Annotated in this window: 50 protein-coding genes, 1 tRNA gene and 1 pseudogene (2 of these 52 running past the window's edge); 28 read left to right on the forward strand and 24 right to left on the reverse strand. The window is 69.2% G+C overall.

Annotated elements, in window-relative coordinates; genetic code table 11:
* From ACQEVJ_RS04260 to ACQEVJ_RS04270, 3 genes are all read left to right on the forward strand, one after another.
* A protein-coding gene (locus ACQEVJ_RS04260; protein WP_433097356.1) for a TetR/AcrR family transcriptional regulator crosses the window boundary here: on the forward strand, positions 1-304 show its final stretch. It extends 335 nt beyond the left edge of the window; only the last 304 of its 639 coding nucleotides appear in the window; its start codon lies off the left edge, out of view; it ends in the stop codon at positions 302-304.
* On the forward strand, positions 301-675 hold the full coding sequence (locus ACQEVJ_RS04265; RefSeq protein WP_433097358.1) for a VOC family protein: 375 nt from the start codon (positions 301-303) through the stop codon (positions 673-675). Before ACQEVJ_RS04260 ends, ACQEVJ_RS04265 begins: the two co-directional genes overlap by 4 nt.
* Positions 676-766: 91 nt before the next feature.
* Entirely contained in the window at positions 767-898 is a 132-nt protein-coding gene (locus ACQEVJ_RS04270) for a hypothetical protein (protein WP_433097360.1), read from the forward strand.
* Between the two features lie 81 nt (positions 899-979).
* On the opposite strand, the gene ACQEVJ_RS04275 is transcribed toward ACQEVJ_RS04270, so the two are convergent.
* Genes ACQEVJ_RS04275 through ACQEVJ_RS04285 form a run of 3 tightly spaced genes read right to left on the reverse strand, consistent with a single transcriptional unit; the run spans position 980 to position 3,612 of the window.
* The gene (locus tag ACQEVJ_RS04275) at positions 980-1,723 is read right to left on the reverse strand and encodes a class I SAM-dependent methyltransferase (protein ID WP_433097362.1); all 744 of its coding nucleotides are present in this window, start codon (positions 1,721-1,723) and stop codon (positions 980-982) included.
* Between the two features lie 4 nt (positions 1,724-1,727).
* The gene (locus tag ACQEVJ_RS04280; RefSeq protein ID WP_433097364.1) at positions 1,728-2,645 is read right to left on the reverse strand and encodes an amidohydrolase family protein; all 918 of its coding nucleotides are present in this window, start codon (positions 2,643-2,645) and stop codon (positions 1,728-1,730) included.
* Positions 2,646-2,649: 4 nt separating this feature from the next.
* Positions 2,650-3,612, reverse strand: coding sequence for a helix-turn-helix transcriptional regulator (locus tag ACQEVJ_RS04285; protein WP_433097366.1), 963 nt, complete (start codon positions 3,610-3,612; stop codon positions 2,650-2,652).
* 80 nt (positions 3,613-3,692) lie between these two features.
* Between ACQEVJ_RS04285 and ACQEVJ_RS04290 the strand changes: the two genes are divergently transcribed.
* Positions 3,693-4,100 (forward strand): VOC family protein, encoded by a 408-nt coding sequence (locus ACQEVJ_RS04290; RefSeq protein WP_433097368.1) that lies wholly within the window; start codon positions 3,693-3,695, stop codon positions 4,098-4,100.
* A 5-nt stretch (positions 4,101-4,105) separates the two neighbouring features.
* On the opposite strand, the gene ACQEVJ_RS04295 is transcribed toward ACQEVJ_RS04290, so the two are convergent.
* Together ACQEVJ_RS04295 and ACQEVJ_RS04300 are read right to left on the reverse strand one after the other, a co-directional pair.
* On the reverse strand, positions 4,106-5,470 hold the full coding sequence (locus ACQEVJ_RS04295; protein ID WP_433097370.1) for a hypothetical protein: 1,365 nt from the start codon (positions 5,468-5,470) through the stop codon (positions 4,106-4,108).
* A 116-nt stretch (positions 5,471-5,586) separates the two neighbouring features.
* Positions 5,587-7,194, reverse strand: coding sequence for a dolichyl-phosphate-mannose--protein mannosyltransferase (locus tag ACQEVJ_RS04300; protein WP_433097372.1), 1,608 nt, complete (start codon positions 7,192-7,194; stop codon positions 5,587-5,589).
* 106 nt (positions 7,195-7,300) lie between these two features.
* On the opposite strand from ACQEVJ_RS04300, the gene rsmI reads away from it, so the two are divergent.
* The gene (gene rsmI, locus ACQEVJ_RS04305) at positions 7,301-8,122 is read left to right on the forward strand and encodes a 16S rRNA (cytidine(1402)-2'-O)-methyltransferase (protein WP_433097374.1); all 822 of its coding nucleotides are present in this window, start codon (positions 7,301-7,303) and stop codon (positions 8,120-8,122) included.
* Between the two features lie 126 nt (positions 8,123-8,248).
* Here the strand turns inward: rsmI and ACQEVJ_RS04310 are convergent, their stop codons facing one another.
* Entirely contained in the window at positions 8,249-9,727 is a 1,479-nt protein-coding gene (locus ACQEVJ_RS04310) for a hypothetical protein (protein WP_433097376.1), read from the reverse strand.
* 398 nt (positions 9,728-10,125) lie between these two features.
* Here ACQEVJ_RS04310 and ACQEVJ_RS04315 point away from each other — a divergent pair, with 398 nt between their 5' ends.
* The 4 genes from ACQEVJ_RS04315 to rsmA are packed head-to-tail and all read left to right on the forward strand — an operon-like array spanning position 10,126 to position 14,774.
* Positions 10,126-11,364: a glycosyltransferase family 2 protein gene (locus ACQEVJ_RS04315; protein ID WP_433097378.1), complete on the forward strand. Its 1,239-nt coding sequence runs from the start codon at positions 10,126-10,128 to the stop codon at positions 11,362-11,364.
* Positions 11,365-11,423: 59 nt separating this feature from the next.
* Positions 11,424-13,037, forward strand: coding sequence for a methionine--tRNA ligase (gene metG / locus ACQEVJ_RS04320; RefSeq protein ID WP_433097380.1), 1,614 nt, complete (start codon positions 11,424-11,426; stop codon positions 13,035-13,037).
* Between the two features lie 2 nt (positions 13,038-13,039).
* The gene (locus tag ACQEVJ_RS04325; RefSeq protein ID WP_433097382.1) at positions 13,040-13,897 is read left to right on the forward strand and encodes a TatD family hydrolase; all 858 of its coding nucleotides are present in this window, start codon (positions 13,040-13,042) and stop codon (positions 13,895-13,897) included.
* Positions 13,898-13,916: 19 nt separating this feature from the next.
* Positions 13,917-14,774, forward strand: coding sequence for a 16S rRNA (adenine(1518)-N(6)/adenine(1519)-N(6))-dimethyltransferase RsmA (gene rsmA, locus ACQEVJ_RS04330; RefSeq protein ID WP_433097384.1), 858 nt, complete (start codon positions 13,917-13,919; stop codon positions 14,772-14,774).
* Here rsmA and ACQEVJ_RS04335 read toward each other — a convergent pair.
* Entirely contained in the window at positions 14,771-15,355 is a 585-nt protein-coding gene (locus tag ACQEVJ_RS04335; protein WP_433097386.1) for a TIGR03086 family metal-binding protein, read from the reverse strand. The two genes, rsmA and ACQEVJ_RS04335, sit on opposite strands and share 4 nt — an antisense overlap.
* A gap of 96 nt (positions 15,356-15,451) precedes the next feature.
* Between ACQEVJ_RS04335 and ACQEVJ_RS04340 the strand changes: the two genes are divergently transcribed.
* The 4 genes from ACQEVJ_RS04340 to ACQEVJ_RS04355 all read left to right on the forward strand — a co-directional run bounded on the left by ACQEVJ_RS04340 (position 15,452) and on the right by ACQEVJ_RS04355 (position 20,894).
* Positions 15,452-16,105, forward strand: a complete 654-nt coding sequence (locus ACQEVJ_RS04340) for a TetR/AcrR family transcriptional regulator (protein WP_433097388.1) — start codon at positions 15,452-15,454, stop codon at positions 16,103-16,105.
* A gap of 368 nt (positions 16,106-16,473) precedes the next feature.
* Positions 16,474-17,931, forward strand: coding sequence for a trypsin-like serine peptidase (locus tag ACQEVJ_RS04345; RefSeq protein WP_433097390.1), 1,458 nt, complete (start codon positions 16,474-16,476; stop codon positions 17,929-17,931).
* Between the two features lie 215 nt (positions 17,932-18,146).
* Positions 18,147-19,073 carry a 4-(cytidine 5'-diphospho)-2-C-methyl-D-erythritol kinase gene (locus ACQEVJ_RS04350; RefSeq protein ID WP_433097392.1) on the forward strand — a complete coding sequence of 309 codons (927 nt, stop codon included), beginning with the start codon at positions 18,147-18,149 and terminating at the stop codon, positions 19,071-19,073.
* 12 nt (positions 19,074-19,085) lie between these two features.
* On the forward strand, positions 19,086-20,894 hold the full coding sequence (locus tag ACQEVJ_RS04355) for an ABC-F family ATP-binding cassette domain-containing protein (protein ID WP_433097394.1): 1,809 nt from the start codon (positions 19,086-19,088) through the stop codon (positions 20,892-20,894).
* A gap of 108 nt (positions 20,895-21,002) precedes the next feature.
* On the opposite strand, the gene ACQEVJ_RS04360 is transcribed toward ACQEVJ_RS04355, so the two are convergent.
* The 3 genes from ACQEVJ_RS04360 to ACQEVJ_RS04370 form a co-directional block, all read right to left on the reverse strand.
* On the reverse strand, positions 21,003-22,457 hold the full coding sequence (locus ACQEVJ_RS04360) for a trypsin-like serine peptidase (RefSeq protein ID WP_433097396.1): 1,455 nt from the start codon (positions 22,455-22,457) through the stop codon (positions 21,003-21,005).
* 384 nt (positions 22,458-22,841) lie between these two features.
* Entirely contained in the window at positions 22,842-24,167 is a 1,326-nt protein-coding gene (locus tag ACQEVJ_RS04365) for a trypsin-like serine peptidase (protein WP_433097398.1), read from the reverse strand.
* Between the two features lie 456 nt (positions 24,168-24,623).
* A complete protein-coding gene (locus ACQEVJ_RS04370) occupies positions 24,624-25,931 on the reverse strand; it encodes a trypsin-like serine peptidase (RefSeq protein WP_433097400.1) in 1,308 nt (435 codons plus the stop codon).
* Between the two features lie 422 nt (positions 25,932-26,353).
* Here ACQEVJ_RS04370 and ACQEVJ_RS04375 point away from each other — a divergent pair, with 422 nt between their 5' ends.
* Positions 26,354-26,566 (forward strand): hypothetical protein, encoded by a 213-nt coding sequence (locus ACQEVJ_RS04375; protein WP_433097402.1) that lies wholly within the window; start codon positions 26,354-26,356, stop codon positions 26,564-26,566.
* Between the two features lie 88 nt (positions 26,567-26,654).
* Here ACQEVJ_RS04375 and ACQEVJ_RS04380 read toward each other — a convergent pair whose 3' ends face one another.
* On the reverse strand, positions 26,655-28,208 hold the full coding sequence (locus ACQEVJ_RS04380; protein ID WP_433097404.1) for a trypsin-like serine peptidase: 1,554 nt from the start codon (positions 28,206-28,208) through the stop codon (positions 26,655-26,657).
* A 510-nt stretch (positions 28,209-28,718) separates the two neighbouring features.
* The gene (locus ACQEVJ_RS04385; protein WP_433097406.1) at positions 28,719-30,101 is read right to left on the reverse strand and encodes a trypsin-like serine peptidase; all 1,383 of its coding nucleotides are present in this window, start codon (positions 30,099-30,101) and stop codon (positions 28,719-28,721) included.
* A gap of 510 nt (positions 30,102-30,611) precedes the next feature.
* Between ACQEVJ_RS04385 and ACQEVJ_RS04390 the strand changes: the two genes are divergently transcribed.
* Complete coding sequence (locus ACQEVJ_RS04390) at positions 30,612-30,770, forward strand: hypothetical protein (protein WP_433097408.1); 159 nt, start codon at positions 30,612-30,614, stop codon at positions 30,768-30,770.
* 108 nt (positions 30,771-30,878) lie between these two features.
* Here the strand turns inward: ACQEVJ_RS04390 and ACQEVJ_RS04395 are convergent, their stop codons facing one another.
* Together ACQEVJ_RS04395 and ACQEVJ_RS04400 are read right to left on the reverse strand one after the other, a co-directional pair.
* On the reverse strand, positions 30,879-32,492 hold the full coding sequence (locus ACQEVJ_RS04395) for a trypsin-like serine peptidase (RefSeq protein ID WP_433097410.1): 1,614 nt from the start codon (positions 32,490-32,492) through the stop codon (positions 30,879-30,881).
* A gap of 1,253 nt (positions 32,493-33,745) precedes the next feature.
* Complete coding sequence (locus tag ACQEVJ_RS04400; protein WP_433097412.1) at positions 33,746-33,964, reverse strand: hypothetical protein; 219 nt, start codon at positions 33,962-33,964, stop codon at positions 33,746-33,748.
* A gap of 63 nt (positions 33,965-34,027) precedes the next feature.
* Here ACQEVJ_RS04400 and ACQEVJ_RS04405 point away from each other — a divergent pair, with 63 nt between their 5' ends.
* Positions 34,028-34,657, forward strand: coding sequence for a DUF3887 domain-containing protein (locus tag ACQEVJ_RS04405; protein WP_433097414.1), 630 nt, complete (start codon positions 34,028-34,030; stop codon positions 34,655-34,657).
* Between the two features lie 44 nt (positions 34,658-34,701).
* Complete coding sequence (locus tag ACQEVJ_RS04410; protein ID WP_433097416.1) at positions 34,702-35,031, forward strand: hypothetical protein; 330 nt, start codon at positions 34,702-34,704, stop codon at positions 35,029-35,031.
* 22 nt (positions 35,032-35,053) lie between these two features.
* On the opposite strand, the pseudogene ACQEVJ_RS04415 reads toward ACQEVJ_RS04410, so the two are convergent.
* The 3 genes and pseudogenes from ACQEVJ_RS04415 to ACQEVJ_RS04425 form a co-directional block, all read right to left on the reverse strand.
* A pseudogene (locus ACQEVJ_RS04415) lies at positions 35,054-35,775 on the reverse strand (transposase); the annotation flags it as partial.
* Between the two features lie 109 nt (positions 35,776-35,884).
* On the reverse strand, positions 35,885-37,726 hold the full coding sequence (locus ACQEVJ_RS04420) for a hypothetical protein (RefSeq protein ID WP_433097418.1): 1,842 nt from the start codon (positions 37,724-37,726) through the stop codon (positions 35,885-35,887).
* Between the two features lie 509 nt (positions 37,727-38,235).
* Positions 38,236-38,760, reverse strand: a complete 525-nt coding sequence (locus tag ACQEVJ_RS04425) for a MarR family winged helix-turn-helix transcriptional regulator (protein ID WP_433097420.1) — start codon at positions 38,758-38,760, stop codon at positions 38,236-38,238.
* 84 nt (positions 38,761-38,844) lie between these two features.
* On the opposite strand from ACQEVJ_RS04425, the gene ACQEVJ_RS04430 reads away from it, so the two are divergent.
* Positions 38,845-39,603 (forward strand): trans-aconitate 2-methyltransferase, encoded by a 759-nt coding sequence (locus ACQEVJ_RS04430; protein WP_433097422.1) that lies wholly within the window; start codon positions 38,845-38,847, stop codon positions 39,601-39,603.
* A 133-nt stretch (positions 39,604-39,736) separates the two neighbouring features.
* Positions 39,737-41,194, forward strand: coding sequence for a CHAD domain-containing protein (locus ACQEVJ_RS04435; RefSeq protein ID WP_433097424.1), 1,458 nt, complete (start codon positions 39,737-39,739; stop codon positions 41,192-41,194).
* An 85-nt stretch (positions 41,195-41,279) separates the two neighbouring features.
* On the opposite strand, the gene ACQEVJ_RS04440 is transcribed toward ACQEVJ_RS04435, so the two are convergent.
* The 5 genes from ACQEVJ_RS04440 to ACQEVJ_RS04460 form a co-directional block, all read right to left on the reverse strand.
* Positions 41,280-42,185, reverse strand: coding sequence for an NUDIX hydrolase (locus ACQEVJ_RS04440; protein ID WP_433097426.1), 906 nt, complete (start codon positions 42,183-42,185; stop codon positions 41,280-41,282).
* Positions 42,186-42,208: 23 nt separating this feature from the next.
* Complete coding sequence (locus tag ACQEVJ_RS04445; RefSeq protein ID WP_433097428.1) at positions 42,209-44,305, reverse strand: RNA degradosome polyphosphate kinase; 2,097 nt, start codon at positions 44,303-44,305, stop codon at positions 42,209-42,211.
* A 168-nt stretch (positions 44,306-44,473) separates the two neighbouring features.
* Complete coding sequence (locus ACQEVJ_RS04450) at positions 44,474-45,451, reverse strand: TetR family transcriptional regulator (RefSeq protein ID WP_433097430.1); 978 nt, start codon at positions 45,449-45,451, stop codon at positions 44,474-44,476.
* A gap of 286 nt (positions 45,452-45,737) precedes the next feature.
* Entirely contained in the window at positions 45,738-46,676 is a 939-nt protein-coding gene (locus ACQEVJ_RS04455) for an acyl-CoA desaturase (RefSeq protein WP_433097432.1), read from the reverse strand.
* Positions 46,677-46,953: 277 nt separating this feature from the next.
* A complete protein-coding gene (locus tag ACQEVJ_RS04460) occupies positions 46,954-47,502 on the reverse strand; it encodes a helix-turn-helix transcriptional regulator (protein ID WP_433097434.1) in 549 nt (182 codons plus the stop codon).
* Between the two features lie 167 nt (positions 47,503-47,669).
* On the opposite strand from ACQEVJ_RS04460, the gene ACQEVJ_RS04465 reads away from it, so the two are divergent.
* The 4 genes from ACQEVJ_RS04465 (at position 47,670) to ACQEVJ_RS04480 (ending at position 50,866) form a co-directional block, all read left to right on the forward strand.
* A complete protein-coding gene (locus ACQEVJ_RS04465; RefSeq protein ID WP_433097436.1) occupies positions 47,670-47,843 on the forward strand; it encodes a hypothetical protein in 174 nt (57 codons plus the stop codon).
* A gap of 90 nt (positions 47,844-47,933) precedes the next feature.
* A tRNA-Gln gene (locus ACQEVJ_RS04470) sits at positions 47,934-48,004 on the forward strand.
* Positions 48,005-48,185: 181 nt separating this feature from the next.
* A complete protein-coding gene (gene glmU / locus ACQEVJ_RS04475; protein WP_433097438.1) occupies positions 48,186-49,655 on the forward strand; it encodes a bifunctional UDP-N-acetylglucosamine diphosphorylase/glucosamine-1-phosphate N-acetyltransferase GlmU in 1,470 nt (489 codons plus the stop codon).
* 233 nt (positions 49,656-49,888) lie between these two features.
* On the forward strand, positions 49,889-50,866 hold the full coding sequence (locus tag ACQEVJ_RS04480; protein ID WP_433097440.1) for a ribose-phosphate diphosphokinase: 978 nt from the start codon (positions 49,889-49,891) through the stop codon (positions 50,864-50,866).
* Positions 50,867-50,922: 56 nt separating this feature from the next.
* Here ACQEVJ_RS04480 and trpS read toward each other — a convergent pair whose 3' ends face one another.
* Complete coding sequence (gene trpS, locus ACQEVJ_RS04485; protein WP_433097442.1) at positions 50,923-52,011, reverse strand: tryptophan--tRNA ligase; 1,089 nt, start codon at positions 52,009-52,011, stop codon at positions 50,923-50,925.
* Positions 52,012-52,306: 295 nt separating this feature from the next.
* Here trpS and ACQEVJ_RS04490 point away from each other — a divergent pair, with 295 nt between their 5' ends.
* Positions 52,307-52,903: a 50S ribosomal protein L25/general stress protein Ctc gene (locus ACQEVJ_RS04490; RefSeq protein ID WP_433097444.1), complete on the forward strand. Its 597-nt coding sequence runs from the start codon at positions 52,307-52,309 to the stop codon at positions 52,901-52,903.
* Positions 52,904-52,982: 79 nt separating this feature from the next.
* Complete coding sequence (gene pth, locus ACQEVJ_RS04495; protein ID WP_433097446.1) at positions 52,983-53,594, forward strand: aminoacyl-tRNA hydrolase; 612 nt, start codon at positions 52,983-52,985, stop codon at positions 53,592-53,594.
* Here pth and ACQEVJ_RS04500 read toward each other — a convergent pair.
* Positions 53,569-54,192: an exonuclease gene (locus ACQEVJ_RS04500; protein ID WP_433097448.1), complete on the reverse strand. Its 624-nt coding sequence runs from the start codon at positions 54,190-54,192 to the stop codon at positions 53,569-53,571. The two genes, pth and ACQEVJ_RS04500, sit on opposite strands and share 26 nt — an antisense overlap.
* Positions 54,193-54,270: 78 nt before the next feature.
* On the opposite strand from ACQEVJ_RS04500, the gene ACQEVJ_RS04505 reads away from it, so the two are divergent.
* The 3 genes in view from ACQEVJ_RS04505 to cysD are tightly spaced (at most 11 nt apart) and all read left to right on the forward strand, a layout consistent with a single transcriptional unit that may run on beyond the window.
* Positions 54,271-55,731 (forward strand): sugar transferase, encoded by a 1,461-nt coding sequence (locus ACQEVJ_RS04505; RefSeq protein WP_433097450.1) that lies wholly within the window; start codon positions 54,271-54,273, stop codon positions 55,729-55,731.
* A 3-nt stretch (positions 55,732-55,734) separates the two neighbouring features.
* Entirely contained in the window at positions 55,735-56,508 is a 774-nt protein-coding gene (locus ACQEVJ_RS04510; RefSeq protein WP_433097452.1) for a 3'(2'),5'-bisphosphate nucleotidase CysQ, read from the forward strand.
* A gap of 11 nt (positions 56,509-56,519) precedes the next feature.
* Positions 56,520-56,614, forward strand: partial view of a sulfate adenylyltransferase subunit CysD gene (cysD, locus tag ACQEVJ_RS04515; protein WP_433097454.1) — the beginning only. Its footprint extends 820 nt past the window's final position; only the first 95 of its 915 coding nucleotides appear in the window; its start codon is at positions 56,520-56,522; its stop codon lies off the right edge, out of view.

Below are 56,614 nucleotides of genomic sequence, written 5' to 3' on the forward strand. Positions count from 1 at the left end.
CGGAGCCCTGCACGGCACCGGTCACCGCCGCGAGCGAAGCCCCGGTGATCGGCAGGCCCCCGGCGACCGGCCGGCGCCCGGAGGCAGGGAGGCCTCGATGAAGGCGACCCACGAGGCGATCGTCGAGATCATCGAACCCGATCGGGCGGCGCTGCGCCTGGAGCCCGAGAGGATCGCCTCGGTCTTCCTGGGGATGCTCTTCACCCGTCCCCTCTCCGCGTCCGCCGGGGTGGACCCGTCGCCGGAGGAGCTCGTGGACATCCTGCTGCACGGCACCCTCAAGGAACCGGAGAGCGCGGCATGACCATCACGCTGAACCACACCATCGTCCCCGCCGTCGACAACCGCGAGGCGGCCCGGTTCCTCGCCTCGATCATGGGCCTGGCGGAGCTGCCGCCCGCCGGCCGGAACGGCCACTTCGCGCCCGTACGGGTGAACGAGACGCTGACCCTCGACTTCATGACCGTGGAGAACCCCGTCGGCGTGCATCTGGCGTTCGACGTGGATCCGGCCACGTTCGACCGGATCCTGGCCCGCCTGCGGGAGGCCGGGGTGGCCTACGGCAGTGATCCGGCCCATCCCGACAACGGCCGCATCGATCACCCGCTGTGCCCGCGCGGGCTGTTCTTCGTCGACGCGGCGCGCAACCTCTATGAGGTGATGTCACCCGCATGACCGGTCCACACGAAAACCCAGTGATCTTCAAGATCTCTACAAGCCGCGTCTGGGACCTTCGGTGAGCACGTTCCTTACGGAAAGGTCTCAGATGAACGACTTCGACAAGACCCTCCGCCCGCTGGACGACAGCGAGCTGGAGGCCGTGACCGGCGGCCTGCCCGCGAACTACGACTGGATGAACTACGACTGGCGGGACGCCGTCATCGAGGCCCTGCCGTAACCAGCCGGTACAGCCGCTCAGAAGCCCGGAGGCCGGTCCCGCCCACGCGAGACCGGCCTCCGGTGCGTTCCGGGTCATGCGTCACGGATGTGTGGCCGCGACCATGGACGTCTTGGCGTGCGGCCCGCCGTACCAGAATCGCCAGCCGAGGTCGTACGCGTGGACGTCGGCGGCACCGCACTCGCGGAGCACCTCGGCGTAGCGGGGGGCGTTCCTGAAGTCGGCCAGGCGCAGCCTGCCGCCCGGCTTCAGCACGCGAAACGCCTCGCGTACCGCATCGGCGCGCCCTTCGGCGTCGGTGATGTTGTGCACGGCGAGGCTGGACACCACCAGGTCGAACGTGGCGTCAGGGAAGGGCAGGCCACGCATGTCGGCGGTGACCAGCGCGACCCGGTCCGTGACGCCCTCGGCGCGGGCGTTGGCCAGGGTGGCCTCGCCGCTGTTGCCCGACTGGTCGTGGGTCCACAGGTCGACGCCGGTCGCGTCGCCACCGGGAACCCGCGCCGCCGCCTTGAGCAGGACGAGCCCGCGGCCGCAGCCCAGGTCGAGGACGCGTTCGCCTCCGGTCAGGCCGAGCCGGTCGAGTTCGGCGTCCCAGACACGGAACTTGCCGCGCAGGGTGGTGTGCGCGAACAGCGCCGCGCCGATGATCATCATGGCGCCGCCGATCAGCAGCACCACCGCCGGGACGGCCCAGCCGACGGCGAAGAGCCCGGCGGCCAGCGCCGTCTCCGCGACTCCGCCCAGCGTCAGCCCGGTCAGCACCGCCGGGGCGTCCACACCGTACTTACCACGCGAGTTCGCACGCGGCTTCACCACGGTCACTTTTTTACCGTCGGCGGTCCGCCGCGTACAGACCGAAGATCCTGGCGGCGTTGTCGTGACAGACGGCGCGCAGCCACCCGTCCCCGAGGTCCAGGCCGGCCAGGGCCGACAGCGCATCCGCGTACGGATAGGGGATGTTGGGGAAGTCGGTGCCGAGCAGGACGCGGTCCTGAAGCTCCAGCAGCAGCGGGACGGCCTCCCGGGGGAAGGGCGCGGTCTCCTCGGTGAAGCCGGTGAAGGCCATCGTCGTGTCCAGGCAGACCGCCGGATAGCGCAGGGCCAGGGCGAGGAACTCGGCGTACTCGGGAGTGCCCATGTGGGCGATCACGATACGCAGCCGGGGATGCCGGGCGAGCAGGGCCGCGATCGGTTCCGGCCCGGTGTGCGGCCCGGGGGCCGGGCCGGACCCGCAGTGCGTCACCACGGGGATGCCGTGGTCCTCCAGCAGCCCCCAGACCTCGTCGAGCAGCGGGTCGTTCGGGTCGTACCCGCCGACCTGGAGGTGCGCCTTGAACACCCGGGCGCCCGCCTGGATCGCCCGCGCGACATACCGAGAGGCGCCGGGTTCGGGGAAGAACGTCGCCGTGTGCAGGCAGCCGGGGACCCGGGCGGCGAAGCCGGCGGCCCAGTCGTTCAGCCACTCCGCCATGCCGGGCTTGTGGGGGTAGAGCATGGAGGTGAACGCCCGCACGCCGAAGGCTCTGAGCCGTTCGACGCGGTCGTCCTCCGGCAGCCGGTAGGTGATCGGCCAGGCCCGGCCGATCAGCGGCCCGGCGGAGTCGAAGTACGCCCACACCTTGGTCAGGACGCGTTCCGGCATGAAGTGGGTGTGGACGTCGATCAGGCCGGGCAGGCCCAGCCGCCGCCAGAACGCGTTCACGCTCCGGATGTCGTCGTCCACGGCAATCGTCTCGTCCGGCATGGCCTCACACGCTACCCGCCCCCGCGGCCCGGTAGCGCTCGGCGAGCGCACGCAGGTGGGCGCGCAGTTCGGGCGGGTCGAGCACGGTGAAGGGCACGTCGAGGGCGGTGAGGAAGGCCGTCAGGCTGTGGAGCGAGTCGCCGCCGGTCTCCAGCACGCAGGCGTCCGGGCCGTCGGCGCGCAGCAGGCCGGCCGCGGCGGTGAGCCTTCCGCCCATGACCTCGATGGGCGCGTGCAGCCGTACGACGGCCCGGTGCCTCCAGGCGGCCGAGCCCGCGCCGCGTACGACGTGGGCGGCGGCGTCGCCCTCGGGTGGTTCGCGCGGGGTGAAGCGTGGGCCGTTCGGGGTGCGGAGCCGCACGCGGTCGGCGCGGAAGGTCCGCCAGTCGCCGCGGTCGACGTCCCAGGCCAGGAGATACCAGCGCCGCCCGGTGAACACGAGCCGGTGCGGCTCGGCCGTGCGGCGCCCCTCGTTCCCCCGGTGGTCGAGGTAGTCGAAGCGCAGGGTCTCGCGGTCGCGGACGGCCGCGGCGATCGAGGTCAGCGTCTCGGGATCCACGGTGGGGCCGTGGCCCGGCACCGCGACCGTGGCGGCGCGTACGGCCTCGATCCGGTGGCGCAGCCGGGACGGAAGCATGCGCTGGAGCTTGGTCAGCGCGCGCAGCGAGGTCTCCTCGATGCCGGTCACGGTGCTCCCCGCGGCGGCCTGCAGGCTGACGACCACCGCGACGACCTCCTCGTCGTCCAGCAGCAGCGGAGGCAGGGCGGACCCCGCGCCCAGCCGGTATCCGCCGGCCGTGCCGGTGGTCGAGTGGATCTCGTAGCCCAGGACGCGCAGCCGCTCGACGTCGTTGCGTACGGTCCTGGTGGTCACCCCGAGCCGGTCCGCCAGGTCGGGTCCGGACCAGCCGGGCCGCGCCTGGAGCAGCGCCAGCAACCGCAGCAGCCGTACGGAGGTTTCCAGCATGGCCACAGTCTCCCGCGCATTGCGGAACCATATGTTCCTCAAGGCCTCCTAGCGTTCATTCCAGAACGAAGGGAGCACGAATGCTGCGCGGAATGACGACCGTGAGTTTCTGGGCGGACGACGTCGAGCAGGCGAAGAGGTGGTACGCGGAGCTGCTCGGCGTGGAGGCGTACTTCGAGCGCCGGGGGCCGGACGGGCGGCTCGCCTACGCCGAGTTCCGCCTCGGCGATCACCAGCACGAACTGGGGCTGATCGACCGCCGCTACGCGCCGCACGAGGTGGGCACGCCGGGCGGGGCCGTCGTCTACTGGCACGTCGACGACGTGGCGGCGAGCCTGGACAGGCTGCTGTCGATGGGCGCCGGGCAGCACGAGGCGCCGACGGAGCGCGGCCCCGGGTTCGTCACCGCCTCGGTCGTCGACCCGTTCGGCAACATCCTGGGGATCATGTACAACGCCCACTACCTGGACGTCCTACAGGCCCCCTGAGAGGTTCACCCGAGGCCGGCGTACTGGCGGGGGCGCAGGGCCTGGGCGCGCAGCGCGGCGAGCGCGCCGCGGCGCCCGGCGGTCGTGAGACGCCACGTCCCGGCGTCCACGTCCCGCCTCACGGGCTCCCGGCTTGCCGCCTCGGGCTCCAGGGACGCGGTCTCGGGCTTTCCGGCCGCGGCCTCCAGCCCGAGGGCGTCGAGGCGGTGCCGGAGCCGGGCGAGCGGGCCGGTGAGGTCGGCGCCGCCGACCCGGCCGCCGTCCGTCGTGCGCCAGCCCTCGCCGTTGACCACCTCGGCGACCCGGGCGCGCAGGTCGTCGTCCCGCACCACGTCGCCGTCCACCAGGATCATCAGCGCCGACTCGCGGATGGAGACCTCGAAGTCGTGCTCCCCTGGGGCGGGGGCGAGCAGCGTGGGCGTGGCCGCCTGCCACATGGCGGCGCGGTCGTCCAGCAGGTTCCTGCCCGTGGTGGTGAGCACCAGCCTCCGGCCGCTGCGCCGCAGCGCCCCGAGGTCGTGCACGGCGATCTGCCGAAGTTCGGTGAGGGCGGGCACGTCGGCCTCGCCACGCACGACGCCGGACCTGGTCCGGTTGCCCCAGCCGAACCGGTCGGCCGCCTCGGCGGCCACGGCACGCCCGACGTTGAGCCGCTCGGTCAGGCGGACCCCGGTGCGCGCCAGGCCGAGCAGCCAGCGCAGCGGTTCGAGGTGGGACTCGTCCGGAGCCGCGATGGGCGCGTGCAGCCGCACCTCGAAGGGCTGGGCGAGCTCGCGGCGGGCGGTGCCGCGTCCGAGCACCCAGCGGTTCAGCCGCTCGCCGTGGACTCGGTGCAGCCAGCAGTCGCCGCCCAGTTCGGCGCGGGGCGCGGTGAGCCAGCGGCGGGTCAGCTCCTCGCGGTCCACCGGGTCGCCGGTGACGATGGCCAGCTCCAGGGCGGCCGCGCAGGCGACGTGCGCCCCGAGCTCCTCCGGCCCCATGATCGAGCTCCACGACAGCTCGGCGATGTCCGGGGGCAGCACCCCGGTGGCCTCGAGCTCACGGTGGTAGGCCGCGGCCCCGGCCTCCTCGCCCTCCCTGACGTACGTCAGCAGGATCCGCGCGGTGGCCGGGGAATCGCACAGGGCGGCGTAACGCTCCATGCCCGCGAGCCTGAGCAGCCGGCCGAGGGCCCTGGCGATGGTCGCCTGGTCGCCCGGCACCTTGATCGGCAGCGTGTACCAGAGGAACTCGCACACATCGAACTGGCTGATGGTCTCCAGCGCCTCGCCGCCGGCGAGCCACTCGACCGCGACGCGGGCGGACTCGGCGATGTCCGGCTCGGAGCGCTCCAGTTGGGCGAGGAGCGCGGCGACGTCAGGTGCGGGCATGACCCGCAGTCTGCCGTATCGACCCCATCGTTGACGACGACCGGGCATCACTCGCGACCACCCCCCCTCTGGCTGCACCCTAGGACGCGACGTACGCGCCCAACGATACGGGGGTATCAGATCCACGAGTCGAACAGCATCCTCGCGTGCCAGGAGTCGTACGGGACGGACTCGGCGGCGATCACGGGATAGAGCCAGCCGAAATTGACCAGAGCCAGCAGCACGAACGCGCCGACCACGGCCGTGCCGACCACGCGCCGGTTGGGCCTGGCCGGGTCCTCCTTGCCGATGATCAGCCCGCAGGCCAGCACGAGTGCCAGGATCATGAACGGCACCATCGGCATCGCGTAGAACATGAACATCGTCCGGTTGTCCGCGATGGCGAAGTAGAACCACGGCAGCCATCCGGCGGCGTAGCCGAGCAGCACCGCGCCCGCCCGCCAGTCGCGGGTGGCGACGTACCACGCGATCATGCCGATCAGCGCGACCAGACCGGCGTACCAGATGACCGGCGTCCCGGTGCCGAGCACCGCCCACGAGCAGGAGGCGGCGCCGCAGTTCTTCGGCGACTCGTAGAAGAACGCCACCGGGCGCAGCAGCAGCGGCCACTGCCATGGCTCGGACTGGTAGGGATGGCTCGACTCCAGGCCGGTGTGGAAGGTGAGCACCTGCTTCTGGTAGTCGAACCACGAGCGGAGCGAGTCGATGACGAAGTAGACCGGGCCGTTCGAGGTGGCCTGGTCCCAGTTGCGGCCGTACCCCTTGTCGGTGACGAACCACCCCGTGAACGAGACGACGTAGGTGACGATCGGGACGACCGCCATCCACACCGCGGCGAGCGGCAGGTCGCGGCGGACGACCTCGCCGTACGGCCGGGAGGTTCCGACGGCCCGCCGGGCGCCCGCGTCCCACAGCAGCGTCATGATCGCGAAGGCGGCGATGTAGAAGCCGCCGGTCCACTTGGTGGCCATGGCCAGGCCGAGGCACAGCCCGGCGGCCAGACGCCAGGGCCGCAGGCCCAGCCGCGGCCCGGCCGCGGGCGACCCCGCCTCGTGCCACTCGGCGAGCCGGCTGCGGGACCAGTCCCGGTCGGCCACGAGGCAGGCGAACCCGGCGAGCACCCAGAACATCAGGAAGATGTCCAGCAGCGCCGTACGGGACAGCACGAAGTGGAGGGCGTCGAGGGACAGCAGCAGGCCCGCCGCGCAGCCGAGCAGCGTCGAGCGGGTCATCCTGCGGGCCGTGCGGGCGAGGATCAGGATGGACAGCGTGCCGAGCAGCGCGGCGGTGAAGCGCCAGCCGAACGGGTTCGCTCCGAAGATCATCTCGCCGAGGCCGATCAGCCACTTGCCGATCGGCGGGTGCACCACGTATGAGGCGCACTCGCTCACCGAGCCGCACTGCTTGAAGATGTTCTCGTTGCCGGCGAGCAGGAGCTTGTCTGCTCCGTCCACGAACTGCCGCTCGACGCCGTACTTGACGGTGGCGAAGGCGTCCTTGGCGTAGTACGTCTCGTCGAAGACGACCGAGTGCGGGGTGCCCAGCCGGTAGAACCGGAGGAACCCGCCGAAGAGGGCGACCAGGATGGGGCCGAGCCAGCCCCACATGGCGCTGCCGGGCATGGGCGGCACGAGCCGGTCGCGCAGGGAAACCGTCGGGGCCTCGCCCTGTGGTCCCTCTTCCGGCTGCTCGAACGCCTTGTGAGAATAGTCGGTCACGGCCACGCCGACAGATTACTGGTGCGTCCCCGCCGAGGACACGGGTCGCGCGTGGATTGGGGCAACCGGCCGTTCGTCGATGAATGTTTCACGCCCGCCATAGGGTGGACGCGTGCTCGTTCTCGCCGCAGCCCCGATCGGCCAGCCCAAAGACGCGTCCCCACGGCTGCGCGAGGTGCTCGCCGCGGCCGACGTGATCGCGGCGGAGGACACCCGCAGGCTGCGGCGGCTCGCCACCGACCTGGAGATCGCCATCGGGGGCCGGGTGGTGTCCTACTACGACGCCAACGAGAGCGCGCGGGCCGCCGAGTTGCTGGAGGCGCTGCGCGAGGGCCGGACCGTCGTCGTGATCACCGATGCGGGCATGCCGGGCGTCTCCGACCCCGGCTATCGGCTCACCCGCCTCGCGGTCGAGGCCGGTCTGCCCGTGACGGCGCTGCCCGGTCCGTCGGCGGTGACGACCGCCCTCGTCGTCTCCGGCCTGCCGAGCGACCGGTTCTGCTTCGAGGGGTTCCCGCCGCGCAAGCCGGGGGAGCGGGCCAGGCGGCTGGCGGCGCTGGCGGCCGAGGAGCGCACGATGGTGTTCTTCGAGGCGCCGCACCGCCTGCACGCGACCTTGGCGGCGATGGCGGAGGCCTTCGGCGCGCAGCGGCCCGCCGCCGTCTGCCGGGAGCTCACCAAGACTTACGAGGAGGTCCGGCGCGGCGGCCTCGGCGAGCTGGCCGAATGGGCCGCGGGCGAGGTCAGGGGCGAGATCACGCTGGTGGTGGCGGGGCGGACCGCCGAGGAGGCCGCGCCGGTCATCGAGGAACTGGTCGAGGAGGTGGCCAGGCGCGAGGACGCGGGGGTGTCGCGCAAGCAGGCCATCGCCGAGGTGGCCAAGTCGGCCGGCGTCTCCAAGCGCGACCTCTACAACGCCGTCCACGGCGCCTGACCCCGAAAGAGACGCCTGACCCCGAAAGAGACGCCTGACCCCGCGAGAGGGGCCGGGCGTCGTGAGGGGCCGGGCGCCGCGTGCCGGGTCTGATCCGCGAGAGGGCCGGCCGCCCCGCGCGCCGGGTCAGCGGAGCGAGGGGCGGCGCAGTGAGGACAGACGCAGTGAGGACAGCCGCGGCGAGGGGCCGCCCAGCAGACCGGCGGCGGTGATGCCGGCGGCGAGGCAGGCGAGCGGCACCGCGGGCAGCAGGTAGCGGTAGTCGAACTCGGCCGTCGCCGCCGGGGCCAGGATCAGCCCCACCGCCCCCAGCCATGGCAGCAGCGCGGGCCCGCCGAGGTCGCGCCAGCGCCGCACCACGCCGTACAGGCCGAACAGCAGCAGCAGGCCCAGCACGGTGCCCGGCAGCCGTACGACCTTCTGGTAGCCGATCATGATGTCCGACCACGGCGAGACCATGTGCGTCGCGGCCGGGCCGTTCTCGTAGGCCTCGGCGTCCTTGTCGGTGGTGCTGTGGTAGGAGCTCCACTTGGGCAGCTTGCGGGTGTACTCGTTGTCGAACTCGTACTGCAGGAAGGTCTTGGCGTCGGGGAACCGCGGGCGGCCCCACTGGAAGGCGCGGAAGAAGTCCTTGGCCACCGCGGCCAGGTAGTCGCCCGGCTGGGACAGGATCGCCTTCTTCGCGAACGCGCTCGCGTTCGCGTTGATCTCCGGGGTGAACTTCATGCCCGAGCCGAAGACGTGGAGCTGGTTCTGGTCGTCCCACCACAGGTACGCCTGGGCGGACAGGCCGCGGTCCTTGGGCGCGACGTTGATGCACAGCAGCGCCAGCTCCAGCTCGCGGCGCTCGTCGATGTTCATCTTGTGGCAGTCGGCGAACAGCGACGTCCTCATGTAGAGGATGACCCCGTCGCTGTTGGTCATCGCGAACTGGCCGTTCACCGCCTTGAACCAGCCCATGTACGCGAGCACGGGCAGCCCGCACGCGGCGACGATGGCGGCGATCGGCTTCCAGCCCGTCCGCTTGATCACCAGATAGGCCACGACCAGGGCGAGGATGGGCAGGCCGATGCTCCGGGTCAGCGCGGTCAGCGCGAGCAGCAGCCCGACCACGGTCCCGCCCCGCCAGGTCATCCGCTCCCGCCACAGCACGAGCGTCACCACGCCCACCACGAGCAGGATGAACATGGTGTCCGACATGATCAGCTGTTCGAGCTGGATCTGGTAGGCGTCGAACATCACGGGGACGGCGGCCAGCGTCGCCCCCCAGCCTGGCATCCCAAATCTTCTGGTCAGCAGCGCGTAGATAAGGAACGCCGTCGCCAGGCCCATGAGGTGCTGGGTCAACACCACGAGCGAGAAACTGTGGAACGGCTTGAGCAGCAGCAGCCAGAAGCTGTACCCGTCCGGGCGGATCGGGTGCGGACGCGGGCGCAGCGCCACCGACACGTAGTCGTAGGAGTCGTTGAACCACATGGCCGGGCCGAAGCCCAGCATCGTGACGATCCGCAGCACGAAGGCGACGCCGAGCGCGGCCGCGAAGACCCGGTGCCGGCGCAGCAAGGCGAGAGGACGGCCCCATCCGCCGGCCGGGGAGGCGTTCACCGAGGGAGGATCCGCGATCGCGACCATCAAAGTCGCGCGGATTCGACCGCCTGCTTCAACCGGCGGGTGAGTCCGCGCTTCCTCCCCTCGGATTTCGCCGATGCCTTCCAATGGACACCCGCGCGCATGTGGCGAAGGAAAACCGCGCCACCTGGGCGGCATTCCGGCGCCTCACCTGCGGGCATACCGCGCACGCCGGCACGGCCGGCGTGCTGAGAATTCTCCGGGCCGGGCTCGTCCTCTGCGGCGCCGCTTGACCGGCGACTCGGGGAGCCCGCCGCTCCAGCGGTGGGTGGAGTCACGGTTACAGAATGCCAGCCGTTTCGCGGACTTGACTCGGACGCTACTGGGAAGCGGGCATCATTGGTGTCCTGCCGTCATATGCGAGGAGTTGCGACGTGGAACTTACCGTTGTCATGCCATGCCTCAATGAGGCCGAGACCGTTGAGATCTGCGTTCGCAAGGCACTCACCTGCATGCGCGAGAACGGAATCGACGGCGAGGTGGTCATCGCCGACAACGGCAGCACCGACGGCTCGCAACAGCTGGCCCGTGACGCGGGCGCCCGGGTTGTCCACATTGACGAGAAGGGCTACGGCAACGCCCTGATCGGCGGCATCCGCGCCGCCCGCGGCAAGTACGTCATCATGGGCGACGCCGACGACTCCTACGACTTCACCAACCTGATGCCCTTCGTCGAGCAGCTCCGGGACGGCGCCGAGCTGGTCATGGGCAACCGGTTCCGCGGCGGCATCGCCCCGGGTGCCATGCCCCCCCTCCACCGCTACCTGGGCAACCCGGTCCTGTCGTTCGTCGGCCGGCTGTTCTTCCCCAGCGAGATCGGCGACTTCCACTGCGGCCTGCGTGGCTTCCGCCGCGACTCGATCCTGCGGCTGGGGCTCCAGACCGGCGGCATGGAGTTCGCCTCCGAGATGGTCGTGAAGGCGACCCTGCAGGGGCTCAACGTCCGCGAGGTGCCCACCACCCTGTCGCCCGACGGCCGCTCCCGCCCGCCGCACCTGCGGTCCTGGCGGGACGGCTGGCGCCACCTGCGCTTCCTGATGCTCTACAGCCCGCGCTGGCTGTTCTTCATCCCGGGCCTGGTGCTCATGAGCCTCGGCCTGGTCGCGGGGGCGGCGCTGACGTTCGGCCCGGTCTACATCGGCAAGCTCGCCTTCGACGTCGACACGCTGGTCGGCGCGTCCGCGATGGTGGTCATCGGCTTCCAGGCCGTGCTGTTCGCGTTGTTCACCAAGGTGTACGCGGCCGAGGAGGGCTTTCTCCCCGAGGACCGGCGCATCCGCAGGCTGGTGGACGTCGTCACGCTGGAGAAGGGCCTGCTCGCGGGTGGCGCCCTGGCCGTGGCCGGTCTGGTCGGCCTGGTGGCCTCACTCGCCCACTGGGGCGGTCGCGGCTTCGGCGAGCTGATCCCGGCCGAGTCGCTGCGCCTCGTCGTGCCGTCGGCGATGGCGTTCATCATGAGCTTCCAGACGATCTTCGCGTCGCTGTTCATCAGCATCCTCGGCATCCGCCGTACGCGGGAGAACCCGGTCGACATCGCGGCGTCCGCCGCCGAGGAGGCCGCCGAGGCCGTCACCCGCGAGTCCGAGACCGCCGGCCGCGAGTCCGTGGCCTGACCACTCACCCGGCGTTTCAACCCGGGGAGTCATCTCCCCGGGGCCGATAGGATTCGCACATGGCGGCTACAGGAACGACTGCATCCGGGGAGTCGGCGTTCTACGTGACGACGCCGATCTACTACGTCAACGACGCCCCGCACCTGGGCCACGCCTACACGACCGTCGCGGGCGACGTGCTCACCCGCTGGCACCGCCAGCGCGGCGAGAAGGTGTGGTACCTCACCGGCACGGACGAGCACGGTCAGAAGATCATGCGTACGGCGGAGGCGAACGGCGTGTCGCCCCAGGAGTGGTGCGACAAGCTCGTCGAGGACGCCTGGAAGCCGCTCTGGGAGCATCTCCAGATCGCCAACGACGACTTCATCCGCACCACCGAGTCGCGCCACACCGACCGCGTCCAGGAGTTCGTGCAGGACCTGTACGACAAGGGCGAGATCTACAAGGGCGGTTACGAAGGCCCCTACTGCGTCGGCTGTGAGGAGTACAAGTCGCCCGGCGATCTGCTGGAGGGCGACCTGTGCCCGATCCACAAGCGCCCGGTGGAGTGGCTGAAGGAGGAGAACTACTTCTTCAGACTCTCGGCGTACGGCCCGCGCCTGCTGGAGTTCTACGAGCAGAACCCCGACTTCGTCCAGCCCGCCTCGGCGCGCAACGAGGTCGTGCAGTTCGTGAAGCAGGGCCTGCAGGACCTGTCGATCTCGCGGTCCACCTTCGACTGGGGCGTCCCGATCCCCTGGGACCCCAAGCACGTCATCTACGTCTGGATCGACGCGCTGCTCAACTACGCCACGGCCGTCGGCTACGGCTCCGACCAGGCGAAGTTCGACGCCACCTGGCCCGCCAACGTGCACCTGGTCGGCAAGGACATCCTCCGGTTCCACGCGATCATCTGGCCCGCGATGCTCATGGCGAACGGCCTGCCGCTGCCGGGGCGCGTGTTCGCCAACGGCTGGCTCATGGTCGGCGGCGAGAAGATGAGCAAGTCCAACCTCACCGGCATCTCGCCCCGCGACCTGACGAGCCACTTCGGCGTGGACGCCTACCGCTACTACTTCCTGCGGGCGATCCCGTTCGGCCAGGACGGCTCGTTCTCCTGGGAGGACTTCTCCGCCCGCTACACCTCCGAGCTCGCCAACGACTTCGGCAACCTGGCGTCCCGGGTCGCGGCGATGATCGGCAAGTACTTCGACGGCATCCTGCCGGAGGCGGGTAAAAGCGGCACTGGGCCTGAGGCGAAGAACGCGGGCCCGGCGGAGCAGGCGGTCGCGGACGGACTCGCCGCGGCGGCGGCCCAGGCGGACACCATGATCGGTGACAACCTGGACTTCGCCGGCGGCATCGGCGCCATCTTCGACTTCGTCAAGCAGGTCAACGGCTACCTGAGCGACCAGGCGCCGTGGAAGGTGGCCAAGGACGAATCGCCCGAGGGGCAGGCGCGGCTCGCGACGATCCTCTACACGGCGGCCGAGTCGCTGCGCGCGATCGCGGTCCTGCTGCACCCGATCATGCCGGCCACGAGCGCCAAGCTGTGGGCGTCCCTCGGGGCGGAGCCGCACCTGGGCGCGCTCGCCGACCAGCGGATCGCCGACGTCGCCACCTGGGGAGGGCTGCCCGCCGGGGCGCAGGTCGTCAAGGGCGAGATCCTCTTCCCGCGGCTGGAGAACGCCTGACCATGTCGCGTGAGCGTCCCGCGCCGCCCGAGGCGCTGCCGGCGGAAGTGTTCGACAGCCACTGCCACCTGGACATCATGGTCGGCAACCGGCAGGCGTCCTCGGGCGATCCCGTCGCGCTGGCGGCCCAGGCGGCCGGGGCGAACGTCGAGTCGATCCTCGCCGAGGCGAGGTCGGTCGGCGTGACGCGCCTGGTGACGGTCGGATACGACCTGCCGTCCTCGCGGTGGAACGCCGAGGTGGCCGGCGAGCACCGGGACGTCTACGCGGCCGTGGCCATCCATCCGAACGAGGCGCACGCCTCCACGCCCGAAGTCCTCGCCGAGATCGAGGACCTCGCGGGGCGGCCGTACGTGCGGGCGGTGGGGGAGACCGGGCTCGACTACTTCCGCGACTGGGCGTCGAAGGACGACCAGCACGCCAGCTTCCGCGCGCACATCGAGATCGCCAAGCGCACCGGCAAGGCCCTGGTGATCCACGACCGTGACGCGCACGACGACGTGCTCGCCGTGCTCGCCGACCAGGGCGCTCCCGATGCGGTGGTCTTCCACAGCTTCTCCGGCGACGCCGAGATGGCCAAGCGGTGTGTGGACGCCGGTTACTTCATGTCGTTCTCCGGCCCGGTGACGTACAAGAACGCCGGGTATCTGCGCGAGGCGGCGGCGGTGGCCCCGCCCGAGCTGATGCTGGTGGAGACCGACGCGCCCTACCTGCCGCCGACGCCGCATCGGGGCAAGCCCAACGCGCCCTACCTGATCCCGCTCACGCTCCGCTGCCTCGCGGAGGTCAAGGGCATGGACGTCGCCGACCTCGCCGCCCGGATCACGGCCAACGGCGAGACCGTCTTCGGCGCCTGGTAGCGCGGGAGACACTGGAGGCATGAGTCTGCTCGGGCCGGTCGAAGTACGTACGCTCGCTGAGAAGCTGAACCTCCGGCCGACGAAGAAGCTGGGGCAGAACTTCGTGATCGACGGCGGCACCGTCCGCCGGATCGTCCGGCTCGCCGAGGTCACACCGCAGGATGTGGCGATCGAGATCGGGCCGGGGCTCGGCTCGCTCACCCTCGCCCTGCTCCCGGAGGTCGCCGAGGTCGTCGCCGTGGAGATCGACCCGGTGCTGGCGGAGCAGTTGCCGCTGACGGTCGCCGAGCGGGCCCCCGAGGTGGCCGGCCGGCTGAACGTGGTGCACGCCGACGCGCTCAAGATCGGGCCCGCCGAGCTCGGGACCGAGCCGACCGCGCTGGTGGCCAACCTGCCGTACAACGTGTCCGTGCCGGTCGTGCTGCACCTGCTTGAGGTGCTGCCGTCGCTGCGGCGCGGGCTGGTGATGGTGCAGTCGGAGGTCGCCGACCGGCTCGCCGCGGCTCCGGGGTCGCGCATCTACGGCGTTCCCTCGGTGAAGGCGGCCTGGTACGCCGACGTGCGCCGGGCCGGCCCGGTCGGGCGCAACGTCTTCTGGCCCGCGCCGAACGTCGACTCCGGCCTGGTCTCGCTCGTACGGCGGGAGCCGCCGGCGACGACGGCGACCCGCCAGGAGGTGTTCGCCGCCGTCGACGCGGCCTTCGCCCAGCGCCGCAAGACGCTGCGCGCCGCGCTCGCCACCTGGGCGGGCACGGCGGCCGCCGCCGAGAAGGCCCTGGTCGGGGCCGGGATCGACCCCTCGGTGCGCGGGGAGCAGCTGAGGATCGAGGACTTCGCCCGCATCGCCGAACAGCGGGCCGCGGCGGCGACGAGCTAGCGGCGGCCGAGGTAGGCGAGCAGCCTGGTCACGTCGTCGGCCTCGTCGCCGGCCTCGAGAGCGGGGGCGTACGCGCCGTAGGCCCGCAGCGGTTCGACGATCCGGGTGGCGACGTCCATCAGCGGCCGGGCCATCTCCGAGGTGAGCGGCGAGGGCCGCCCTGTGGCCATGGCGATGTCCCAGGCGTGCACCGCCGCGTCGAGCGCGCACGCGCCGGCCGCGAGCCATGCGGGCATGGGGCCCTGGGGGAGCGGAACCGGCACCTGCTCGGCGTCGTCGTCCACGGTCGCCCAGGCGCCGGCCGAGGCGTCCAGTGCCGCGGTCAGGTGTGCCCCGGGGTCGCCCTCGATGCGGCCGGAGGGCGAGAACGGGTCCTCGGAGGGCCACGGCCCACCGGTGATCGCGGCGGCGTAGGCGATCTGGTCCCCGGCCGCGTGCTGCAGCACCTGGGTGACCGACCACTTCTCGCACGGAGTCGCGGCGTCCCATGCCTCGCCGCCGACGCCCGCGACGGCGGCGCGCAGCGCGTCGTGCGCCTGGGTCAGCAGGGTCCGCCAGCTCGCCGTCGTGGTCTCGTTCATCGGTGCTTCCTCTCCGTTAAGAACGGAATGTTCCGTTCCGCTGCGAAGGGTACTCTACCAGAACGGAATGCTCTGTTCCACTGTTACTGTGACCGCATGCCGAAGCAGATGGACGACCAGGGTTCCACTGGCCTCGCCGGACGGCGGGGTCAGGCCGCACGCAACGACGCCGCCATCCTCGACGCCGCCAGGGAGATCTTCCTCGCCGATCCGAAGGCGCCGGTGGCGGCCGTCGCGGAGCGGGCCGGGGTCGGAATGAGTGCGCTCTATCGGAGATATCCCGGCAAGGAGGACCTGCTGCGCAGGCTGTGCCATGACGGGCTGCGCCGCTGGATCGAGGAGGCGGAGGCCGTCGAGGCCGAGCCGGACGCATGGAAGGCGCTCGTCGTCTTCCTCGAACGGATCGTCGACGCCGACGTGCACTCGCTCACGGTCCACCTCGCCGGCACCTTCACGTCGACCGAGGAGATGGGGCGTGACGCGCGGCGGGCCGCCGAGCTGATGGGCCGGCTGGTGGAGCGGGCCCATGCGGCGGGACGGTTGCGCCGCGACGTCGTCGCCGACGACATCGGACTCGTGCTGGAGGGGTGCGCCGCCGTCCGCGTGCCCGATCCGGAGCGTGCGCGGGAGCTGCGGCGGCGCTTCCTGTCGATGGTGCTCGACGGCTTGACCGGGGTCGATGCGGCGGCTCTCCCCGGCCCGGCGCCGGAGCCGGGCGAGCTGAACTGGCGGTGGCGGCGGTCGGATTAGACGGACCGGACCATGCTCCTTCGTCTGCTCCCTCGCACCGCTCTGCCGCCGCCGTGACAGATCAAGTTGGACGTGATCGACAGGCGTTCCCGTTCCATCGGATGAGTGTGATTTACGTCACACAGAGACCCTGTGTCGATCAGTGACATTCCGTGACAAGCCGGCGATCGCGGCCTCTGTGATCAGCGAAAACGCGGCGGCCGCCGAGAGGGTGCCGGCGACGGCGGCAGTCGCGATCTTGACGTGGTGATCAGACTGAAAACCACTTAGGCGGTCACTTCTCGCAAATCCTCAGATAGTTTTTAGCCGTCCTTTACTGACGGATGGGGCGCGAGCGGCGCCCGACGATCAGACCAGGGAGTAGTAACTTGAAGCGCACCCTCACCCTCGGCGGCATCGCGGTCGGCCTGCTGGCCTCCGCGGCTGTCGCAGCCCCCGCCCACGCGGACTCCGTTCCGCACGACACCCTGGCCAGCACCAACTTCGCCGCCAAGCAGGTCGCCGCCTTCTGGTACGGCCAGAACAAGGCCAACCTGGTCAACGCCACCCCGTACGCGGTGGAGACCACGCTGCCCACCAAGCACGTCTCCACGGGTGGCGCCTCCGCCGACAGCAAGGCCGGCGTCGTCGGCTCCAGCGGTGACAAGAAGGCGACCAGCGGCACGTCGAAGAACGTGAACCTGCCGAAGACCACCGGCAAGGTGTTCTTCATCGGCGCCGACAAGAAGCCGCACTGGTGCTCGGCGACCTCCGTGCAGAGCCAGTACAAGAACCTGGTGGCGACCGCCGGCCATTGCGTGTACGACACCAAGAGCAACAAGGCGACCCTCGACAAGTGGGTCTTCGTCCCCGGTTACTACCAGGGCAAGACCCCGTGGGGCATCTACGTGGGTAAGACCGCGTACACCCACTACGACTTCGACGTCTACGAGGACGGCGACCGCGACTACGCGTTCGTGACCGTCTACAACGGCGTCCTGCCCACCAGCGCCTCCGGCAAGAGCTACGACCGCACCTTCGAGACCTCCCGTGAGGCGAGGCTGGCCAAGGCCAAGCTCGACAAGGACAGCGCCTACTCGAACGTGACCATCCAGCCCGTGGTCGACACCGACCACGTGGTCAAGGAGGGCACCCGCGAGTCGCAGAAGGTCTACGTCAAGCGGGACGAGTGGAAGAAGCTCAACCCCGAGGGCACTCCGGCCGACGGCCCCTTCAAGGAGGGCACCGGCGTCACGGACAAGGAGTCCACCTTCAAGCCCCGCGGCTGGGATGAGGGCAAGGAGTCCCGCGACGGCAAGGCCTTCTACCTCAAGAAGGGCGACAAGTACGTCGTCCGCACCTACTGGATCAACTACGACGTCGACTACCGCCTGACCGGCCGGGCTCTGTCCATCGGTCTCAAGGACGTCGGCACCCTCGGCTCCAACGTCGGTGGCCAGGGCCTGGCGTACAACCAGAAGATCGGCACGGGCATCTTCGTGTTCGGTTACCCGAGCGGCTCGCACCCGGACGGCAACTACGCCTTCTCCGGCAAGACCCTCAAGTGGTCGTACGGCAAGACCTTCAAGGCGGCCGCGCCGTCGATGAAGGCCGAGGAGCTGGTGGGCATCAAGTCCTCCTTCACCGGTGAGGGCGCCATCGGCTCGTCCTGGCTCTACCGCTACAGCAGCGCCAAGCGTCTCGGCTACCTCAACGGTGTGACCATCGCGGTCTCCGACACCGACGGCAACAACCGCATCGACACCAGCGTCTCCCCGTACTTCGACGGTGAGACCCTGGCCGTCTACAAGACCGCTGCGAAGAACTGGTCCGGCAAGATCGTCTGATCCGTCACCGGCACGCGAAGGGGCTCGGCATCCAGCCGGGCCCCTTTTCGCTGCCCGGACCTGGACTCACCCATGGTGGCTTGCCGAATCTCCGGAGGCATAGGTGCCACTAAGCTCGGGTCCCATGCCCAGGAACAGCAGCAGGGAACAGCAGCCCAGGAACAGCAGTCCAGGCACGGCCACGAGCGACGGCGACGCGAGGCGGTGAGCGGGCGATGAGCGCGATCACGGTGCGCGTGCCGGCGAAGGTCAACCTCCAGCTCGCGGTCGGCCCGCTCCGCGAGGACGGCTACCACGACCTGGTGAACGTCTTCCACGCGGTCTCGCTGTTCGACGAGGTCACCGCCGCCGAGCCGCTCGACGGGGACCCCTCCGCCGCCCCGCTCCGGGTCAGGGTCGAGGGAGACCACACCGGAGAGGTTCCGGTGAGCGACGACAACCTCGCCGTCCGGGCCGCCAGTGCGCTGGCCGACCGGGCGGGCCGTTCCTACCGGGCCGATCTGCTGATCCGCAAGTCGATCCCCGTGGCGGGCGGCATGGCCGGGGGGAGTGCCGACGCCGCCGCGGCGCTGGTGGCCTGCAACGAGCTGTGGGGCCTCGGCCTGCCCGTCGAGGACCTGATGGAGATCGCCGCCGACATCGGCAGCGACGTGCCGTTCGCGCTGCTCGGCGGCACAGCCGTGGGCACCGGACGCGGCGAGCGGCTCGCCCCGCTGGAGACCGCCGGGGTCTTCCACTGGGTCTTCGCGCTCGCCGACGGCGGTTTGTCGACCCCGCGGGTGTACGGCGAGTGCGACCGGCTTCGTGAGGAGGCGGGGGTGGCCGCGCCCACGCCCGCGGTGAGCGAGCCCCTGCTCGCCGCCCTGCGCCAGGGCGACGCGAAGGCGCTCGGGCAGGCGCTGTCCAACGACCTGCAGCCCGCGGCGCTGGCGCTGCGTCCGTCGCTCGCGGACACGCTCGCCGCCGGCCGTGAGCACGGGGCGCTCGGCGCGATCGTCTCCGGGTCCGGCCCCACCTGCGCCTTCCTGACCGAGTCGGCCGAGCGGGCGCACGAGCTGGCCGCTCTGATCAAGGACGTGGACGGCTGCCGGGCCGTCGTCACCGCCCACGGGCCCGTCCCTGGGACCACCGTGGCCGGATAAGCTTTACGGGCGATGAATCTGGTCAATCTGGAGTCCGTCTCCCACGCCTTCGGGCCCAAGCCGCTGCTCGCCGACGTCTCCCTCGGGCTGGAGCAGGGCGACCGGATCGGCGTCGTCGGCCGCAACGGCGGTGGCAAGACCACGCTCATCTCGATCATCGCCGGGACGCTGAAGCCCGACGGCGGCCGGGTCACCCACACCCGTGGGCTGCGCGTCGGCGCGCTCTCCCAGCGTGACCAGTTCGACCCGGACACCGCCGTGAAGGACATCGTCCTGGCCGGCCGGGCCGAGCACGAATGGGCCGGCGACGCCGCGATCAGGGAGATCCTCGCCAACCTGCTCGCCGACATCGACCTCGCGGCCCCCGCGGGCGCGCTGTCGGGCGGCGAGCGTCGCCGTACGGCCCTGGCGCGGCTGCTGATCGAGGAGCACGACCTGCTGATCCTCGACGAGCCCACGAACCATCTCGACATCGAGGCCATCGCCTGGCTCGCCGGGCACCTCGTCCAGCGCAAGTCCGCGCTGCTCGTCGTCACCCACGACCGGTGGTTCCTCGACGCGGTCTCCACCCGCACGTGGGAGGTCGTGGACGGCTCCGTCGAGCGATACGAGGGCGGCTACGCGGCGTACGTGCTGGCCAAGGCCGAGCGGGCCCGGATCGCGCAGGCCGCGGAGGAGCGCCGGCAGAACCTCATGCGCAAGGAGATCGCCTGGCTGCGGCGCGGGCCGCCGGCCCGGACCTCCAAGCCCAAGTTCCGGATCAACGCGGCCGAGGCGCTGATCGCGAACGAGCCGCCGCCACGGGAGACCGTCGAGCTGCTGAACTTCGCCTCGGCGCGGCTCGGCAAGACCGTCGTGGACCTGGAGGACGTGACGCTCCACGCGGGCGGCCCGGCGGCGGGTCCGCTGGTGCTCGACCACTGCACGTACCACTTCGGCCCGGGCGACCGGATCGGCCTGATCGGGGTGAACGGCTCGGGCAAGTCGTCGGTGCTGCGCCTGTTGTCCGGCACGGTCGAGCTCGACTCCGGCCGGATCGTGCGCGGCAAGACGGTGCGGCTCGCGCACCTGTCGCAGGAGCTCGCCGAGCTGGACCCCGCGCGGCGGGTGCTGGAGACGGTCGAGGAGATCCGCAAGTACGTCCAGGTGGGCAAGAAGGAGTGGTCGGCCTCCCAGCTGCTCGAACGTCTCGGCTTCCGGGGCGAGGCCCAGTGGAAGGTCGTCGGCGACCTGTCGGGCGGCGAGCGGCGGCGACTGCAACTCCTCTGCCTCATCATGGACGAGCCGAACGTGCTGCTGCTCGACGAGCCGACCAACGACCTCGACATCGAGACGCTCACCGAGCTGGAGGACCTCCTCGACGGCTGGCCGGGCACGCTGGTGGTGGTGAGCCACGACCGCTACTTCCTGGAGAGGGTGGCGGACCGCTGCGTCGCGGTCCTCGGGGACGGCAAGCTGTCGATGCTGCCCGGCGGCGTGGACGAATACCTGGAGCGCCGCGCGTCGGGCGCCGCGTTGTCGGCCCGGGCGGCCTCTGTCGCAAACGCTCCCGAGCGGGGCGGCCAGGACGACCAGCCGGCGGCTGCGGGCGGGCTGTCCGCCAAGGAGCTGCGGGAGCTGCAGAAGGAGCTCAACCGGCTGGAGCGGCAGATCGACAAGTTCGGCGAGCGTGAGGCGAAGCTGCACGCCGAGATGGCCGAGGCGGCGAGCGACTTCGAGCGCCTGGCCAAGCTCGACGCCGAGCTGCGGGACATCGCCGCGCAGAAGGAGTCGGTCGAGCTCGAGTGGATGACGGTGGCGGAGCGCCTCGAAGGGCAGTAGAGCGCCGTCGGCGCGGCTGCGACCTCGACGTCGCCGACGCAGCCGATGGGATGAGAAACGGAAAGGGGCCCGGCGCGATGCCGGGCCCCTTCGCGTAGGTGCGGCGAATCAGACGATCTTGCCGGACCAGTTGTTCGCGGCGACCTTGTAGACGCCGTAGGTCTCGCCGTCGAAGTACGGGGAGACGCTGGTGTCGTAGCGCCGGTTGCCGTCGCGGTCGGCCACGCCGATGGTCACGCCGTTCAGGTAGCCGAGCCGCTTGGTGTTGCTGTAGCGGTACAGCCACGCCGAGCCGAGCGCGCCCTCACCGGTGAACGACGACTTGATCCCCACGAGCTCCTCGGCCTTGATGGTGGGGGAGCTGGCCTTGAAGGTCTTGCCGTACGACCACTTGAGGGTGTTGCCGGAGAAGGCGTGGTTGCCGTCCGGGTGCGACCCGCTCGGGTAGCCGAACACGAAGATGCCCGACCCGATCTTCTGGTTGTACGCCAGGCCCTGGCCGCCGACGTTGGAGCCGAGGGTGCCGACGTCCTTCAGGCCGATCGACAGGACCCGGCCGGTCAGGCGGTAGTCGACGTCGTAGTTGATCCAGTAGGTGCGGACGACGTACTTGTCGCCCTTCTTGAGGTAGAAGGCCTTGCCGTCGCGGGACTGCTTGCCTTCGTCCCAGCCGCGGGGCTTGGAGGTGGACTCCTTGTCCGTGACGCCGGTGCCCTCCTTGAAGGGGCCGTCGGCCGGGGTGCCCTCGGGGTTGAGCTTCTTCCACTCGTCCCGCTTGACGTAGACCTTCTGCGACTCGCGGGTGCCCTCCTTGACCACGTGGTCGGTGTCGATCACGGGCCGAAGACGAAGGTGGGAGTAGGCGCTGTCCTTGTCGAGCTTGGCCTTGGCCCGCCGGGCCTCACGGGAGGTCTCGTACGTCTTGGTGTAGCTCTTGCTGGAGCCGCTGGTGGGCAGGACGCCGTTGTAGACGGTGACGAACGCGTAGTCGCGGTCGCCGTCCTCGTAGACGTCGTAGTCGTAGTGGGTGTACGCGGTCTTGCCGACGTAGATGCCCCACGGGGTCTTGCCCTGGTAGTAACCGGGGACGAAGACCCACTTGTCGAGGGTCGCCTTGTTGCTCTTGGTGTCGTACACGCAATGGCCGGCGGTCGCCACCAGGTTCTTGTAGTGCGACTGGACCGCGGTCGCGGTGCACCAGTGCGGCTTCTTGTCGGCGCCGATGAAGAACACCTTGCCCGTGGTGCGGGGCAGGTTGACGTTCTTCGTGCTGGTGGTCGCCTTCTTGTCGCCGCTGGACCCGACGACGCCGGGCTTGCTGTCCGCGGACGCCCCGCCGGTCGACACGTGCTTGGCCGAGACTCGCGTCTCCACGTTGTACGGCTTGGCGTTGCGGAGGTTGGCCATACGCTCGCCGAACCAGAAGGCGGCGACCTGCTTGGCGGCGAAGTTGGAGCCGGCCAGGGTGTCGTGCGGTACGGAGTTCGCGTGCGCGGGGGCGGTGACGACCGCGGAGGCCAGCAGGCCCGCGGCGATGCCACCGAATGCGAGGGTGCGCTTCAAGGGTTGTTCTCCTCGGTCTGTCGGGGGCACAAAATGCGCCCACTCGTCAGTAAAGGGACGGTAAGAAAGTTATCGGAGGAGTCAGGTGGAAAGTGGCGCCGAGAACCGCTCCGTCTACGCACCCGTGATGATCAAGGTCGGATCCGAACCTGAAGGCTTGCCGCGTTTCCGCTGATGAGATGCTGATTTCGAGAGATCGCGATCACGCTGAGTAACTGATCGTTTAGGCAAGGAATGTGAAGTAAATCACATTCGTCAGATGGAACCGCCTGTCGATGTGATCACGTCTGATCTCGCCCGCGCGTGCGTCGCACGAGCCGGAAAACGAGGGAAGGGCCCGGCCGCACGCGGCCGGGCCCTTGCTCAGCTGGGCCTCAGGAGGCGTCAGACGATGTTGGCCGAGGGAGTGGCGGCCGCGGCCTTGTAAACGGCCAGCGTCTCGCCGTCGAAGTAGGGCGAGACGCTGGTGTCGTACCTGTCGTTGCCGTCGGTGTCGGAGACACCGATGGTGACGCCGTTCAGGTAGCCGAACCGCGTCGCGTTGTTGTACTTGTACAGCCACGCGGAGCCGGAAGCGCCCTCGCCGGTGAACGACGACTTGATGCCCTGGAGGGCCTCGCCCTTCAGGGCCGGAGCCGTGGCGGGGAAGGTCTTGCCGTAGCTGTACTTGAGGGTCTTGCCGGTGAACGCGTAGTTGCCGTCCGGGTGCGACCCGCTCGGGTAGCCGAACACGTAGGTCGGCTGGCCCACCTTCTGGTTGTAGGCCAGGCCCTGGCCGCCGACGTTTTCGCCCAGCTTGCCGACGTCCTTAAGGCCGATCGACAGCTTCAGGCCGACGACCTTGTAGCCAAGGAGGGCCTTGCTGGGCGAAGGCGAAGGCGAAGGCGACGCCGAGGACGACGGCTTGGGGCTCGGCGACTTGCGGCGGTTGTCGTCGCCGGGCTTCGAGCCCTCGTAGACCGGCACGACCTTGAGGTCGGAGTAGCCCGTGGTCTTGTCGGCCGCGAGCTTCCGCTTGGCCTTCTCGGCGTCCCACTTGGTCTTGTAGAGCGGCGACTCGTACGTGCCGCCGCTGCTGCCGCCGTCGGTGGGAAGGACGCCGTTGTAGACGGCGACGAAGGCGTAGTCGAAGTCACCGTCGCCGTAGGTGGTGAAGTCGAAGTGGGTGAACGCCATCTTGCCGACGTAGATGCCGTACGGCGTCTTGCCGTTGTAGTAACCCGGGACGAAGACCCACTTGTCCATCAGGTCCTTGTCCTTCACCGTGTCGTAGACACAGTGACCGGCCGTGGCCACCAGGTTCTTGTGCAGCGACTGCAGCGCCGTCGCCGAGCACCAGTGCGGCTTGTTGTCGGCGCCGATGAAGAACACCTTGCCGCTGGTCCGCGGCAGGTTGACGTTCTTCGTCGTGCCGGTGGCCTTCTTTTCGCCGCTCGACGAGACGACGCCGGGCTTCACGTCGGTCACCGACTTGGGCATCGTGGAGACGTGCTTAACGGCGATCTTGGTCTCGGCCCCGTACGGCGTGGCGTTGACCAGGTTCGCCATCTTCTGGCCGAACCAGAAGGCGGCCACCTGCTTGGCGGCGAAGTTGGTCTCGGCCAGCGGCTTGGCCTTGGGCTTGAAGTGGTCGGCGTGCGCCGGGGAGGCGACGAGGGCGGTGGCCAGCAGGCCGGCCGCGATGCCGCCGAACGCGAGGGTGCGCTTCAACTGCTCTCCATGGTCTGTCGTGAGGCGTGACTTTGCCTCATGCGTCAGTAAAGGATGTGCAAAAACTACCGGATTGATAGCTGAGGGCGTAAGAGAGGTGAAGCAATGGGTATCACCTCGTGATCTTCAATGCGATATGCCATTGCACATCGGCGCTGCTGGCGCTTTCACCGCGAATTTCGGTGCGGCGGCGGGCTTCTATGGAGGCCGTATGGGCGGAGGGGTCGCATCCCGGCTGTGACGGCGAGGGATCCTCGCTGGTTGTGCAGGGAGAGCGGCTGGGCCGCCCGGGTCGGATGCCGGCGCTCCGGGCGGCCGAGCGGTCCGGGAAGGGAAGAAGGGTCAGGATGAATTGACGACGCCGTTCCTTTTCTCGTCGTCGTCCGCGAAATGCGAAAGAAAAAGGACCCGGCTGGAGGCCGGGCCCTTTTTCTTACATCATCGCTGGGGGAAAGATCAGACGATCTTGCCCGACCAGTTGGCCTGAGCGGTCTTGTAGACGGCCAGGGTCTCACCGTCGAAGTACGGGGAGACGCTGGTGTCGATCCGGCCGTTCCCGTCGGTGTCGGAGACCGCGATGGTCACACCGTTGAGGTAGCCGAGACGCTTGGCGCTGCTGTAGCGGTAGAGCCAGGACGAGCCGATGGCGCCCTCACCGGTGAAGGAGGACTTGATGCCGACGAGCTCCTCGGCCTTCATCGACGGCGCGGCCGCCTTGAAGGTCTTGCCGTAGGCCCACTTGAGGGTCTTGCCGGTGAAGGCGTAGTTGCCGTCCGGGTGCGAGCCGCTCGGGTAACCGAACACGAAGACGGCGGTGCCGATCTTCTGGTTGTAGGCCAGGCCCTGACCGCCGACGTTGGAGCCGAGGGTGCCGACGTCCTTGAGGCCGATCGAGACCTTGAAGCCGACGACCTTGTAGCCGATGATCTTCGCGGTGGGCGACGGGGTCGGCGACGGGCGGTGGTGGTTGTTGTTCCACCGGCCGTGGTTGTCGTTCGACTTCGAGTCGCCCTCGTACACCGGCACGACGTCGAGCTTGGAGTAGCCCGTGGTCTTGTCGGCAGCGAGCTTGGCCTTCGCCCGGTCGGCCTGCCACTTGGTCTTGTAGACCTGCGACTCGTACTTGCCGCCGCTGGTGCCGCCGTCGGTGGGGATGACGCCGTTGTAGACGGTCACGAACGCGTAGTCGCGGTCGCCGTCCTCGTAGACGCTGTAGTCGTAGTGGGTGTAAGCGGTCTTACCCACGTAGATGCCCCACGGGGTCTTGCCCTGGTAGTAGCCGGGGACGAAGACCCAGTTGTCCAGCGTGGTCGCGTTCGACTTGGTGTCGTACACGCAGTGACCCGCGGTCGCAACGACGTTCTTGTACTGCGACTGCACGGAGGTCGCCGAGCACCAGTGCGGCTTGCCGTCGGCGCCGGTGAAGAACACCTTGCCGGTGGTCTTCGGCAGGTTCACGTTCTTCGACGTGCCGGTGGACGCCTTCTTGTCACCGCTGGAGCCGACGACGCCGGCCTTGTCGTCGGCGGAGGCACCGCCGGTCGACACGTGCTTGGCGGAAACCGTGGTCTCCGCCGTGTACGGCGTGGCGTTGACCAGGTTGGCCTTCGCCTCACCGAGCCAGTACTGAGCAACCTGCTGAGCGGCGAGGTTGGTGTTGGCCAGGTTCACGCTCGGAACGGAGTCGGCGTGAGCCGGGGCGGCGATGGCCGCGGAGGCCAGCAGGCCGGCCGCGATGCCACCGAGTGCGAGGGTGCGCTTCAACTTTCTCTCCCTGGTCTGTCGTGGGGCGACTCTTTCGCCCCCAACGTCAGTAAAGGAACGGTCAGAAAGTTATAGGAGAACTTGGTGTGGTGTAAGTGGATCCGTGACGCCTGCCCGCCGCCCCGAGCCCGGACGCTTCGCGGAGGTTCATGGGTCTATGCGACATCTGTGCTGATCAAGAGTGGTGCCGGACGTCCGTCGTCACGCCACGTGACCGTTCCAGGATGATGGTCTTTGTGATGCAAATCACATTGGCCGGATGAAACCGGGAGCCGGGGTCCAACGTCAAAGAGCCTTCATTGGAACGTGCGAAGCTCTCGGCGACTCCTTCCGGCCGCCCGAAAAGAGGGTCGATCGGCGGGCCTGTGGGTGGTCCGATGGGACGGTTCTTGGGCCGTTCCTGTCCGTCTGGAGAGAGCGAGATGAGGCTCGAGTGCGGCGTGCGCGGCGAGCCGGACCATCGCGCGTCATCCGCCGGCGAGTGGCTCGAGCGTGAGCACGTGGGCTACGGCGTGGGCGCGAGCGCCCATCCGGGCGTCTGGGGCCCTCTGCGGCGAGACGGCGGTCGCGGAGCGGGAGAAGAGGACGGATCGGGGCTGACGGCCGCGGTCGATCGCGTGAGCGCCGCGCTGTGAAGCACGAGTGAGGCCGTTTTTGGGCAACAGAAAAGGGCCCGGCTGGGTGCCGGGCCCTTTCCTTGACTGTGCTTTACCGGGGGGAAGATCAGACGATCTTGCCGGACCAGTTGGCGGCAGCCTGCTTGTAGACGGCCAGGGTCTCACCGTCGAAGTACGGGGAGACGCTGGTGTCGATGCGGTTGTTGCCGTCGGTGTCGGAGACCGCGATGGTCACACCGTTGAGGTAACCGAGCCGCTTGGTGTTGCTGTAGCGGTAGAGCCAGGACGAGCCGATGGCGCCCTCACCGGTGAAGGAGGACTTGATGCCGACGAGCTCCTCGGCCTTCATCGACGGCGCGGCCGCCTTGAAGGTCTTGCCGTAGGCCCACTTGAGGGTCTTGCCGGAGAAGGCGTAGTTGCCGTCCGGGTGCGACCCGCTCGGGTAACCGAACACGAAGATGCCGGTGCCGATCTTCTGGTTGTAGGCCAGACCCTGACCACCGACGTTGGACCCGAGGGTGCCGACGTCCTTGAGGCCGATCGACAGCTTCTTGCCCGTGATCTTGTAGTCAACGTCGTAGTTGACGAAGAACGTGCGCTTCGTGTAGGTCTCGCCGCGCTTGAGGTAGAGGACCTTCAGGTCCTTGCTCCAAGCCCAGCCGTCCGTCGCGCTGCTGTTGCCAGCCTTGCCCTCCGGAGCGGCCTTGGTGGCAGCGTCGAACTCAGCCTTGTTGCTGGGGTCGACCTTGACACCGGTGCCGGCGGGGAAGGCCTCGGGGGCCGTGTCGCCGAGATCGCCGTCCGGAACCTTGGAAGCCGCGAGGATCCCGGCCTGGTCGACCTGGACCCACTCGGAACCGAAGTTCCGCTTGTCGCCCAGCTTGCCCTTGCCGGTCGGGCCGCTCTTGGTGTCGACGAACGACTCGATCTTCAGGTCCGACCAGCCGGTTTCCTTCTTGGCCTCGATGGCCTTCTTGACCTTGACGGCCTGGAAGTAGTCCTCGTAGATGCCGTAGAAACCGTGGCCGTTGCCCCGCACCTCGGTCGGCAGCACGCCGTTGTAGACCGTGACGAACGCGAAGTCGCGGTCGCCGTCCTCGTACACGCTGTAGTCGTAGTGCGTGTAAGCGGTCTTACCGACGTAGATGCCCCAGGGGGTCTTGCCCTCGTAGTAACCGGGGATGAAGACCCACTTGTCGAGAGTCGTGGCGTTCGACTTGGTGTCGTACACGCAGTGACCCGCGGTCGCCACCAGGTTCTTGTACTGGCCCTGCACCGAGGTCGCCGAGCACCAGTGCGGCTTGTGGTCGGCGCCGATGAAGAACACCTTGCCGGTGGTCTTCGGCAGGTTGATGTTCTTCAGCGTGCCGGTGGCGGCCTTCTGGTCGCCGCTGGAGCCGACGACGCCGGCCTTGTCGTCAGCGGAAACCCCGCCGGTCGACACGTGCTTGGTGGGGACCGTGGTCTCCACCGCGTACGGGGTGGCGTTGATCAGGTTGGCCTTGGCCTCGCCGTACCAGAACGCCGCGACCTGCTGGGCCGCGAGGTTGGTCTTGGCCAGGTTCACGGCCGGAACCGAGTCGGCGTGAGCCGGGGCAGCGATCGCAGCGGAGGCCAGCAGGCCGGCCGCGACCCCGCCCAGAGCGAGAGTGCGCTTCATAACTTTCTCCTGGTCTGTCGTGAGGCGTCACTTGCGCCCCATCCGTCAGTGAGGAATTGAGAAGAAAGTTATAGGAGGAAATGGGGTGGCGTAAGAGGGTTTGCGATCAAGCCTTTGGGGGAGTGGCGCACTCGGGCGGCGTGGGCCCGCGTAGCGCCGACCGTTTTGGCTGATCATGAGGGCGTCCCTGCGGTTTCCGTTACGCTCCGCGTTGGACCGATATAACGTCGAGTGTGATGTAAATCACACGATTAGACGAAACCGAAGGGGCCTGTGATCACGTCGAGGGGGTCACAGCCAGGGTGGAACGGCGACCGTCGGCCGGCTCGGTGCAACCCGAAAAATGGGATGAACAGCGATATTCGTGTCCGATAGGTCAAAGGGGAATAGTCCGCACCTGTTGCCCTATTTGGGGAAGATACCGGCAGCGCCGGGCCTTGTCCGGGAACGGGAAAAGGGCCCGGCTGGGTGCCGGGCCCTTTCCTTGACTGTGCTTTACCGGGGGGAAGATCAGACGATCTTGCCGGACCAGTTGGCGGCAGCCTGCTTGTAGACGGCCAGGGTCTCACCGTCGAAGTACGGGGAGACGCTGGTGTCGATGCGGTTGTTGCCGTCGGTGTCGGAGACCGCGATGGTCACACCGTTGAGGTAACCGAGCCGCTTGGTGTTGCTGTAGCGGTAGAGCCAGGACGAGCCGATGGCGCCCTCACCGGTGAAGGAGGACTTGATGCCGACGAGCTCCTCGGCCTTCATCGACGGCGCGGCCGCCTTGAAGGTCTTGCCGTAGGCCCACTTGAGGGTCTTGCCGGAGAAGGCGTAGTTGCCGTCCGGGTGCGACCCGCTCGGGTAACCGAACACGAAGATGCCGGTGCCGATCTTCTGGTTGTAGGCCAGACCCTGACCACCGACGTTGGACCCGAGGGTGCCGACGTCCTTGAGGCCGATCGACAGCTTGAAGCCGACGACCCTCCAGCCCACGAAGCGCTTGCCCTCGGGAACCTTGATCCCCTCGGGAACCTGCAGCGCCTGCTCGGTGGGGGCAACGCTCGGCTTGTCGCCCTTGTGGTCGCCGTGGTCGCCACGGCCGCCGTTCCAGCCGCCGTTGTGGTCGCCGGGCTTGCCGGGCTTGCCGGGCTTGCCGTCCTCGAAGACCGGCTCAATGTCGAGCTTGGACCAGCCCGTGGTCTTGTCGGCCTGGAGCTTGGCCTTGTACTCCCAGGCCTCCTTCTTCGTGGCGAAGGTCTTCGACACGAAGCGGCCGTGGGTGCCACCCTCGGTCGGCAGCACGCCGTTGTAGACCGTGACGAACGCGAAGTCGCGGTCGCCGTCCTCGTACACGCTGTAGTCGTAGTGCGTGTAAGCGGTCTTACCGACGTAGATGCCCCAGGGGGTCTTGCCCTCGTAGTAGCCGGGGATGAAGACCCACTTGTCCAGGGTGGTCGCGTTCGACTTGGTGTCGTACACGCAGTGACCCGCGGTCGCCACCAGGTTCTTGTACTGGCCCTGCACCGAGGTCGCCGAGCACCAGTGCGGCTTGTGGTCGGCGCCGATGAAGAACACCTTGCCGGTGGTCTTCGGCAGGTTGATGTTCTTCAGCGTGCCGGTGGCAGCCTTCTGGTCACCGCTGGAGCCAACGACGCCGGCCTTGTCGTCAGCGGAAACCCCGCCGGTCGACACGTGCTTGGTGGGGACCGTGGTCTCCACCGCGTACGGGGTGGCGTTGATCAGGTTGGCCTTGGCCTGGCCGTACCAGAACGCCGCGACCTGCTGGGCCGCGAGGTTGGTGTTGGCCAGGTTCACGGCCGGAACCGAGTCGGCGTGAGCCGGAGCAGCGATCGCAGCGGAGGCCAGCAGGCCGGCCGCGATCCCGCCCAGAGCGAGAGTGCGCTTCATTGGATTTCTCCTGGTCTGTCGTGAGGCGTCACTTGCGCCCCATCCGTCAGTGAGGAACGGTGAGAAAGCTATAGGAGGAAATGCGGTGGCGTAAGTGGGTTCGTGACCATGCCTACGGAGGGAGTACCGCGCTCCCAAGGCGTGGGCCAGGGGGTGGCGGACCGTTTTGGCTGATCGTCAAAGGTCCCGAGGGGTGTCCGTCACGCTCCGCGGTGGACCGGTTCAAGAGTCGATGTGATGTAAATCACAGTTTCGGAGGAAACCGAAGAGGTGGGGGATCCCGTCAAAGCGGGCAAAGTCGGGGCGGAGTGGAGGCTGTCAGTCATCTGGACACAGCCCGCTAATTAGGACGAACGGCAATGTTCGTGACCGTGCGCCAAGGGGTCGAGTGGGGGAGAGTCCGAACCCCGCCGGCTCATTGAGAAAGTTCCCCGACACCACGGCAACCGCATTGCGTGCGTGGGTTGATCGCTACTCGTCGACAGTGATCTGTCGGGAGGCGGCTGACAGGTGATCGCAACAGAAAGCGTCGATCCGGCCGCCATGGTGAAACCCTTGTCGTGGCCCGGACGGGATATTGGGGCGGTCGCGAATCCGCTCGGCATCGTGCCCCAGGAGTGCGGCGCCGTCGTCGGCGACGTGGGGCGAGGCGACCTGCTGGACACCTGATCAGGATTCTCCGCAAGGGCGTAACACGCCGGGCTGTGTGTGGAAATGGGAAAAGGGCCCGGCTGGAGGCCGAGCCCTTTCCTTGACTGTGCTTTACCGGGGGGAAGATCAGACGATCTTGCCGGACCAGTTGGCGGCAGCCTGCTTGTAGACGGCCAGGGTCTCACCGTCGAAGTACGGGGAGACGTTGGTGTCGATGCGGTTGTTGCCGTCGGTGTCGGAGACCGCGATGGTCACACCGTTGAGGTAACCGAGCCGCTTGGTGTTGCTGTAGCGGTACAGCCACGCGGAACCGATGGAGCCCTCGCCGGTGAAGGAGGACTTGATGCCGACGAGCTCCTCGGCCTTCATCGACGGCGCGGCCGCCTTGAAGGTCTTGCCGTAGGCCCACTTGAGGGTCTTGCCGGAGAAGGCGTAGTTGCCGTCCGGGTGCGAGCCGCTCGGGTAACCGAACTCGAAGATGCCGGTGCCGATCTTCTGGTTGTAGGCCAGACCCTGACCACCGACGTTGGACCCGAGGGTGCCGACGTCCTTGAGGCCGATCGACAGCTTCTTGCCCACGACCTGGTAGCCGTGCACAACCTTCGCCGAGAACGTCCGGCTGAAGTACTTGTACTCGGGCGCCTTGTCGCCGGGCTTGCCGCCACCCTGGTTGCCGCCACCGGGCTTGCCGCCACCCTGGTTGCCGCCACCGGGCTTGCCGCCACCCTGGTTGCCGGTCGGGGCGAGCTTGGCGTCGTCCTGCTTGGCGTCGTCCTTCTTGCCGTCCTTCACCCGCCAGAACAGGGTCTTCCCGTCCTCGCTGACGTAGGAGTCCTTGTCCTGCTTGTAGTCGTCCTTCTTGACCTCAGCAGGCGCGGACGCGGACGTCAGGCGAGCCCACGGGCCGTTCCCGGTCAGGTCCTTGTCCTTGTTCCAGGCCTGGAACTCGGCGACGGTGACCGCAACCTCCGGGGCGCGACGCGAGAGCGCGTTGACCTCCACGATCTCAAGCCTCGAGAGAGCGGTGGTCTTGTCGGCCTCGAGCTGCCGCTTCGCCTTCCAAGCGTCATGCTTGGTCGGGTAGACCCGCGACTCGTAGTGGCCGCCGCTGGTGCCACCCTCGGTGGGAACGACGCCGTTGTAGACCGTGACGAACGCGTAGTCGCGGTCGCCGTCCTCGTACACGCTGTAGTCGTAGTGCGTGTAAGCGGTCTTACCGACGTAGATGCCCCAGGGGGTCTTGCCCTCGTAGTAGCCGGGGATGAAGACCCACTTGTCCAGGGTGGTCGCGTTCGACTTGGTGTCGTACACGCAGTGACCCGCGGTCGCCACCAGGTTCTTGTACTGGCCCTGGACCGAGGTGGCCGAGCACCAGTGCGGCCTGTGGTCGGCGCCGATGAAGAACACCTTGCCGGTGGTCTTCGGCAGGTTGATGTTCTTCAGCGTGCCGGTGGCAGCCTTCTGGTCACCGCTGGAGCCAACGACGCCGGCCTTGTCGCTGGCCGACACACCGCCGGTCGACACGTGCTTGGTGGGGACCTGAGTCTCCACCGCGTACGGCGTGGCGTTGATCAGGTTGGCCTTGGCCTCGCCGAACCAGAACGCCGCGACCTGCTGGGCCGCGAAGTTGGTGTTGGCCAGGTTCACGCTCGGGATCTGGTCGGCGTGAGCCGGGGCAGCGATCGCCGCGGAGGCCAGCAGGCCGGCCGCGACCCCGCCCAGAGCGAGAGTGCGCTTCATAACTTTCTCCTGGTCTGTCGTGAGGCGTCACCTGCGCCCCATCCGTCAGTGAGGAACGGGGTGAAAGCTATACGACCAATTGGAGTGGCGTAAGTGGAATTGGTTGCTTCGCGCATTGCATCCAACTCCGGTCCCTTCAGTCGGTTCCTGAAGGGAAGCTGAAAATGAGCTGATCATGGACCATATGGAACGGTTTCCGTCACGCTCCGTACCGGATCGATCGCCGGCCAATGTGATGTAAATCACAGGTTTGAACGAAACCGGATGCCCGGTGGATTGCGTCCGAGTGTGCCCTTTCGCCTGGACCGTGGTCCGTGTGACCGTCCGTGGGATGCGGGCAAAGCGATCAAGGGGAAGCGCGAAGAGGCACGTCGATCCCACAGTGGGCATGGTGCGACCGCCGGGCATCGCCTCGGCCGGCTCCGGTTTCGCCGCGCCCGAACGCCGCCGCGTCGCGGCGGCCGCCGCACGGCGAGAGCCCTTCCTGAAGGGTTCCTGAGTACTCCTGTGGGGGGTCCACCATGTGGAAAGCATCCTAATTCGGATGCTCCATAATCGCCGCGCCTTGCGGGACTGTCGGAGAGGGTGCACGAGGGATGTCGGGAGTGCCATGTTTGGATTCGTCGTATCGCTCACGGTGTGGATTATCCGAATGGCTGGACAGGTATTCGAAGGCGGTGTCGATCGCGAGTTTGAGGGATTGCCCGGGGGTTGTCCGCAGCGATTGTGTGCCCGTCGCCGGAGACGTGGCGACAGAGGTCGATCGTGCCCAACGGAGGTGTAGGTGCCGTAGGCCGACGGACTTCTCGCAGGTAGAGCGACCATGCATCGGCACCCGGCTTCCCTCGGGCCGGATGCTCTCGGTGACTCCGACGGCTGTGAGTCTCGTGATGAAAGAAGGGGATCGCGTGCCGTTTCAAATGTTTTGCTATCCGTAATTGAGTGCCATCAAGAGGACTGGCGAGGAAGTTCTCCGGCAAACCGCGATCGTGCTTTGTTGTCCGTTTGCCGGTCGGCTTCTCTTCTTGTTTCTCCGAATTGTTTCCGCATCCGACTTTACTACACGGTTAGTGGTAATTGTTCTGATCGGTTTGATTTCTCGTGACCCCACCGGTCCTTTATGCGGACGGCTTATTGCCGGGCTGTATCGGCGGCGTCACGAAGGGCGGTCGTTCGCTGAGTATCGGTGTTTGTCGGTGAATCGCTCGTTGCCGGGCGAAGGTCTCCGTCTTGCCCGGCGCGGGGTAGGCGCTTCAGAGCCACCTGCCCCGCCAGGCGGGCGCCAGGGTCTTCACGTCCAGGTCGACGCCGATCACCGCATCCGGCCGGGCGGGAGTCATGTCGGCGCGTTCGACGTGCACAGTGAACGACAGGAACCAGTGGCCCGCCTCGTAGCGGATGGTGGCCGAGGCGATCCGAGCGGTCCCGGCCTCGATCGCGTCGACCGGCTTGAAGCCCGGATGCGGCCTCATTGATCGACTGGGCAGTCGTAAAGGATTGCTTGACACATCTTGGTGTAAAGGTATCCTTTACGTATGGCCGATTCCCCCCAGACCCTCGCTGCCCTGAGCAGCTTGCTGGCCGAGCAGGCCACTGCCCTGGCCCAGGCGGTAGGCGACCCGTTGGCGTCACCTGACTACCTCGACATGGTTCGGCGTGCTCGGCGCGTCGACGACCTGGCCGAGCAGGTGCTCAAGCTGTGCGTACAGCAGTCCCGAGACGCCGGCCACACCTGGCAGGAGCTCGGCGACCTGCTCGGAGTCACCCGCCAGGCCGCCTTCCAGCGGTTCGGCAAACCCATCGATCCCCGAACGGGAGAGCCCATGGACAAGACCATCCACATGCCCGACGCCGCAGAACGCGCGATCATGATCGTCACCGCCGTCCTCGACGGCCGCATGGACGAAGCCAGGCAGTCCTTCAACGCACAGGTCCTGGAGGCATTCACCGACGAGGCCTGGGCCAACGGCCTGGCCACGGTCACCGGCCTCGTCGGCGCGTTCGAAGGCTTCGGCGAGGGCGAGCCGTTCGTCCGGCGCATCGGCGACCACACGGTCGTCGACATCCCGCTGCGCTACGAGGCCGGCGACATGAAGGCCCGGGTCGCGTTCGACACGGACGAGAAGGTCGCCGGAATCTTCATCCTCGCCCCAGAGACCCCCTGAACCGACACTCCGCACGCCGGCTGGTCGAACATCAGGAGATGCAGATGAGCATGAACACGGCCGCCTATGACGATGGCGCAATCCTCTGCGACGATCAGGGGCTCACCATCCGCCGCTACTACCCGTGGGGGACGAAGCGGATCCGCTACACCTCGATCAAGGGCGTTGAGACGCTCCCGCTGACGGGCCTGAACAGGGTGCGGAAGTGGCGAATCTGGGGCTCCGGAGACTTCATTCACTGGTGGAATCTCGATCCGCGGCGGCCAAAGAAGAACGTCGCACTTGTGATCGACGTCGGACGCCATGTGCGCCCCACGATCACTCCTGACGACCCAGCTGCCGTCGCCCGGATCCTCACCGAAATGACCAGGTGAACGGGCGCGGCGCGGGGGCGCGGTCCTCGGCGTTGTAGATCTCCTGCATCGCCCTGACAGCGCCTGGCTGTGCGGACTTCGGCGGGGCGTTTGTGACATTCCGGGCCTTGCGCACCCAACACCTTGGGATGCCGGGCGGCGGGGAACACCTCGGCCACGGCCTTCCACAACCCCATCGCGCCGTCGCCGACGACCAGTTCGGGGTCGCGCATGCCCCGGCGGCGGCAGTCGCGCAGCAGGTCGGCACACGACTGCCTGGTCGCGGTCCGATAAATCCCGCTGCTGGAAGGCGGCATGGTCGTCCTGCCACTGCCCGGGGAGGCGGGTCAGGCGGGTCACGGTAGCCGGCGACAGGCCGGCCGCGCCGCCAAGGAACCGCTCCAGCACGGGCACGCAGGTGAAGCAGCGGCAGCACCTCGGAGATCTTCGGGGACTTGCGGCACCACGGGTCAGGATCTTCGAGGAGAACCGCTTGCCCCCCGCTTGCCCCCGGTGGCCTCGTCGACGTGGCGGTCGTTCACCGGGGCGCGGTGACCTCGACCGGCCCTTGGTGACCACGGTGCGGGGCCGGTGACGGCCGTTGCGGACCACCAGGCGGTGTCCGCGCTCGTCCCGCTCGCTCACGCCTCGGCCATGTACTGGCTGACTTCCGCCTCCAGGGCGGCCGCCGGCGTCCGACGCGCGCCCTCGCGCACCGATCTCGTCGATCAGGGAGCCGGACTCGGCGGAACCCGCGCTGTTCACTGCCCTGAGCGTCGGCGTGCCTTCCCGGCCCGCGCTGCAACGTGGGCCGGTTAAAGGAAAGGGCCCGGCTGCGAGCAGCCGGGCCCTCCTGACGTCAGGAGTCGGAGACTCAGACGATCTTGCCGGACCAGTTGGCGGCAGCCTGCTTGTAGACGGCCAGGGTCTCACCGTCGAAGTACGGCGAGATGCTGGTGTCGATGCGGCCGTTGCCGTCGGTGTCGGCGACACCGATGGTCACACCGTTGAGGTAGCCGAGCCGCTTCGTGTTGCTGTAGCGGTACAGCCAGGACGAGCCGATGGCGCCCTCGCCCGTGAAGGAGGACTTGACGCCCACGAGCTCCTCGCCCTTGACGGCCGCGGCGCTCGCCTTGAAGGTCTTGCCGTAGGCCCACTTGAGGGTCTTGCCGGTGAAGGCGTAGTTGCCGTCCGGGTGCGACCCGCTCGGGTAGCCGAACATGAAGACCGAGGTGCCGATCTTCTGGTTGTAGGCCAGACCCTGACCACCGACGTTGGACCCGAGGGAGCCGACGTCCTTCAGGGTGATCTTCAGCGTGCCCTGCGGCCTGTGGTCGCCACGGGTCTTCGCCCAGAACGTCCGGGCGTAGTACTTGTACTTCGACCGGTGGTCGTTGTCGTCGCAACGGTCCTTGCCGCCGCCCCGGCGGTCGTTGTCGTTCGAGAAACCGCGGGGACCACGGTGGTCGTCGTCGCACCAGTCGGGCTTGCCGGTGGGAGTCGCGGTGACCGTGGCGGTCGCCGTGACCGTGGCCGTCGCGGTCGCCGTGACAGTCGCGGTCGCCGTAACGGTCGCGGTCGCGGTCGCGGTCGTCGTGACGGTGGTGGTCGGGTGCGGCTGCGGGTGCTCCCGACCCTTGTCCTGGCCGTTGTTCTGGCCGCTGGGCGCGACGTTCGGCGCGAGCGCCTTCTCGTCGTTCTTCGGACCCTTGTCGTCGCCCTTCGGACCCTGGTGCTCGTCGCGGTCCCAGACCTTCTTGCGGAAGAAGAGGGTCTTGCCGTCACGGCTGACGTACCAGTCCGAGCGGCTGTGGTAGGCGCGCTCGCTGATCTCGTGGGTCTCGACGCCGGTGCCCTTGGCCCAGGGGCCGTTGCCGGTGAGGTCCCTGCCCCTGTTCAGAGCCTGGAACTCGCGAACGGAGACGGGCCCAACGTGCCAGTCGCGCTCGTCGTGGCCACGTCCGCCACGGCCCTTGGCGTCGCGGTCGTCCCACCTGCCGTCGTGGTCGTTGCGGCCGTGATCGTTGCGACCGTGGTCGTTACGGCCATGGTCGTTACGACCGTGGTCGTCGCGGCCGTACCTGTCGTAGCTCACGTCCGTGACCTGGACGCCGTTGTAGACCGTGACGAACGCATAGTCGCGGTCGCCGTCCTCGTACACGCTGTAGTCGTAGTGCGTGTAAGCGGTCTTACCGACGTAGATGCCCCAGGGGGTCTTGCCCTCGTAGTAGCCGGGGACGAAGACCCACTTGTCCAGGGTGGTCGCGTTGGACTTGGTGTCGTAGACGCAGTGACCCGCAGTCGCCACCAGGTTCTTGTACTGCGACTGCACGGCGGTCGCCGAGCACCAGTGCGGCCTGTGGTCGGCACCGATGAAGAACACCTTGCCGGTGGTCTTCGGCAGGTTGACGTTCTTCAGGTTGCCCGTGGCGGCCTTCTGGTCACCGCTGGAGCCGACAACGCCGGCCTTGTCGCTGGCCGACACACCGCCGGTCGACACGTGTTTTGCTGCGATCTTGGTTTCCACGCCGTACGGCGTGGCGTTGATCAGGTTGGCCCGTGCCTCACCGAACCAGAACGCGGCGACTTCCTTCGCGGCGAAGTTGGTCTTGGCGAGGTTGACGGACGGGATCTGGTCGGCGTGAGCCGGGGCGGCGATCGCCGCGGAGGCCAGCAGGCCGGCCGCGACCCCGCCGAGAGCGAGAGTGCGCTTCAAGTGGATCTCCCTGGTCTGTCGTGAGGCGTCACTTGCGCCCCATGCGTCAGTGAAGGAACGGTGGGAAGTTATAACGAGAAAGCCTCTGAAAACAGAAATTTCAGAGTTTCCTCTCCGTGCCCGCAGGGTCTTCGCCTCGCCGCCGTGGAGGCGTCACGGTGGCGGTGCGGGTCTCGTCTCCGCTGATCACGGACCATTCGTCCGTCTCTAGGGTGTGATCGAGACTGGACCGATCCAAGAAGTTGCTGTGACGAAAATCACACTTATGGGGGCATATCCATGCCGGCTGTGAATGAGTCAACAGTGGGTTGACGCGGTGTGTGATAGGCCGTCGAAAGCGTCAAAAGCGACAAATGGTGAATATGGGCAGCTCTTAGCCCTGATTAGGGCGTTTGTCGGTCTCGAATCTCGCCACGGTCCGACTGGTTTTCGCCGTCACCGCAACGGCCATCGCCATTCGCTCACGTGTCCGGGGCGGGCGAACCGGGGCCGATCGGGCTGTGCCGAGATCAGTGGGCGGCCGCGTCGGAGGTGTCGAAGGGGACCAGAAGTGTGCGCAGCAGGGCGGCGAGGGTCTGCTGTTCGTGCTGTGCGAGGCCGGCGAGCAGCTCGCGTTCGCGGCGCAGCAGGTCGGCGAAGGCGGCGTCCACCCGGTGCATCCCGGCGGGGGTCAGCCGCACCAGCACGCCGCGCCGGTCCTCCGGGTCCGGGCGCCGGGTGACCAGTCCGGCGGCGGCCAGCCTGTCGATGCGGTTCGTCATCGTGCCCGAGGTCACCAGGGTGGCGCGCAGCAGTGCCCCAGGGCTCAGTTCGTACGGCTCGCCCGCGCGGCGCAGGGCCGTCAGCACGTCGAACTCCCACGATTCGATGTCGTGGGACGCGAAGGCCGCGCGGCGCTCGCGCTCCAGGTGTCGGCTCAACCGGGAAACCCGGCTCAGCACCTCGAGGGGCGTCACGTCCAGGTCCGGGCGCTCCTGCTTCCAGGCCGCGACCAGCCGGTCCACCTCGTCCTCGACGGGCCTCGAGAAGGTCATGGGCCGAGTCTAGCTTCTCTTGACATCGAGATATCTCCCGCGATATCGATTTATCTCGATGTCAAGATAACGGAGGATGCTGGCATGAGCGCGGACATGTGGGACCCGGAGGTCTACGAGCGGTACGCGGCCGAGCGCGGCCGCCCCTTCCATGAGCTCGTGGCCCGGGTGGGCGCCAGATCGCCCGAGTATGTCGTCGATCTCGGCTGCGGCACCGGGGAACTCACGGCGACCCTCCGCGACCGCTGGCCGGGCGCCCGTGTGCACGGCGTCGACTCCTCGCCCGCGATGATCGCCAAGGCGCCGCCCGGGCCGACGTTCGAGGTGGCCGACGTCCGCGACTGGCGCCCGCCGCGCCCGGTCGACGTGATCGTCTCGAACGCGCTCCTGCAGTGGATCCCGGAACACCCCGACCTGCTGCGCCGGTGGAGGAGCCACCTGACCGAGGGCGGCTGGCTCGCCTTCCAGGTGCCCGGCAACTTCGACGCACCGAGCCACGCCGTCGTGCGCGAGCTGTGCCGTACGACCTGGCGGGAGGAGCTGAGCGACGTGCCGCGGGGCGTGCCGGTCGGGGATCCCGCCGACTACGTGGACCTGCTCGCCGGTCTCGGCTTCACCGTGGACGCGTGGGAGACGACCTACGTCCACGTCCTGCCGGGTGAGGACGCCGTGCTGCACTGGATCAAGGGCACTGCCCTGCGGCCCATGCTCGACCGGCTGCCGCCCGAGCGGCACGCCGACTTCCTCGCCGACTGCGCGCGGGCCCTGCGCGCCGCCTACCCGCCCAGGCCGTACGGCACGCCGTTCCCGTTCCGGCGGATCTTCGTGGCCGCGCATCTGTGAGGGCGCGCTGAAGCGAGCCTGAGGGGCGCGCCTCCGGCACGACCCGGGGGGCGTGAGCGCCCCGGCGGCGAGGGGAAAACTGTTCACCTTCGGGTGGCAGTATGACCGCGAACCGGGACATTCAGGGGGAACGGTGGCGCTGGAGATCGAGGACAAGTTCGACGTTCCGGAGGGCTTCGCTCTGCCCGACCTCGGCGACGTGCCGGGGTGCGAAGGGGTGTCCGAGCCGCTCTCCCACCGGCTGACCGCGGTCTATTTCGACACCCCCGACCTACGACTGGCGGCCCGGGGCGTCACCCTGCGCCGCCGGCGCGGCGGGGACGACGAGGGCTGGCACCTCAAGCTGCCCAAGGCCAAGGGCGCCCGTCAGGAGATCACCCGGCCGCTCACCCGCAGCGCCAAGGTGGTGCCCGCCGAGCTGGCGAGCCTCGTCCTCGCGTACACGCGGGGCGCCCCGCTCGCGCCGGTGGCCCAGCTGGAGACCCGCCGCGGGGTCACCCGGCTGCTCGGTCCGGGCGGCACGGTGCTCGTGGAGATCGCCGACGACCGGGTGAAGGGCACGGTGCTCGGCGACGAGCCGGTGGTGCGGCGCTGGCGCGAGGTCGAGGCCGAGCTCAAGGAGGGCGAGCGCGACCTTCTCAAGAAGGTGGCCAAGCGGCTGGGCAAGGCGGGTGCCGCTCCCGCGGACAGCGCGAGCAAGCTCGCCCGCGTCCTGGGAGACCGCATACCCGCGCCGCGGTCGAGGACCCGGCCCGAGCCCGGTTCGGCCGGAGAGGTCGTCGTCGCCTACCTCCGCGCCCACGCCGACGCGCTGATCGCGCAGGACCCGCACGTGCGGCTGGCCGAGGAGGACGCCGTCCACAAGGCCAGGGTCGCCTGCCGCCGCCTGCGCAGCGCGCTCAAGGCGTTCAAGCGGATCGTCGCCGGCACCGAGGACCTCCAGGAGGAGCTCAAGTGGCTCGGCGAGGTGCTGGGCGAGGTCCGTGACCTGGAGGTCATCCGGGCCCGCTTCGCCGCCCGACTCGACGGCCTCGACCCCCGCTTCGTCACCGCGGACGCACGCCGCAGGCTGGGCGACGACCTGCTGGCCAGGGAGGACGACGCGTACGAGCGCATCCGGCGCGCGCTCAGCGAGGACCGTTACTTCGCGCTGCTCGACGCCCTCGGCGCGCTGGCCGCCGACCCGCCGCTGACGGCCACGGCGGCCAAGGACGCGGACAAGGCGCTGCCGAAGATCGTGGACAGGAACTGGCGGCGGGTGACCGACGCCTACGAAGCGGCGCGGCGCATGGAGGAGGGCGAGGAGCGGGAGACGGCCATGCACGACGTGCGCAAGGCCGCCAAGCGCGCCCGATACACGGCGGAGGCCGCCGGCATGTCCGGCGCGGCCGAGCGCGCCAAGCAGGTGCAGGAGGTGCTGGGACGGCACCAGGACGGCGTCGTCGCCCAGGGCGTGCTTCTGGAGGAGGCGGAAAGGGCCCGGCAGGCCGGGGAGGACACCTTCACCTACGGCGCGCTCGCGGGTGTCGAGAGCGCCGAGGCGGCCCGGGCCCAGGAGGAGTTCCCCGCCGTCTGGGCCCGCCTCGCCTGAGGCCCACTGGTTTCAGGTCGCGTACCGCGCGCCAACCTCAGGTCGCGTACCGCTCCGTGTTTCAGGTCGCGTACCGCTCTGTGCTTCAGGTCGCGTACCGCTCCAGGCTCACGACGCGATCGCCCGCCCCGGCGGTGGCGCGGCCTCGATCGACGGCGCGGTGGAGCACGGCGAAGCCGCCCTTGGCGAGGGCGTGGTCGGCGGTCCGCACGCCGCGCAGCGCCTCGCCGGCCATGCCCAGCAGCTCGGGCAGGATCTTGCCGTGGCTGCACAGCACCGCCGGCTCGGGCACGGTCACCAGGTCGCGCACGATCCGTTCCGCCTGGCGCGGGTCGTAGCCGCTCTCCGACAGCGCCGTCTCCTCGCGCACCTCCAGCCCATGCCGCTCGGCGTACGGCTTGAGCGTCTGGGTGCAGCGCCTGCTGTGCGAGCTGACGAGGCCGGCCGGGCGGTAGGCCCCGAGCACCGTGGCCAGGATCTCGGCCTGGGCGCGGCCGCGCTCGTCCAGCGGGCGCCGGTCGTCGTCGCCCTTCCACTCCTGCCGGGAGCCGGCCAGCGCGTGCCGCAGCAGGATCAGCGGCGTGGTGACGAGGGGAGCGGCGCCGACGGCGCGCAGCAGGCTGCGGTCCCACGCGTAGGTGAGGCGCCGCCGTGCCTCCTCGATCGGCAGCCAGGCGACCTCGTCGACCTCGTCGCCGTCGACCGCAACCTGGTCATTCAGAGCGTGGGCGAGCCAGTAGTCCACGCGCTTGAGCCGGCCCTCGTGCATGTAGTGGACGGGCGGGAGAGCGCGGCCGAGCACGACCGGCAGACCGGTCTCCTCCCGCACCTCGCGCAGGGCCGCCGCGATCACGTGCTCGCCGTGCTTGAGCTTCCCCTTGGGCAGGCTCCAGTCGTCGTACGCCGGGCGGTGCACGAGGGCGACCTCCGGGTCGTCCTCGTTCCCCCGCCAGACGACCGCCCCGGCCGCCCTGATCATGCCCTTGGCCATACCCCTGACCATGCCCTCGGCCGTCACTCGGTCACGTCGTCCACGGTCCGCCAGCGCCTCCCGGCGATCAGGTGGTGCTGGAGATCGACCTCGCCCCGGTGGCGCAGCCACTTGCCGTCGGAGTGCAGCGTCCAGGCGGTGGTGGTGTCCCGGAAGGCCAGGTCGAGCAGATCGGACAGATACCTGCGCTGCTGCGGGCTGGTGACCTTGACCAGCGCCTCGACCCGCCGGTCCAGGTTGCGGCGCATCAGGTCGGCGCTGCCGATCCAGATCTCCGGCCGCCGCCCTCCGCCGAACTCGTACACCCGGGAGTGTTCGAGGAAGCGGCCGAGCACGCTGCGTACGCGGATGTTCTCCGACAGGCCGGGCACGCCCGGGCGGAGGGTGCAGATGCCGCGCACCCACACGTCCACCGGCACACCCGCCTGCGACGCGCGATACAGCGCGTCGATGATCGGCTCGTCCACCATTGAGTTGGTCTTGATCCGGATCCGGGCCGTGCGGCCCGCCCCGCGGTGAGCGATCTCCTGCTCGATCCGGGCGAGCAGGCCCTGGCGCAGCGAGTCGGGCGCGACCAGCAGCCGGCGGTACTCCGACTGGTGGGAGTAGCCGGTCAGGTGGATGAACAGGTCCGTGACGTCCTCGCCCACCTGCGGATCGGCGGTGAGCAGGCCGAAGTCCTCGTACTGCCGGGCCGTCTTCGGGTTGTAGTTGCCGGTGCCGATGTGGCAGTAGCGCCGCAGCTCGCCGCCCGCCTCCTGGCGGACCACCATCGACAGCTTGCAGTGCGTCTTGAGGCCGAGCACGCCGTAGACGACGTGGCACCCGGCCGTCTCCAGCTTGCGCGCCCAGGAGATGTTCGCGTGCTCGTCGAACCTCGCCTTGATCTCCACCACGACCACGACCTGCTTGCCCGCCTCGGCCGCGTCGATCAGCGCGTCCACGATCGGCGAGTCGCCGCTGGTGCGGTAGAGGGTCTGCTTGATCGCCAGCACGTCCGGGTCGGCCGCCGCCTCCTCCACGAACCGCTGCACGCTCGTCGCGAACGAGTCGTACGGGTGGTGGATGAGGATGTCGCGCTCGCGCAGGGTGGCGAACAGGTCGTCCTCGGCGCTGATCGCCTCCGCCGGGACGAACGGCCGGTAGTGGAGCTCCGGGCGGTCGAGGTCGGCGATGGCGTGCAGCCCCGTTAAGTCGAGCGGCCCGGGCAGGCGGTAGATCTCGTTGTCGGACACGCCCAGCTCGTCCACCAGCAGTTCCAGCACCTTGGGGCTGATGGTGTCCTCGACCTCCAGCCGCACCGGCGGCCCGAACCGGCGGCGCAGCAGCTCGCGTTCCAGCGCCTTCATGAGGTTCTCTGTGACGTCCTCGTCGACCTCCAGGTCCTCGTTCCTGGTCACCCGGAAGACGTGGTGCTGCACGATCTGCATGCCCTTGAACAGCTCGCCCAGGTGGGCCGCGATCACGTCCTCCAGCGGGACGAACCGGTTCGGCGAGGCCGTCACGAACCGGGGGAGCTGCGAGGGGACCTTCACCCGCGCGAACACCGTGTGGCCGTCCTCCGGGTTCCGCACCGTCACGGCCAGGTTCAGCGAAAGACCCGAGATGTACGGGAACGGGTGGGCGGGATCGACGGCCAGCGGCGTCAGGACCGGCCGGATCCGCTCACGGAAGAGCTTGCGCAGCGCCGTCCGCTCGTCCCTGGCGAGGTCGTCCCAGCGGACGATCGCGATGCCCTCCTCGGCGAGCTCCGGGCAGATGCGGTCGTGGAAGACCGCCGCGTGCCTGCGCGCGAGCTCGTCGGCGACCGTCGCGATCCGCGACAGCGCCTCGCTCGGCTTCAGCCCGCCCGTCGTCCGCAGCAGCAGGCCGGTCGCCATCCGCCGCTTGAGCCCGGCCACCCGTACGCGGAAGAACTCGTCCAGGTTGCTCGCGAAGATGGCAAGGAATCTGACGCGTTCGAGCAGCGGCACCGAGGAGTCCTCCGCCAGCTCCAGGACGCGCTCGTTGAACTGGAGCCAGCTCTCCTCCCGGTTGAGGAATCGATCGTTGGGCAGCGGGGCGTGCGCGGGGAGATCGGCCTCTTCCGGCTCAGATGCGGGGGAGCTTTGGGCGGACATATAACGAAATATGCCCCAACTCGTTGAACGGAACGTTAACTTCACCGCAACGAAAGCGTCAGGCGGACTGCCCTAGGCCGCGTTCTCCCTGCTCGCCGCGCCTCCGGCGGCGTCGCCGAGAAGCGCGCACGGCATTCCGGGGACCGGTTACGAGCCGTGGCGGAACCGTCAGATCTCCCCGTGCTGCTGCCGGTCGAATCCCTTCACCCGCTCGCGCTGCAGGCGTTCGAGTTCCTTGGCCCGCTCGCGCTGCTGGCGTTCGAGTTCCTTTGCGCGTTCGCGCTGCTCGCGCTCCTGCGCCTTCTCCTGCTCGCGGCGGAGCTTCTCCTGCTCCTTCATCTGCCGTTCGAGTTCCTTGGCGCGTTCGCGCTGCTCGCGTTCCTTGGCCTTCTCCTGCTCGCGCTGCTGGCGTTCGAGCTGCTTGGCGCGTTCGCGCTGCTCGCGCTCGCGCGTCTTCTCCTGCTCGCGGCGGAGCTTCTCCTGCTCCTTCGACTCGCGCTCGGCGGGTCTCGCCGTACGGGCCTCCGCGGCGGGGGACAGGACCAGGCCGCGCGTCGCCGCGGTGAGCGCGGGATTGGGATCGAGACCGGTCAGGCCGTTCCAGGACAGGTTCACCAGGTGGGCGGCGACCTCCTCGCGGCGCGGCTTGCGCACCTCGAGCCACCACTGCCCGGTGAGGGCGGTCATTCCCACGAGCATCTGGGCGTACATCGGCGCGAGCTTGGGGTCGTAGCCCCGCTCCTGGAACTCGTCCGCCAGCACGTCCTCCACCTGGCTGGCGATGTCGCTGATCAGGCTGGCGAAGGTGCCCGTGCCGGAGGCGGCGTGGGAGTCGCGGACCAGGATGCGGAAGCCCTCGCTGCTCTCCTCGATGTACTGCAGGAGGGCGAGCGCGGCCCGCTCCAGCTTGATGCGGGCGTGTGAGGCCGACAGGGCCTGGGTGACCAGGCTGAGCAGGCGCTGCATCTCCCGGTCGATGACGACGGCGTAGATGCCCTCCTTGCCGCCGAAGTGCTCGTACACCACGGGCTTGGACACCTTGGCGCTGGCCGCGATCTCCTCGACCGAGGTGCCGTCGAAGCCCTTGTCCGCGAACAGGGCACGGCCGACCTGGATCAGCTGCTCGCGCCGTTCCGCGCCGGTCATGCGTCTTCGGGATCGGGAGGACTCGCTCACGGTTTCCATCTTGGCGGGTGCGGCGGCCCGGACCCGGCTCGGGCCGGTTCGCGTCTCCTCGAGAGGAGCCGCCCGACGTGCCGGTACGGCCACCGCGGAGGCGGGGGCCGTACGAGTGCCGGTGCCCGCGGGTGCCGGAAGGGCGGATGTGGCGGGCGCCGCCGGAGAAGAGGGCCCCGATAGGGGGGCCGTCGGTGTGAGGGACAGGGCCGCCGCGTTCCGTAGAGCGGCCCTGCCGTCAGCGCTGACTGAGTCGTCAGGCAAGTCGCTTCGCCGCCAGCCGCTCCGGGGTCGGCCACCGCACGTCGTAGGCCCAGCCGGCCTTCTCGAACCAGCGGATCATGCCCGCGCTGAGGTCGATCTGGCCCTTGAGCGCGCCGTGCCGGGCGCAGGTGGGGTCGGAGTGGTGCAGGTTGTGCCACGACTCCCCGAACGACGGGATGGCCAGCCACCAGACGTTGCGGGACTTGTCGCGCGACTCGAACACCTCCTCGCCGAACACGTGGCAGATGGAGTTGATCGACCAGGTCACGTGGTGCAGCAGCCCGATCCGCATCAGCGTGCCCCAGAAGAAGGCGGTCAGCGCGCCCTGCCACGACCAGGTGATGAGGCCGCCCAGGACCGGCGGGAGCAGCAGGGAGGTGATCGCCATCGTCGGGAACCACCGGTGCAGCTTCATGATGTCCGGGTCCTTCAGCAGGTCCGGGGCGTACTTGGCGCGGTTGACGCGCTCGACCTCGAAGAGCCAGCCCACGTGCGCGTACAGCAGGCCCTTGCACATGGACTTGAAGCCGGGCCCGAACCGCCACGGCGAGTGCGGGTCGCCCTCCTTGTCGGAGAACTTGTGGTGCTTGCGGTGGGCGGCGACCCAGTCCAGCACCGACATCTCCAGCGAGAGGCTGCCGGCGATCCCGAGGGCGATCTTCAGAGGCCGGTTGGCCTTGAACGAGCCGTGGGTGAAATAGCGGTGGAACCCGACCGTGACCCCCAAGCCGGACACGGCGTAGAACACGGCGGCGATCGCGACGTCCGTCCAGCCCAGGCCCCATCCCCAGGCGAACGGCACTACGGCGATGACCGCGAGGATCGGAAGGCCGACGACGAGCGCGAAGACGACCAGATCGGCTTTGCTCTTGCCTTCCGGCTCGAACTCCGGCTTCGGCTGTGGTGAGGGACGTTCGGTCAGGACGGTCATGGGCTACCTCACGAGATGGGGAAGAATGTCTGGCTACGGAACCGTAACCTACGCCATCGTAAGTTAGGAATACCTAAGAGCGAATGTGTGGAAGGTGACGCTCCGGGCCACATCTGGTGGCGAATCCATGCCTTGCACCAACGGTCGGCCATCTGGTAATGCCTCATGCTCGCTTCCGGGGCCGCGCCGCAGACGCCGCGGCGTCGACGGCGACCTGCCCGCAATGCCCTCTCGGTAACATCCGGATTCGCCGTATTCCCAGCCATACGCAGGCTTGTCAGGCGGGCGGGTGATGCCGGGCCGCGTCGACGAGACGGGCGCCGAGCGCGCGGATGTGCGCGACGAGTTCGGGCGGTTCGTGCACCTCGAACGGGACGCCGAGTTGCGCGACCCATGTGGCTGGCTCGTCAAGAGAGTTCGACCCGGCGCTGAGGACGCACCTGCTGTCGTCGGCCGGCTCGACCACCGCCGTCGTCGGCGGCATCCGGTCGGCGATGACGTGGGCCGGCGCGTGCACCGTGAACCGGCCGCGGTAGCGGTAGGGGCCGACGGAGATCCGCTCGGAGATGTAGCGGACGAGGTCGACGCCGGGCGGCTCGCGCGGCGTGAAGCGTGGCCCGTTCGGGGTGTGCAGGCGCAGCCGGTCGACGCGGAACGTGCGCCAGTCGCCCCGGCCGGTGTCCCACGCCACCAGGTACCAGCGGCGGCCCGAGTTCACCAGCCGGTACGGCTCGGCGGTGCGGCGGTCCTCGGTGCCGTCGTGGGAGCGGTAGTCGAACCGCAGACTCTCCCGATAGCGGACGGCCGCCGCGACCGCGGTGAGCACGGCCGGGTCCACGGCTGAGGCCGGGCCCGTCAGAGGAACCGTGACCGACCGCAGGTCGCCGACACGGTGCAGGAGGGCTCGGCTACCGGCGACACGGCGCACAGGGCGGCGACAGCGGCGCTGTCATCTGGCCGGCGCTCGGCCGCGCCGCGCCCCAGAACGTCGGCGTGCACGTCAACGGCGCGCTCGGGTTCCCGACCGGCGACCCGGTCGAGTTCGAGGGGCCCACCCATGCCGAGCTCGCCCGCCTCGGCCAGTACCAGGCCCAGGACCGGGCCGGCGGCTCCGGCACGCGGGGCCGGCCGGTGAGCGGCGCCGAGGTGGGGCGGACGATGCGCTGATTTTGGGGGCGCGCGTCAGGGGGTGGGCTCTGTATCCTGAGTGCGGATTCCGGCGGCTGCGGAATCCGACAAAGCGGCACTTTGCGCCCTTCCCGGGTCGTCTAGGGGCAAGACTACAGATTTTGGTTCTGTCAACGGAGGTTCGAATCCTCCCCCGGGAGCCCCTTTATTCGGCCGTTCCAGCCCCAGGGGGGCTGGTTCCCTCCCGGGGTACGGCAGGTAAGCTCACCTTGTCGAGCGGGTGACCGTGCGGTTCCTGGGTACTGGACGCGTGGGCAGCCGCACCCGATCCGTACAGCACGATCCGTGTAGTAAGCCGCGACGCCGAGGGAGCCTCAGTCCGTGAGTGTGCCGCGCCCGGCAGCCGTGATCGTCCTCGCCGCCGGCGAGGGCACCCGGATGAAATCGAAAACCCCCAAAGTCCTCCACGAGGTCTGCGGCCGAGCGCTCGTCGACCATATGCTCGCCGCCGCACGCGGCCTCGCCCCCGAGCGGCTGATCGTGGTCATCGGGCACGCGCGTGAGCAGGTCGGCGCCCACCTGGCGACGACCGCCGCGGACGCCCGGCCGGTCGTCCAGGACAAGCAGAACGGCACCGGCCACGCCGTGCGCACCGTGCTCGAAGCCGAGGGCGCGATCGACGGCACCGTCCTGGTGACGTACGGCGACACGCCGCTGCTGCGCACCGAGACCCTGGCGGCCCTGCTCGAACGGCACGCCGCCGACGGCAACGCCGTCACGGTGCTGACCGCCGTCGTCCCCGACCCGACCGGCTACGGCCGGATCGTGCGCGACGAGGACGGCGCGGTGCTGGAGATCGTCGAGGAGAAGGACGCGACCCCAGAGCAGCGCGCGATCGCCGAGATGAACTCCGGCGTCTACGCCTTCGACGGCGCGCTGCTGGCCGGCGGCCTGAAGCGGATCGGCGCCGCCAACGCCCAGGGCGAGGAGTACCTGACCGACGTGCTGGCCATCCTCCGCGAGGACGGTCACCGGGTGGGCGCGCACGTGGCCGCCGACCACGCAGAGGTCGAGGGCGTCAACGACCGCGTCCAGCTCGCCTTCGTCCGGCGCGTGCTCAACGACCGCATCCTGCAGGCGCACATGCGCGCCGGGGTGACCGTCGTCGACCCGGCCAGCACGTGGGTCGACGCCGGGGTCGAGATGGAGCCCGATGCCGTGATCCACCCCGGCACCCAGCTCAAGGGCGCCACCAGGATCGAGGCGGGAGCCGAGGTCGGGCCGGGCAGCACGCTGACCGACACGGTCGTCGGCGAGGAGGCCGTCGTGCGCAACACCGTCGCCGACGGCGCGGAGATCGGTCCCGGCGCCAGCGTGGGCCCCTTCGCCTACCTGCGCCCCGGCACCGTGCTCGGCCCCAAGGGCAAGATCGGCGCGTACGTCGAGACCAAGAACGCGCGGATCGGCGAGGGCTCCAAGGTCCCGCACCTGACATACGTCGGCGACGCGACGATCGGGGTCGGCTCGAACATCGGTGCCGCCTGCGTCTTCGTCAACTACGACGGCGTCTCCAAGCACCACACCGTCGTGGGCGACCACGTGCGCGTGGGCAGCGACAACATGCTCGTCGCCCCGGTCACGATCGGGGACGGAGCGTACACGGCCGCCGGATCCGTGATCACGTCCGACGTGCCGCCCGGGGCGATGGCGGTCGCCCGCGGCAAACAGCGCAACGTCGAGGGCTGGGTGACGCGCCGCCGCGCCGGCACCCGGTCGGCGGAGGCGGCCCGGCGGGCGATCGAAGCCCGCGACGAGGCCGCGGCGAACGGCGGAGCCCCCGCCGGCGATTAGGACCACCTGCGGCCCGCCTCCCCGCGGGCCGTACGGGGACAGGAAAGAGTACGAGGCGCGGTCCTCTGACCGCGTAGCGCCCACGGGCCAGGCCAGGAGGACACCGTGACCGACCACATCGACCGGGCGAAGGAGTTTGCGGGCTCCGGGCGAAGCGAGGGAACGGCGTTATGGCCGGCCCGGCCTCACCAAGCCCGGTACGGCGAACAGGCTCGACACGCGAGGAGCGCGGCATGAGCGGCAAGAAGACGACCGGTGAGCGGAACCTCATGTTCTTCTCCGGCCGGTCCCACCCCGAACTGGCCGACGAGGTCGCGAACGCCCTTGGCGTCGAGATCACGCCGACGGCGCTGCGTGACTTCGCCAACGGCGAGATCTACGTGCGATACCTCGAGTCCGTGCGCGGCTGCGACGCCTTCGTCATGCAGAGCCACACCGCGCCGATCAACCAGTGGATTATGGAACAGTTGATCATGGTGGACGCCCTCAAGCGGGCCTCCGCCAAACGGGTCACTGTGATCATGCCGTTCTATGGCTACAGCCGGCAGGACAAGAAGGGCCGCGGCCGTGAGCCGATCACCGCCAGGCTGATGGCCGACCTGTTCAAGCAGGCGGGTGCCGACCGGATGATGTCCATCGACCTGCACACCTCGCAGATCCAGGGCTTCTTCGACGGTCCGGTGGACCACCTGTTCGCTCTGCCGGTATTGATCAACTACCTGCGCGGCAAGCTCGACCCGGCGACCACCACGATCGTCTCCCCCGACACCGGCCGCGTACGGCTGGCCGAGCGCTGGTCCGACAGCCTGGGCACGCCGGTGGCGTTCATCCACAAGCGGCGCGACCTCGACGTGGCCAACCAGGTGAAGGTGCACGAGGTGGTCGGCAAGGTGCGCGGCAGGACCTGCGTGCTGATCGACGACATGATCGACACGGGCGGCTCGATCTGCAAGGCGGCCGACGCGCTGTACGAGCACGGCGCGACCGACGTCGTCGTGGCCGCCACGCACGCCATCTTCTCCGACCCGGCTGTGGACCGGCTGAAGAACTCCCGCATCTCCGAGGTGGTCGTGACCAACACGCTGCCCATCCCGGAGGAGAAGAGGTTCGACAGCCTCACGGTCCTGTCGATCGCCCCGCTGATCGCCCGGGCCATCACCGAGGTCTTCACCGACGGCTCCGTCACCAGCCTCTTCGAAGGCGACAGCTGACTTTTCTGGCCCCCGGTCTGGTCGGACGGCCGTCCGGGGGCCCTTTGCTTCTGTAGTCAGTAGAGAGAGTTCATCGCCGCCCGCACCTCCCTGAGCGTGGCGTCGGCGATCGCGCCGGCGCGTTCGTTGCCGTCCCGGAGCACCCGGCGGATGTGGGCGCGGTCCCGGGCCAGCTCGGCGCGCCGCGCCCGGATGGGCGCGAAGTGGTCGTTGACGGCGTCGGTGACGGCGGCCTTCAGCGCGGCGGCCCCACGGCCGCCGATCTCGGCGGCCACGTCGTGCGGGTCCCGGTCGAGGCACAGCGCGGCCAGGAGGACCAGGCTGCTGACCTCGGGCCGGGCCACCGGGTCGTACGTGATGTGGCGGTCCGCGTCGGTCTTCGCGCCGCGGATCAGTCTGGCGGTCTCGTCGGCGGTCGCGGCGAGGGCGATGGCGTTGCCCCGGCTCTTGCTCATCTTGGCGCCGTCGGTGCCGAGCAGCAGCGGGGCCGCGGACAGCAGGGCCTCGGGCTCGGGGAACACGGGGTTCGACGCGGTGCCGTAGCGGCTGTTGAAGCGGCGCGCGACGGTGCGCGCGACCTCCAGGTGGGGCAGCTGGTCCTGCCCGACCGGGACGAGGCCGGCCTTGCAGAACAGGATGTCGGCCGCCTGGTGGACCGGATAGGTGAACATCAGCCCGCTGACCGCCGACTGGCGCGAGTGGGCGATCTCGTCCTTGACGGTGGGGTTGCGGCCCAGCTCCGCGACCGAGACCAGGCTGAGGAACGGCAGGAGCAGCTGGTTGAGCGCGGGTATCGCGCTGTGCGTGAAGATCGTGGCCCGATCCGGGTCGATGCCGGCCGCCATGTAGTCGAGCACCAGGTCCTCCACGTGGTCCGCGAGCCGGTCGGCGACGTCGCGATCGGTCAGGACCTGGTAGTCCGCGACGAGCACCATCATGTCCACGCCCAGGTTCTGGAGGCGGACGCGGTTGTGGAGGGTGCCGAAATAGTGCCCCAGGTGCAGCCGGCCGGTCGGGCGGTCCCCGGTCAGCGCGCGGAAGCGGCCTGGCCGCTCCCGGATCGATCTCTCCAGCTCGGCGCTGCGCCGTCGCGCGGCCGGCACGCCGAGGTCGTCGGACGGAGTGGTGTCGAGGGTCGTGCTCATGTGGTCTCTCCCTTGGCAGGTGGTCCGCCGTTCCGACGGCGACCCCTCGTCCAGGGAGCACGAAAAAGGGCCGTCCATCCGAACGGCCCGGTGCGTACGCGTGTGAGATGGCCGCTCCTATGTGGAGCGCCACCAGCCCTGACACGCCGCACGAATCATGCGGTCAGTGTAACGGCCACCAGGGGACTGCGGGCAAGACGGTAGAGTGGTGGGGTTGCGCTCGTAACGCCTTCCGCTAGGGCGGGTGAGGGGGAGCGCGCAATCCGCCGGTCGAGTCATCCCTAGGAGATGTGCCGTGTCCGAAGTACGTATCGCCACCGAGCTTCGCAACGAGTTCGGCAAGGGCGCCGCCCGCAAGATCCGCCGGACGAACAAGGTCCCCGCCGTCCTGTACGGCCACGGCACCGAGACCAAGCACCTGACCCTCCCCGGCCACGAGCTGCTGCTCGCGCTGCGCACGCCGAATGTGCTCATCCGCCTGCAGGGCGAGGGCGTGGACGAGATCGCGCTGCCCAAGGGCGTCCAGCGCGACCCGATCAAGGGTTTCATCGAGCACGTCGACCTGCTGCTGGTCAAGCGCGGCGAGAAGGTCGTCGTCGAGATCCCGGTCACCGTCACCGGCGACCCGGTCGGCAGCGCCATCGTCGAGCAGCAGCTCGTGACGATCTCGGTCGAGACCGAGGCGACCCACATCCCGACCGGCGTCGAGGTCGACGTGGACGGCAAGGACGCCGGCTTCGCGGTGCACGCGAGCGACCTGAACCTGCCGAGCGGCACCACGCTGGCCGGCGACCCCGAGGCCCTGGTGCTGCAGGTGATCGGCGCCCCGGTCGCCCAGCTGCCCGAAGAGGGCGAGGCCGCTGAGGGCGAGAGCGCCGAGGCCGCCGAGTAGGACCCCGTTCGTGAGAGAGTCCTCCACAGGGTGTCCTGTGGAGGACTCTTCCATGTGGACAACAGCGGAGGAGACAGCGATGTCGGACGCGTCCGCGCAGCGGTGGCTGGTGGTGGGCCTGGGCAACCCCGGGCCTGAGTACGCCGGGAACCGGCACAACGCGGGCTTCATGGTGCTCGACGAGCTGGCGGCCCGGGTGGGCGGGCGGTTCAAGGCGCACAGGTCGCGGGCCGAGGTGGTCGAGGGCCGCCTGGTCGCGCTCCCGGTCGTGCTGGCCAAGCCGCTGTCGTTCATGAACCTGTCGGGCGGCCCGGTGAAGGCGCTGGCCGACTTCTACAAGGTCACCCCCGACCGGGTGATCGTGATCCACGACGAGCTGGACATCCCCTACGGCGCGCTGCGCGCGAAGACCGGCGGCGGGGACAACGGCCACAACGGCCTGAAGTCGATCACGAAGGCGCTCGGCACGCGTGACTACCCGCGGATCAGGTTCGGCATCGGCCGCCCGCCGGGCCGCATGGACCCGGCGACGTTCGTGCTGCGCGACTTCGCCACGGCCGAGCGCAAGGACCTGCCGTTCCTCGTGGACCGGGCGGCCGACATGGTGGAGTCGCTGATGACCGGCGGTCTGGAGGCCACGCAGAACCGCTTCCACGCCGCGGACCTCAATCCGGCGAAGCCGCCCCGCTGACGTCGCTCGCGTCGCGCTCGCGGGCGGCGCCCGGCCACAGCATGAGGTTCTGCAGCAGTTCCGCCTGCTCGATGGCGTCGTCGAGCGCGTTGTGGGTGTGCGGGCGCCGCGATCGCACCTCGCGCGGCATCTGGCGCTTGGTCGCCCAGGCCACCGGCACCACGGCCTTGGCGGCGTACAGCGTCTTGATGTCGATGCACCGGGAGTGGCCGAAGGGCGACTGCCCGGTGAAGCGGAGGAAGTACCAGTACATCCACATCCAGTCGTACGACAGCGGGAAGGCCGCGAGCACCGGCAGGTCGCCGCCGCACACCTCGCTCACCCAGGCCGCCGCAGCCGTCATCGCCTCGGCCGGGTCGCGTCCCTCACGCAGCAGCGTCGCCCGGTCGAGGCCGCTCACCGCCAGCGCCTCCGGCACGTAGTCGTCGCTGATCGGCCGTAACTCCGCGTAGAACGTCAGGGACTCCGGGTCGGTCCGCTTGAACCGCCGCCCGGTCATCCGGCCGGCCACGGTCATGCCCAAGCTGACCATCGAGTACGGCCCCGGAATCGGGCCGTCCGCCTCGACATCAACCGATATGTATGTTTCGGCTTTCAACGAATCTCCCTGAGACGCCGGGACGGGGCGGCTAGCATTCCAGCACGATCGGTAGTCGAATGATCACAGGGGGCGACGGTGCTGGACGGCGACACGTCCTCGGTCGCCGTCGGCACGTCCCGGGACTCGCCCGCCCATCCGATACCGCGGCCGCCCGCGTGGGCCGTCAGATATCGGCTCACCGCGGCCGTCTGCGACATCGTGGGCGCCCTTCTCGCGGGGGTCACCGCCGTGGTGATCCGGTTCGGCGAGGTTACTCCGTACGTGATGCCCTATGTGATGGCGAGCGCCGCGCTGCCCGTCGTCTGGGCGGCGATCCTGGTCCTGAGCCGGGCGTACGAACCTCGCCTGATCGGCGTGGGGGCCGAGGAGTTCCGCCGGGTCGCGCGGGGCGGCTTCACGCTGATCGCCGGTGTCGCGATCGCGGCGTACGCGTCGAAGACCGAGATCGCCCGCGGCTACGTGCTGATCGCGCTGCCGCTCGCCACCGTGCTCACCCTCGGAGCCAGGTACGGCCTGCGGCGGCGGCTGCACCGCAGGCGGGCCAGGGGTGAGGGCTGCATGCGCAGGGTGGTGGCGGTGGGCCATCGGGCGGCGATCGCCGAGCTGGTCGGCACCTTCCGCGGTGAGCGCTACCACGGGATGGAGGTCGTGGCCGCCTGCGTGCCCACCCACGCCGCCGGCCGGGTCGCGGACGTGCCGGTGCTCGGCGACTTCACCGACGTCCCGCTGGTGGTCGAGCAGGTCCGGGCGGACACGGTGGCCGTGCTCGCCTGCCCCGAGCTGGACGGCACGGCGCTGCGCAGGCTGGCCTGGCGGCTGGAGCGGACGCGCACCGACCTCGTGGTGGCGCCCGCCCTGATGGAGGTGGCCGGCCCGCGGATCGCGATCCGGCCCGTCGCCGGGCTCCCGCTGCTGCACGTCGAGCATCCCGAGCTGGCGGGAGGACGCCGGCTGGTCAAGGACGTGTTCGACCGGATGGTCGCCGCGGCGGCGCTGGTCGTGCTCGCCCCGCTGCTGGCCGCCGTCGCCGTGGCCGTGCGGGCGACCAGCCCGGGGCCCGCCCTGTTCCGCCAGCGGCGGGTCGGCAGGGACGGCGTGGAGTTCACGATCCTGAAGTTCCGCACGATGCGGCGGGACGCGGAGGCCCGCAAGGTCGAGCTGGTCAGCGACGCGGACGGCGTGCTGTTCAAGGTGCGCAGGGATCCGCGGGTGACCCCGCTCGGCGCCGCGCTGCGGCGTTACTCGCTCGACGAGCTGCCGCAGCTCATCAACGTGCTGCGGGGCGACATGTCGCTCGTCGGGCCGCGCCCGCCGCTGCCCGAGGAGGTCGCGCGCTACGGTGACGACGTGCGCCGCAGGCTCGTGGTCAGGCCGGGGATGACCGGGCTCTGGCAGGTCAACGGCCGATCCGACCTCTCCTGGGAGGAATCGGTACGGTTGGACCTGCGTTATGTCGAGAACTGGTCTCTCATGCTGGATCTGCAGATCTTATGGAAGACGTGGTCTGCGGTCGCACGCGGGGCGGGAGCGTACTGAGAAATGACGATACGGGACGACCATTCCCTCGCCGGCGAGCTGGCGACGGAGGCGGGGGAGCGGCTCCTGGAGCTGCGCGCCCGTCTCGGGTTCGAGGACGGCCGGGCGCTGAAGGATGCCGGGGACCGCGCGTCCCACGAGTTCCTCATGGACGCCTTGAAGCGGCTGCGGCCGGACGACGCCGTGCTGTCGGAGGAGGCGACCCGCGAGGAGCGGATGGACCCCCGGCGGCTGTCGGCCGAGCGCGTCTGGATCGTCGACCCTCTCGACGGCACCCGTGAGTTCTCCGAGCAGGGGCGCGCCGACTGGGCCGTCCACGTGGCCCTGTGGGAACGCGGTTCCCTCGCGGCCGGTGCGGTCGCCCTGCCCGCCCAGGGGCGTACGCTCACGACGGCGACGCCGCCCGAGCTGCCGGAGAAGGTGCGTGAGCCCTTCCGCATCGCGGTCAGCCGCACCCGGCCGCCCGAGTTCGTCCGTGAGCTGGCCGCCCGCCTCGGCGGGGAACTCGTCCCCATCGGCTCGGCCGGTGCCAAGATCGCCGCGGTCCTCACCGGAGAGGTCGAGGCGTACGTGCACGCCGGGGGCCAGTACGAGTGGGACTCGGCCGCGCCGGTCGCGGTTGCGGTCGCGGCGGGGGCCCACGCGAGCAGGATCGACGGCTCACCCCTGACCTACAACCAGGGGGACCCTTGGCTGCCCGATATCCTGGTCTCCCTACCGGATCTGGCGCCAACGTTGCTCGCCGGAATCCGTGACCTGCATCGCCAGACTCCGTGAAGGAAGTCCCCATGCTTCAGCGTGACTACACCACGTCGCAGCTCGACGTGCTCGAGGCCGAGGCGATCCACGTCATGCGCGAGGTCGCGGCCGAGTTCGAGCGCCC

The organism is Microbispora sp. CA-102843, assembly GCF_050936215.1.
In the GTDB taxonomy this organism is placed as follows: domain Bacteria; phylum Actinomycetota; class Actinomycetes; order Streptosporangiales; family Streptosporangiaceae; genus Microbispora.

Bases quoted from the DNA above. Each gene is read 5' to 3' on its own strand.
- ACQEVJ_RS04270 (WP_433097360.1), top strand. From the start codon at position 767: ATGAACGACTTCGACAAGACCCTCCGCCCGCTGGACGACAGCGAGCTG.
- ACQEVJ_RS04405 (WP_433097414.1), top strand. From the start codon at position 34,028: ATGGCCGATTCCCCCCAGACCCTCGCTGCCCTGAGCAGCTTGCTGGCC.
- ACQEVJ_RS04380 (WP_433097404.1), bottom strand. From the start codon at position 28,208: ATGAAGCGCACTCTCGCTCTGGGCGGGGTCGCGGCCGGCCTGCTGGCC.
- ACQEVJ_RS04385 (WP_433097406.1), bottom strand. From the start codon at position 30,101: ATGAAGCGCACTCTCGCTCTGGGCGGGATCGCGGCCGGCCTGCTGGCC.
- ACQEVJ_RS04325 (WP_433097382.1), top strand. From the start codon at position 13,040: ATGTCGCGTGAGCGTCCCGCGCCGCCCGAGGCGCTGCCGGCGGAAGTG.
- ACQEVJ_RS04340 (WP_433097388.1), top strand. From the start codon at position 15,452: ATGCCGAAGCAGATGGACGACCAGGGTTCCACTGGCCTCGCCGGACGG.
- metG (WP_433097380.1), top strand. From the start codon at position 11,424: ATGGCGGCTACAGGAACGACTGCATCCGGGGAGTCGGCGTTCTACGTG.
- ACQEVJ_RS04450 (WP_433097430.1), bottom strand. From the start codon at position 45,451: ATGACCGGCGCGGAACGGCGCGAGCAGCTGATCCAGGTCGGCCGTGCC.
- ACQEVJ_RS04455 (WP_433097432.1), bottom strand. From the start codon at position 46,676: ATGACCGTCCTGACCGAACGTCCCTCACCACAGCCGAAGCCGGAGTTC.
- ACQEVJ_RS04265 (WP_433097358.1), top strand. From the start codon at position 301: ATGACCATCACGCTGAACCACACCATCGTCCCCGCCGTCGACAACCGC.
- ACQEVJ_RS04430 (WP_433097422.1), top strand. From the start codon at position 38,845: ATGAGCGCGGACATGTGGGACCCGGAGGTCTACGAGCGGTACGCGGCC.
- ACQEVJ_RS04445 (WP_433097428.1), bottom strand. From the start codon at position 44,305: ATGTCCGCCCAAAGCTCCCCCGCATCTGAGCCGGAAGAGGCCGATCTC.
- ACQEVJ_RS04290 (WP_433097368.1), top strand. From the start codon at position 3,693: ATGCTGCGCGGAATGACGACCGTGAGTTTCTGGGCGGACGACGTCGAG.
- ACQEVJ_RS04400 (WP_433097412.1), bottom strand. From the start codon at position 33,964: ATGAGGCCGCATCCGGGCTTCAAGCCGGTCGACGCGATCGAGGCCGGG.
- ACQEVJ_RS04425 (WP_433097420.1), bottom strand. From the start codon at position 38,760: ATGACCTTCTCGAGGCCCGTCGAGGACGAGGTGGACCGGCTGGTCGCG.
- ACQEVJ_RS04350 (WP_433097392.1), top strand. From the start codon at position 18,147: ATGAGCGCGATCACGGTGCGCGTGCCGGCGAAGGTCAACCTCCAGCTC.
- ACQEVJ_RS04280 (WP_433097364.1), bottom strand. From the start codon at position 2,645: ATGCCGGACGAGACGATTGCCGTGGACGACGACATCCGGAGCGTGAAC.
- ACQEVJ_RS04395 (WP_433097410.1), bottom strand. From the start codon at position 32,492: ATGAAGCGCACTCTCGCTCTGGGCGGGGTCGCGGCCGGCCTGCTGGCC.
- rsmA (WP_433097384.1), top strand. From the start codon at position 13,917: ATGAGTCTGCTCGGGCCGGTCGAAGTACGTACGCTCGCTGAGAAGCTG.
- trpS (WP_433097442.1), bottom strand. From the start codon at position 52,011: ATGAGCACGACCCTCGACACCACTCCGTCCGACGACCTCGGCGTGCCG.
- ACQEVJ_RS04375 (WP_433097402.1), top strand. From the start codon at position 26,354: ATGAGGCTCGAGTGCGGCGTGCGCGGCGAGCCGGACCATCGCGCGTCA.
- pth (WP_433097446.1), top strand. From the start codon at position 52,983: ATGTCGGACGCGTCCGCGCAGCGGTGGCTGGTGGTGGGCCTGGGCAAC.
- ACQEVJ_RS04480 (WP_433097440.1), top strand. From the start codon at position 49,889: ATGAGCGGCAAGAAGACGACCGGTGAGCGGAACCTCATGTTCTTCTCC.
- ACQEVJ_RS04285 (WP_433097366.1), bottom strand. From the start codon at position 3,612: ATGCTGGAAACCTCCGTACGGCTGCTGCGGTTGCTGGCGCTGCTCCAG.
- ACQEVJ_RS04295 (WP_433097370.1), bottom strand. From the start codon at position 5,470: ATGCCCGCACCTGACGTCGCCGCGCTCCTCGCCCAACTGGAGCGCTCC.
- ACQEVJ_RS04355 (WP_433097394.1), top strand. From the start codon at position 19,086: ATGAATCTGGTCAATCTGGAGTCCGTCTCCCACGCCTTCGGGCCCAAG.
- ACQEVJ_RS04440 (WP_433097426.1), bottom strand. From the start codon at position 42,185: ATGGCCAAGGGCATGATCAGGGCGGCCGGGGCGGTCGTCTGGCGGGGG.
- ACQEVJ_RS04410 (WP_433097416.1), top strand. From the start codon at position 34,702: ATGAGCATGAACACGGCCGCCTATGACGATGGCGCAATCCTCTGCGAC.
- ACQEVJ_RS04510 (WP_433097452.1), top strand. From the start codon at position 55,735: ATGACGATACGGGACGACCATTCCCTCGCCGGCGAGCTGGCGACGGAG.
- ACQEVJ_RS04335 (WP_433097386.1), bottom strand. From the start codon at position 15,355: ATGAACGAGACCACGACGGCGAGCTGGCGGACCCTGCTGACCCAGGCG.